Genomic DNA, 57,671 nt, shown 5'->3' with positions numbered 1-57,671 from the left:
GAAAAACGATATCGTTTTATAAAAAATGATCAAATAATATGTTTATTGATGCAAAAATATTTAAAACTTTCTGATTTGTAAGCGTTTACTGTTTATAGGGGGGGAAGATGTTGAAACACACTGCAAAAAAATATTCGTTCTTTTTCATTTTTGTTCTTTTGGCCATGCTAATATTTTCCGGATGTTCATCCAATTCCGCCGGTGGGTCTGACGAATCTAAAGGACCCGGCGAGTCTGGAGGGAAATCAATTGAATTCAAGATGGGGCATATGAACTCACCTGACCACGTACAGGATAAAGATTCTATGAGACCTTTCAGTGAGGAAGTTGCAAAATTAACCAATAATCGAGTGAAATTCAAAATTTATCCAGGCGGAGCATTAGGCGGACCTAAAGAAACATACGATAATATTGTCACAGGTATTATGGACGCAGGATGGGGCTTACAAGGGTATAATGCAGGTAAATTCCCTGTCCATTCAGTATTGCAATTGCCGTTCCTTCCAGACGGAAAAAGTGGTGCAGAATTAAGTGTTGTTGCGCAAAAGTTATATGATGAGTTTCCAGAAATTCAAAAAGAATATTCTGATGTAAAGCTGTTATGGGTACATGCTGCTGATCCATATGCGATCATCACAAAAGGAAAAGCGGTCCGCAGTTTTGAAGACGTAAAAGGTTTGAAGCTGAGAACGCCTTCTGTAGAAGCTGGCGAAATGATCAAATCTTGGGGAGCTACACCTGTCTCACTGCCTGCACCTGAAATTTACGATGCAATGCAAAAAGGAGTTATTGATGGCGGTGTACTTCCTGTTGCAGCAATTAAAGATTTCAACTTATTTGATGTAGTTGATTACGTCACTATTGGAAATTTCAATACGAGCATTTATTACGTTGCCATGAACAAGAACAGCTGGAATAAAATTTCGCCGGAAGACCAAAAACTCATTGAGAAAGAGCTGCTTGGTATTCCAATGGCTGAAAAATCAGGTAAAGCCTTCGATAACCAAAGAGCTCTTGCAGAAAAAGAAGCAAAAGAGAAAGGTACCGAATTTATTACTCTGCCAGACAGCGAATTGGAAAAGTTTAAAAAAGCATCTGAAGTTGTCACAAAAAAATGGCTTTCAGATGTAAAAGATAAAGGAATTGACAGTCAAAAGATTTATGATCGGGCTGTAGAACTAATTAAAGGAAATTAATTTTACTTGAAATACCTGTGTACGAATAGAATGACAGACTTTCAATTGAGCAAAACACGTGCACAGGTATTATATTTATCCAATTAATTATTATGGGGGAAAAATGAATGAACGCAGAAGAAAAAGGCAATCTTGTCACAGTCGACTCTGAAATTTCACATGAACAACCTATGTCTGTAAAAAGCGACTGGGTTGAAAAGTTAGATCGACTGATTTACAAGTTGAATAATATCTTACACTCCATTTCCAGCATTTTGTTGTTTTTTCTCATGATTTTAACAACAGTCGATGTAATTGGAAGATATTTTTTCAACAAACCGATTACCGGAACTTATGAAATTACTGGCTTGTCTCTGGCAATCATTATTTTCTTCAGCTTAGGTATGACGCAATTGAAAAAAGAACATATCGAAATCGACTTTCTGACAAACAAAATGCCAGCAACACTACAACATGTGCTTTATGCCATTAGCTCGTTGATTTTATTTATTCTTATTGCTTTAACAACTTGGCAATTATTTCAATACGGGAACAGAATTTTATTAGGTAATGAAACAAGCGGCGATCTCGGATTACCTTTATACATTTTTGTATTTACTACTGCTATCGGATCATTTTGTTTTATGCTGACATTTTTGCTTGACCTTTTGAAATCTCTCATCAAGGTGGTGAAATCATGAGCCCAGAAATGACAGGATTAATTGGAATTATCGTGTTAATAATACTGATCTTATTGCGCGTGTCAGTAGGTTTATCGTTATTTCTCGTCGGGTTTATAGGAATATGTATATTGTCAGGTTGGGAGGTTGGACTCTCTCAGCTTGGGACATCAGCTTTTGGTCAAGTAAATAATTATAGTTTAAGTGTCATTCCGCTGTTTATTTTAATGGGAATGTTCATGTCTAATACAGGACTTGGAAAAGACCTTTTTAATGCCGTCGATAAATGGCTTGGGCATTTTCGCGGCGGATTAGCTATAGCAACCATCGGTGCCAGTTCCATTTTTGCAGCAATATCAGGATCGAGCAATGCAACAACCGCTACATTAGCGAAAATTGCCATTCCAGAAATGAAACGTTATCAGTATAAAACAACCTTCTCGACCGCAGCGGTTGCAGCTGGCGGAACATTAGGGATTCTTATTCCACCAAGCGTTATATTAATATTGTACGGCGCCCTTACATCTGAACCAATCGGCCCATTACTAATTGGAGGGCTTGTACCTGGGATCCTCTTGACATTGTTGTTTATGCTCATGATTAACATTCAAGTGAGACTAAATCCTTCTATCGCACCAAGAAAAGAACAGAAAGCAAACCTAAGCGAAAAACTCCGCTCTTTAAAAAGCATTTGGCCATTTTTATTAGTTTTCATATTGAGTATTGGCGGAATATATTTTGGCGTGTTTACCCCTAGCGAAGCTGGTGGAATCGGCGCTATGGGAGCCTTCGCAATCACTTTGCTTTCAAAAAAACTAAGCTGGGCCGCTTTAAAATCATCATTAGACGAAACCCTTCGATTAACAGCTATGCTTTTCTTAATATTAATTGGCGCATCGTTGTTTGGAAAATTTCTAGCACTCAGCCAAATTCCAATGACTTTAACATCTTTAGTAGGTTCGTTAGATGTATCACCTTATTTAATCATGTCCTTAATCTTAATTGTCTATTTCTTCTTAGGTATGTTTTTAGAAGGAATAGCCATTATGGTATTAACTTTACCTATCGTTTATCCAATTGTAACCCAATTGGGCTTTGATGGGCTCTGGTTTGGCATTATTATGGTAATGGTCTTAAATATTGGCGTTTTGACACCTCCTTTAGGATTAAGCGTTTACATCATTAGTGGAATTGTGAAAGATGTACCAATCGAAAAAATTTTTAAAGGAGTTACACCCGCTATCATTACTATGATCATTTTCACTATTATACTTGTAATATTTCCTGAAATCGCAACGTTTTTGCCTAGTTTCATCAAATAAAAAGATCCTTAATTCTCCTAAAATCGCATCATACTAAAATTTTGTGAGGCTGTCCAGAAAGTCAAATCCCTATTGAAAACAAAAAATCATAAACATCGATATATCAACGTTTCTAAAATATAAAAACATACTAAGATTAGTAGCACAGACCACGGCCATGGTCTGTGCTACTATTTTTTTATAGTAGAAGTGGAGAATAGGTCGTGACAGCCCCAGAACCTTGAGTTCGTAGTGAAAAACTGGCCTACTTCACTGCCCTTATAAGAATCGGTTTCAGTATGTTGGATCCTTGAGATCGTGTATAAGAAAAGGGAATCGATAAGGTGAAGTGAAGACTTCTACATAAAAATCAGGAGGAATGTATATGAAAAGCGTCATTGCTTTTGATGTCAGTATGGGAAAAAGTTATATGGTGATTTATAACGCTGCACGTTCTTGTATTTTTGAGGGGGAAATTTTGCATAATCGCCCCCATTTTGAACTGCTAAATAAACGAATCATCGATTTAGTACAAAAAGATGGACAAGTTCTGGTATTGTCGGAACCAGCATGTGGGATCGGATTGATGCAGCTATGGTTAAATATATGGGCTTGCAAAAAGGTGAAGCATTTAAAAAATTTGCAGAAGGCATTGCGTTAGGCTGTACACAAGAGCCTGAAGACGTAGCAAATTTCGTTTCTTATTTGGCTTCTTCGGATTCTGATTATATGACAGGTCAATCTGTTATAATTGATGGCGGTATTGTATTTAATTAAGATTAATAGTCTCTTTTATTAACCAACAGCGGCAATCGTACTTTTTGTACTAACATGCAAGAAGGATGATGGGAGCAAAAAATTTTGGACTCAACAGTAACATTTTGATTCTCGTTATCCGGTTTCAGTCAGTTTAACCGACCTTGTTTTAAATGACCTTATTTTTTTGTCAAGATAAGTGTAATCGATCCAGGTGGACAAGGACATCATGATGTGTACGTTTGAGGGGGTATCTTACCCTTTGCCGACCTTAAATAATCGCTCTACGAGGCGTACAGCCGCCTCTTACTTTTTTATAGTTGATTGATGATGACAGACGGCATGGCGTCACGCAGCTGTATGAAAAAAAGAAGGAGGATACGCGCTTCCTTCTTTTTGTTTTTTTCCTTACCTAACCTGTCCGGCCCCATCCAGACCCCGCACAACGTAGCCGCGCCTATCCCCGCCAGACCCCATCCGCCAATGCCATCTGCCAAAATACTAAACGAACTTGCTAACCAGTCATCTTTTTGATTCAACGTATAATAGACATCTTCCATCAGTGGCTCGAATCGGTTATAAATGATTCAATGCTTTAATAATAGTCTGGGTGTGGATTTTAAGGGATTTATTTCCCCTCACTAAGCTGAACCATCGTAATGTTCATATTCATACCTTGACCAGAGCCAAATTAAAAAATATACGTTCGTTCAATCACTTCCTGAATGGAGAGACGAAACATTTTCTGCTAAAGTGGCCAACACCCTCCCTGGTGCGACCACCTCACCCGGTTTTACATGAAGTGTTTCAATCCATCCACTGCAATCGGCCGTAATCTCAACGACATCGCTCTCTGTTTTTATTAAACAGACACTTTCCCCTTCATAGATATAGGAGAACTTACTACTCTGTACACTTACAATGATTCCATGACATGGGCTTATCATCTCATAACGTACTCTCACCCGTTACACCCCTTTTATTGTTTGGTTACGGACATTATGCTTGCTATTCACAACCGCATAGAGTTAAGGCTCACACAAAATGTGGAGTAGCTCAATGTGCTCATTCCACTCGGCCAAGAGCGCCAGTTCCGGATTCCGGTAAGTTCGCTGCCAATTGGATAAGTGCAATTGCCATGCCTTTTTAACCGGTTCCTTCGCAAAATTTTCGGAATCCTAATAATAGAACAAAGACATCTCAACAAGTTCTGCGAAATCGAGCGCAGATCGACTTTGTCTTTACTATTTATAATTTTTAATTTAAACTATTAATAAATAAAAGAATTTTACATAAGTGAAAGAGCTCCTGTCATTAGCGCTAAACCTGTGATAACTAATGATGTCAAAATAGCCCATTTGTAAGTAAATCGCTGAAATTCTCCAATATCTGTACCAACCATGCCTACTAATAAAATGGTTGAAGCCACAAGTGGGCTCATAAAATGTACAGGTTGTCCTAATATAGAAGCTCGAGCAATTTCTACAGGATCAATTCCATAAGAAGTAGCCGCCTTAGCAAGGATAGGAAGGACCCCGAAATAATACGCATCGTTCGATAATACAAACGTAAATGGCATACTCGTAATAGCTACAATTGTAGGGAAAAATGGACCTAAAGATTCCGGAATAATTGCAACTAAAGTTTTAGCAATTGCATCAACCATTTTGGTACCAGATAAAATTCCAGAGAAGACGCCAGCTGCAAAAACCAATACAACTACTGTTAAAGCATTTCCTGCATGTGCAAATATACGTTCCTTTTGCTCTTCTAGGTTGGGATAGTTAATTGTCAAGGCTATTACGAAACCAACCAGAAATAAAACAGGCGATGGCAACAATTCCATTACGAGAATGATCATAATGGATACAACTAAGAAGAAATTTACCCACAATAGTTTTGGACGCTTTATATCCATTTGTTCTTGTGCCGAAGTTAATTCCGCATTTACTAACGAATATTGTATATCTACAACTCCTATTCTTTTACGTTCTTTTTTTCCTAAAATAAAAGCTGTGAAAATTACCCATAAAGCACCCCCAACCATTGTTGGAAGAAGGGGGACAAAGAATTCTGTTCCATCAAGTCCCAAAACAGCAATTGCCCGTGTAGCTGGTCCTCCCCAAGGGGTCATGCTACTCATAATACTTAATGACAGCATAGAAACGGTTGCTAATACTAGTGGATTCATACCAATTCTTTTATAAAGAGGCAGCATAGCTGAAACAGTGATCATATAAGTAGTAGTTCCATCGCCATCCAGAGCTACAATCAACGAGAGGATTGATGTTCCTATAGCGATTTTTACAGGGTCTCCTTTAACAATTTTCAATATTCTCTTAATAAGTGGATCAAATAAACCTGCATCTATCAAAATACCAAAAAATAAAATTGCAAATAGCAATAAAGCAGCTGAAGATGCCACCAGCTTAATTCCTTCTAACATCATTGATCCAACATCTTTACCAAAACCACCGATTACTGCAAATATAATTGGTATAAGTGTCAATGCTGCGATTGGTGACATACGTTTTGACATAATTAAAAACGTGAAGACTAAAATCATTGTAATACCTAAAATAAGTAACATAACAATTGCCCCCCTTCTTTTAGTAACGCTTTCAAAATGCGATAAAAAGTTTTTGGGTATTTAATTCTTAAAAGAAGTTGCATTCAAAAACACAGTGAATTTATACCTTAGTTAAGAAACACACACATTTTCGTGTGCGTTTCTTAACTTTTTTGTAAAACAGATACTGGAATATAAGCGTAACCTTCCATCAACCTTCTTGCTGTCCTTCCGATAGCAGCTCTGGAGACAATCCAATTGTCTCCCTCCCTCTCAACTGTTGTTTCAACATATAAAACTCCTGAAGGGTGTCCGATCCTAATACCAGATCCCACTGAAGAAACGAGCTGATTTGGGATGGTCCCTGGAATTTTTGATGCAGCAGAAAGAGCAATTGCTCCACTAACAGCATAAGCTCTATGCAATGATCCCATTGAAATATAACGCGCAACAATATCGATTTCTTCTTTTTTTATAAACTTATGGTCATTTGTCATATACTCACTTGGCGCAGATACCATGGCAATCTTCGGGAGTGCATGAGTAGTTTGATTAATGTTCTCTCTATCTTCTTCCTTGATGAGCCCAATCATGATACCAGATTCTATTCGAATTTCTTCTAATACATGTAAAAGCTCTCTATTTGCATTAATCTCATTATTAAGTTCAATACCTTGAAGCCCAAAATCTTGCGCCTTCACCATAACCACTACGTTGACACAATCAACAATACTTACTTCAAATTTACGTCCATCCATTAACCGTACAGTGTCTATTGGGTTACTTGTCGGTAATGTTTTTCCTGTAAAAGTTCCCCAGGAATCTAAAAAGTTTATCATAATTCTAGATGACGAACCTGGAACTCCATCAATTACAAAATCACCATTATATTGTATTTGTCCGTTTTTAACCGGTATTTCCGCAACAATTATTTTTTTCGTATTTGTATTGTATATATTGACGTATGTTACAGGATCCTTTAAAGGAACATAACCTTCTTCTGCTGCATAAAGGGCGACAGCTGTCACGAAATTACCGCAAGTAACGTTATAATCGATGAACTTTTTTTCAAGGCTAACCTGGCCAAATGTATAATCAATATGGGCCTTAGGATGTGATGGAGGACCTACAATTGCAAGTTTGCTGGATAAAGATGTCCCGCCTCCGAGTCCATCAATCTGATTGGGGTCAGGACTACCATAAATTCTTAAAATTACTTCATCTCGCAAAATTTGATTTGAAGGGAGATCCACCCTTCTTAATATCAATCCTTTGCTAGTTCCACCTCTCATAATAACAGTTGGAATTTTATAGTTCTGACCATAATCATACATTTGAACTTCCTCCATTTTGTTTCTGATACCGCCTGATAAATAAAAGTTAGCACGTTTTTTGCGATAAGAAAAATACATTTATTTAATTTAAATCAATAAAAAAAATTGATTCCTAAGGATCATTGCCTATAAAATAGTATGCAAGAATCGTTTGTGGGGGTAGGTGTATATGGAAGAAAAAGATTGGGTTTTATTACAAACTCTTTATGATCAACAAAATATAACGAAAACAGCTGAAATCTTATATGTATCGCAGCCATCATTAAGTTATCGGATACAACAATTAGAGAAGGAGTTTGGAATTACAATTTTACACAGAGGAAGAAGAGGTGTAGAATTTACCTCACAAGGCGAGTATCTGGTAAAATACGCAAAAGATATGTTGCGTCAATTGCAACAAACAAAAGAGTTTTTATTAAGCATGGAAAATAAAATCTCAGGTACTCTAAAGATAGGTACTGCTAGCAGTATGGCGCGTTATAAACTTCCTAATATTCTAAAAAATTTCCATGCTAAATATCCCGATGTAGAATTCAAAGTAACTTCAAGTAGGAGTTCGGAATTAGTAAATTCCGTATATAAGCGGGATGTACATGTTGGCTTTATTAGAGGAGATTATAAATGGCCGGAAGAAAAACATTTAATCATGACGGAAAATATTTGGATCGTATCAAAAAGAGAAATTTCGCTGGATGAACTGCCAAATTTGCCAAGAATCATTTACAAAACAGATTTGTCTTTAGAAAATGTGTTTGATAATTGGTGGAAGGAGAATTTCTCCGAACCGCCGACTATTACAATGGAAGTAGATAACATGGAAACTTGTAAAGAGATGGTATTAAGTGGACTTGGATATGCGATCATTCCTTCCATTGTATTAAGTAACAATGAAGACTTGTATCGTATTCAATTGAGAACTAGACGTGGAGAACCGATAATGAGAAATTCATGGATAATCTATCGCAAAGAATCCTTAAAAATACCTTTAATTAAAGCTTTTATTAATTTTACTAAAAATATGGAACTAATGTGAGGAACATTTGTTATTAAATGAATGGGGGGTCTTCGCTACATCCACCCCTAATAGGTGAAAAAAATGTAGGAAAAGGAGGGGCCTAACGGTGAAAAAAAGTGACGTAGAACTCGATGGTTTTAGAGCGTATCTTCTTGAAAAAGGAAAACGGGAAAAACGGTTGAGGATTAGTACGTCTTATAACCAATTTTCACAAGTGGCTACAATCTGAAGGCAATAATCTGGACAATTTGACCCGAATTCAGTTGATCGTAGTAATAAACTCGTCCAATGACACAACATAATTGATAATTATGTATGTATTGAATCGAAAGATAAGAAGCAAATTCCATTATCTCAAAGATGATCTGATGTCAGAACAAGATACTGGATCCGTATCATGACTGTCCTTCAGATTTTTTATCTTATCTGTCACATTTTCCGGTACGCATATGCTGGTATGTCAACACTAAACTAGACAATTTTTTTGAGGTGTTTCTCTTTGTACTCCACCGGGCTTAAATACCCAAGTGTTCCATGTATTCTAATATGATTAAACCAATGAACATAATCATCTAATTCCAGTTTCAATTGGTCTAAATTTTCGAAATATCTACCCTTAACAAATTCTGTTTTGATAATTTTAAAGGTTGCTTCAGCTACTGTGTTGTCATAGGGGCAGCCCTTCATGCTTAACGACCGATTAATCTGAAAAGTATCTAGAGCTTCATCAATTGTCTTGTTCTTGAATTCATTGCCTCTGTCTGTGTGGAATCATTGAATTTGCCGTAAATCTGCTTTCACGGTCGATAAAGCTTGGTAGACTAGCTGGGCATTTTTGTTTGGGCCTGCACTATGACCAATAATTTCTCGATTATAAAGATCGACAAATAAACAGATGTAATGCCAGCTTTTTTCTACTCTAACGTATGTTAAGTCACTAACCACAACTGTTCATTCTTTTTGTTGATCAAATTCTCGTTTTAACACATTTTCAACTTTTGATTCATTGCATTTATCTACATGAGGTTTAAACTGGGCAACCGTATAATTTGATACTAGCCCGTTTTCTTTCATGATTCTGCCAATTCTTCGTCTTGAGGCAATCATACCAAGCTTCTCTAATTCATGTTTGATTTTACGTGTACCATAGTTTTTTCGGCTTTTCTGGAAAATTTCCAGAATGGCGGCTGTCAGTTTATCTTCTGCATTACTTTTTTCTTTTGCTTCGTAATAATAGGTGCTTCTTGGAAGTTGTAGGACATCGCACATTGCTGATATCGAGTATTTGTGTCTGTTATTCTTGATCACATTTACTTTTGTCCTAGTATCAGCGCGGCTTGCTTTAAAATATCATTCTCCATCAATAAACGCTTGTTTTCTTTTCGAAGCTGGATCAATTCATTTTCTTCTGGAGAACGATTGTCCTTTTCCTTAAATGAACCGGATGTTTGGCTTTGTTTGATCCATTTGTCCAAGGCTGAAGGCGTTAAATCATATTCACGAATAATATCTTTTCTTGGTTTCCCATTTTCATAAAGCTTGACCATTTGAGCCTTGAATTCTACAGTGAATGTTCGTCTGTTTCTCATTTTTAAACTCTCCTTAACTGTGGTAGTGTTGAAGTAGACCACCAAAACAGTGGGTTTGCGACGAAACTTGACATGGAGCCTCTGCGGGCATGCTTTCCCAGCCAGGAAGTCAGATGATGTGTTCATCTGTCTCGCCGACAAGGCTAGCATCCCCGCCACTCCACGTAAAGTTTCTAGTACGGATCCTTTATGTTTAATAAGCAGTATACCCAAATTTGGTGTTTAGTCTACTTGACCTTAATTTTATTGTCCAGTTAAGTGTAGCCGATTCAAAGCTTTGTCAAGGAATCGAAGAGTACATCCTATTTTATAATCATGATCGACCCAAAAACGCTTAAACGGCCTCAGCCCTATGGAATTTAGGGCCGAAGCCGCTTAGATGATTTTTGTTATTTCCACTGTCTACTTGACAGGGACAGTTCAAAGCCGATAGCCTGTTTCGATCATCCGCAATTCAAAAACATCGTTGCTTTTATGATCACATAAAAAAATGCAAAAAACTTTTCTGAAAAAAGAGTCTGCCGCTGCTCAGATCTCTTCCCGAACTGAAAAAGTTAAACAGTAATGATAGTTGCCGAAAATAACATATTTAAAATAAAAGAACTACATTTCATTCTTTATCTCAGATAAAATACGGTACGAATGCACGCGAGCCGAATGGTCGTATATATATGAAACAACCATTATTTCGTCTACCTGAGTGTCATCCAAAAATTTTTGAAGCTTCTCTTTTATTGTTTGCTTAGATCCAACAAACGAAAAATAAAGCTGATGGCGTACCGCTTCTTTTTCAAATTCATTCCACTCTCCATCCATGCTTTCAACAGGAGGCTGCAACAATCTAGAAGTTCCTCGGATCACGCCCAAAAACATTTGATACAAGCTGGTTGCAAGATACTTCGCCTCTTCATCGGTATCTGCTGCCACGACATTCACACACGCCAACGCATACGGCTCCTTCAAATGTTCTGACGGCTGGAACTGGTCACGATATATTTTCAGTGCTTCATATAAGTGATTCGGTGCAAAATGGCTTGCAAACCCAAAAGGAAGTCCAAGCTTTGCTGAAAGCTGAGCGCTATACGTACTTGATCCAAGCAGCCAAACAGGAACATTTAATCCCTCACCAGGAACTGCGCGTACATACCCTTTCCGCTTCTCTTTCGGAGCAAAATAATTGATGAGTTCTTGGACGTCGTTTGGAAATTCTGATACTGACCCATGTAAATTTCTTCGCAATGCCATGGATGTCACCTGATCTGTTCCAGGAGCACGTCCTATCCCTAAATCAATTCGACCTGGATACAACGACTCTAATGTCCCGAATTGTTCAGCAATCACAAGAGGAGCATGGTTCGGAAGCATGACGCCTCCAGATCCTACACGAATCGTTTTCGTACCTCCTGCAATATAGCCTATTAATACAGAAGTAGCTGAGCTTGCGATGCCCTCCATATTATGGTGCTCTGCAAGCCAATAACGTTTATATCCAAATCGTTCAACATTTTGCGCAAGGTCTAAACTGTTTTTGAATGTGTCAGCCGGCGTTTTCCCTAATAAAACAGGAGCCAAATCCAAAACTGAGAATTCAATCTCTTCCAGTCTTTTTTTCTGAGAATTCGTCATTTTTTCAACTCCTTTTAAACTCTCCTTATAAGGATTGTAAAAAACTGTTCAATGGTATTACAAGGAATTTGCCTGCCACACAACTTCTCACAGTGAAAAATGCTTTGTGATTTTTTATGGTTCATTGACGTCTAACGTGAAAATCTGTCTTTTCCCATAAACGTTGAAAAAACACTTTTAAGTCTCGCGCTTTCAGTTTTCCAATGCTTCTTCTGTTTTAAAGTTGAAATGTTGTTTGTTATACGCTTCCCTGACAAGCAAAACTCTCCTTGTAAATGATCAGCCACTTAAAATTGCGAATGTCCTCTTTTTTTCACAAAATAAAACCTCACACCTACTATAAAAAAGAAGTGTGAGGCTTATTCATATAGTTCATCGAAATGGTTATATCTAGAGTTTTTAAAGTTTGGCAGAATAAGTCTTTAAAACATTGTAAAAAACAACAGATTTTTTGAGCAATTGGTCATTTATTCATTAATTCATAATTATTCTAACAGCGTTACAGACAATTGACCTACCGACTCATCTATTCATCATTATCCTAAATAGGCAGTAAAGTTCTTACAGATTTCAGACTCCAAATAAAAATGCATTGCTGGTTTGGTTTATTTTCTTTCATTCTCATTCCAAAGATTCAACGGCAATTCTAATAAAATTTTTGCCACTTGGTCGCGGGCGATATTATTAGATGGAGCCATTGGGATTCCTGCCCGGGCATCGCGGTAAAGCCGTTCAAAAGGTCCTTCAATATAGCCATAACCGCCCGCTACATCCATCGCAATTCGTGCAGCAAAATCTGCTGTTTCGGATGCTTTCACTTTAAATTCTATGACTTCGGATGCCAATGAGCTTATAGGTTGCCCTTCTGCCAGCAATTCATCATAATGTCTTGCTAAATCTATCTGCCATGCTTTTAAACCTGCAATTCTTATTTTCACTTCTGCCAATTTTTCACGAATGACTTGATGGTCAGCCAAACTATTATTAAATCCTTTGTTAACTGCGTTCTTAACATGTTTAACAGCCAGTTCTAGTGCACCTTGGGCAACACCGAGCCAAACAGATGCAATACCCAGTATATAAATAGGGTTTGCGCCTTCATCCATGATTTCTCTTCCTAACCCTTCGTATCCCACTAGATCGCGGCCGCTTACTTTTATATTGTTAAACGTAATTGGACCACTGTGGCTTCCTCTTACACCTAATGCATTCCATGGCTTTGCAACTATACCGTCATTATGGCCGTCAACGATAAAGAAGCTAATGTTACTAGGGTCGTCAGAATCAGGGGTTCTCGTTTGCAAAATATAAAAATCTGCTTGGCCTCCGCTTGTCGTAAAGGATTTTTCAGCATTAATGATATAATCGCTGCCATCGCGCTCAGCCTGGCTTAAGCTAAACCATACATGACCTCTTGTAGCTTTTTCACTAACAGCAAAGGTTCCGATCGCACCATCTCTGATAGGGAGCAGCCACCGTTTCTTTTGATCATCGTTTCCATATAAAACAATTACTTGTGCTGCTCCAACATGCATAGCATATACTAAAGCTGTTGACGCATCAACTTTCCCGATTTCTTCAGCCACGATGGAAAATCCTAAATATCCTAAATCTAATCCTCCCCATTTTTCAGAAAATGTTACTGAATTCCATCCTTCTTTCGCAAGGGCTAACAAACTTTCACGCGGGAACTCCCCACTCTTGTCAATTCGTTCAGCGCTTGGTTTAATGACTTCTTCAATAATTGGCTTAACTTTCTCCCTAATTTCCTCAATAAATGCTCTTGAATACTTTTTGTTAATTGTTTCATAGTTACTCATTTTTAAACACTCCTTTTTATATATAAAATTTTTAAAACATCCTTAAAAGTAAACCTCTCTTATTGGAAGATCTGTACTGTTCACGACGTAGTCGCCAATAGCTCTAGCTTTGTAAACTGTTGGATTATGTGAAGCAAGAGTGCGAATATTACGCCAGTGACGGTCAAGATGTTTTGATTGTCTCGTTGCGGATGCCCCTCCAACCTCGAAAAGAAGCGTCGAGGCCTGTAAGGCAAGTTGATCTATAATAACCTTGGCCTGTGCAGCTCGCAGGGAAGCTTCATGGCTCAGAGAATAATCGATCACTCCATTAACTGCTGAATTCAGAGCAGCATCAATTGCATCTGCGGCAGCTAGGACAATAGTTTCTGCGGTAAACGCGCTGCTTGAGAGCTGTCCAATGACATGCTGCAGTTGCGGATCTTGTCGAGGTGTATCCGCAGCAGCAAAACTGAATGTCCGTGATCTTCCATGAACTAAAGCTTTAGCGTCTGTCACCACATTCCGCAAGATGCCCGCTATCACTCCATGCAAATAGAGCTGCAGAAAAGAGTTGAAAGGCGTTTTGGAGCCATCAATATATGTTATTTCATCTTGATTGACATACACATTGTGAAGACGTGTAGTACCGCTTCCTGTCCATTTTTGTCCGATGCCGTCCCAGTCATCTTCAATGATGACACCTTCACGATTTGTCGGAATTATTACCGATGCAGGCCTTCCTTCATGAGTTGATGCCGTAACAACTACCCAGTCTGCATACAGTGTGCCGGTACTAAAGTATTTTTTGCCATTCAATAGGAAGCCTTCACCATCCGGTGATAAAGTTGTTTCAAAAACCAAATTTCCAGCATTATTGGATGAAATTTCAGCAGAAGCATTGCCGATGATTTCTCCATTGGCTACTCTTTGCAGCCACTTTTCACGGAGTTTTTCATCCGTAAGCAGCAAAAATTTCTCCACTTGGGAAAAGTGTGAACGAAGGCTGTGTGCGACATCTGGATCAGCTTCCGCTAAACGTATTAAAATTTGAAAAAGATCACGAATATTTGCACCGCTGCCGCCAAGTTCAACAGGTAATCGCAATGCACCCAATCGAGATTTTCGGATTAAATCAAAGGCATAATATGGATGATCTTTACTCCCAGTACTTCTGCGTTTTTCAGCATCTTCTGCAATTGCAGCAATTAAGTATTCTAATTCTGGTGAATCAACTTTTACTGGGCTGGTAAAAGTTAGAGAATTTGATTCATCTTTATTTTTGAAGTTAATCCTTTGATTTAATGGTTTTTGGCTTGACATTCATCAAACACTCCTGTTTTGTTTTTTAAATTTACCAACCACATCTTTTTCGCGTATTACCGCAAAAAATAATGTGAAAGTTCAAACGTTCAACTGTTTCATCAATCCGTTTGTTTTACACCGCAGCTTACACCACGATTGTTTTGATTCAGGAAATGGATGTCCATTTACCAAGCTCTGATGTTCATCATTAGAATACTTAAGTCCACCATCCCGTAAGAAAAGATTGCTCCAACAGCTTTTCACAAATTGCCATTAAAGGAAAAGACAGCATAACCATTCTCTGATTTCAAATTTGTCAAAGTGTGAAATCGATTCTTATGCTAGATTTTTAAAACACTAGCACCGTTTCCTCTGGATTACTTTCTATATTTGCTAAATAAATCCTCATCTGGACTATGATCCGTTGGTAATGGAGGCTCATCTGACAATGCGGATATCTGTTCTCTTTCACTGGCAGTTAAAGGGATTTCTGCCCCAGCAATCGATAGGGCCAGTTGTTCCGGATTACGCGCTCCTATAATTGGAGCAGTTACAGCAGGATGATGTAATACCCATGAAACTGCTAAAGAAGCAGGATGATATCCAAATTGTTTCGCCAGCTCCGTAAATTGATGTGCAACAGTAAAATAATACTGATGACTATATCTTTTCTCATAATTCTTTTGTTCTACTAATCTTCCTTGCTCCGGCTTGTTTGTACTGTTATATTTTCCGGTTAATAAGCCTCCGCCGAGCGGACTGTAAGTTATGGCACCTAATTGCTCTGATTGAGCTAACGGAAAAATTTCTACCTCCGCTTGCCGTTTTACGAGATTATACATCGGTTGAATTAACTCAAATCGTGCTAGCTGTTTTCTTTCAGATATTCCTAGAGCTTTTGCAATTTGCCAGGCAGCCCAGTTACTTACAGCGGGGAATAAAATCTTCCCTTGTTTTTGTAAATCATCTAAAGCTCTAACGATTTCTTCAATATCTGTATACTCGTCAAACAGATGAACAAAATAAAATTCAATCCGATCAGTGCCCAATCTTTTTAAACTTTGTTCAACTGATAAAAAAAGATTTCTTCTCGATAAACCGCCGCTATTTAAATCTTTGCCTGTAGGCAAGCCTGCTTTAGAGGTTAAAACAATCTCATCTCGATGACCGGCAATACATTTTCCAAGAATTTCTTCAGCACGTCCATCATTATAAACATTCGCTGTATCAAAAAAGTTTATCCCGGCTTCTCGACATTGCTTATACATTATAATGGAAGTTTCTTCATCTGCAATGCCGCCGAATGACATTGTTCCAAAGCATAAATTTGAAACATGAATGCCTGTCCTTCCAACTGTACGAAATTCCATTATTACCTCCAACATTATGAGCTGAAGGAGAAGCAAACTTTAAAATTGTTAAAAATTCCGATATTTTGCGCCTGTATGATCATCTGGCAGCAGCTTTTTCCCTGTACCAAACAGCTTCTCCCTCAGTGTTCCTTTCTCGTATTCTTTTTTATAGATTCCACGTTTTTGCAGCTCCGGAACAACGAAATGAATGAACTCTTCAATGCTTCCAGGCGTTATAAGATGTGCAAGATTATACCCGTCGATTCCAGTTTGTTCGATCTGGAATTGAATGCTGTCAGCTATTTCAACGGGATTGCCGACTAATACATTACTCCTTCCGATCGTTTCAAACTTGTTTAACACTTCTCGAACAGTTAATTTTCTTGGCGCATCTTTCGTTAATGAAGCAGCTCGAGACTGACCATGTTCCGTATGCTTATATTCAAAAAAAGCGTCTTTATCTTCATATTTAGATAAATCATAGCCTGTTGAACCGCTATATTGAGCTTTTGCCGCTTCAGCACTCCACAATCGATTGTATTCCTCATATTTTAATTCAGCTTCTTCTGTCGTTTCTGCCACAATGACATTTAAAAACGTAAATGCTTTAATATTTTCAGGATTCCGTCCGTATTTTTCAGCCCGTTCTTTAATATCTTGAATATAAAATCTTAATTTTTCGGGCGTCGACCCGCCAACAAACACACACTCTGCATGCTTGGCGGCGAAATCTCTGCCGCGTTCAGAAGAACCTGCCTGAAAAATAACAGGTGTCCGCTGTGCAGAAGGATATGTTAAATGCGGGCCTTTTACGCTGAAATATCGCCCATTATGGTTTATTTCATGAACCTTTTCGGGATCAAATAAAATTTCATTTTCCGCATCGCCAACAAACGCATGCTCCTCCCAGCTGCCTTCCCAAAGCTTATAGGAAACCTCCATAAATTCATCGGCAATATCATAACGCTCGTCATGTTTAACAATTTCTTTATGGCCGTAGTTTTGCGCAGCATTTGGCAAATATGAGGTGACAACATTCCAGCCAATTCTGCCGTTTGTAAAGTGATCTAATGTGGAGAAACGACGTGCATTTGAAAACGGATGTTCATACGTTGTGCTGACCGTTACTACAAATGACAAATGCTCTGTAACAGCTGCCACCGCTGGTACAATAAAGGCCGGATCATTTAGCGGAACTTGAACGCCGTCTCGAATCGCAGCATCTTTACTATTTTGATAGACATCATACACTCCGGCTACATCTGCAAAAAAAATGGTGTCAAACTTCCCTTTTTCCAACAATTTTCCTAACTCAATCCAATAATGTAGATCATTATAATAAAGATGACGTTTATTTTGAGGATGCTTCCATAATCCGTGAGAATTATGCATAGCTCCTGCCATATCAAAAAGATTTAATATTATCTGCTTTGCCATATTTCTCACTCCAGCATCTTTTCAAAAGTACAAATTCCGATTCTATCAGTCGATTGTCACCAAATTCAAATGCAGCCTTGCTCGCAAATAAACAATTCCTTCCTTATGTTATTCTTTGCCTTGTTTTATATTTTCAACTAAGCGATCTAATTCTTTTTGCAGTTCTGGTACTGGCACCTTTGTGACAATGCTTGCACCCTTCGTATCTTCTTCTACTGCTTTAGCTACTTCTTCTGTCTGATAAATTTCCGCAATGGTCTTATATGCCTCATTGTCTTTATTCTTTTCTAAAGTGGCAAAAACGTTAACATACGGCAGTGTATCTTTGCTGTTTGGATCATCATGAAAAATGGCATCTGCTAAAGTGTAGCCGGCTTGACCAGCTATTCCGCCATTAATAATTGATGCGGCTACATCAGGCAGTACTCTAGGAGTCTGTTGGGCAACGACTTCTACTATTTCAATATTTTTTGGATTTTTAACGATATCTTTTACTGTTGGATAAAGACCGACATCTTCCCTTAACTCAATTAATCCAGCTTGCTGCAGAACCTTTAGCCCTCTGCCTAAATTAGCCGGATCATTTGGAACCGCAATTTTTGAACCATTTGGGATCTCGGATACATCTTTATATTTTTCCGAATACAATCCTAAAGGAGCAACAACAGTTGAGCCAATCGGCACAATATTCACATTATTTTCCGCGATAAATTGGCTTAAAAATGCAAGATGCTGGAAGGCGTTCACATCTACCTCGCCATTGACAAGTGCAGTATTTGGCAGCACATAATCGGAAAATTCGACATATTCTACCTTAATATTTTTTTCTAACGCTTTTTTCTTAATGATGTCCCAATACTGTCCATCTGATCCGGTAATCCCCACCTTAACAGTAACGACTTTTTCTTTTTTATCCCCAGATGCTGAATTGCTGTTGCAGCCCGCCAGGAGGCCAATCACCAAAATTGTAACTAGTAAATGGAATAGTTTGATTTTCATAAAATAATAATCCCCCTAATATATGATTGATCTATCTGCGTAAAAAGAAACGTGAAAGCATGTTGCCAATAAATTGAGCAATTTGAACAAGAATAATTAATATGACAACCGTAACAATCATGACGGATGTATCAAACCGCTGATAACCATATGTCATCGCAAGATCCCCAAGGCCCCCTCCGCCAACCGTTCCAGCCATGGCGGAAAAATCAATAAGTCCTACGGTGATAAATGTAATTCCTAAAATTAAAGGCCCTAATGCTTCGGGAATTAGTACCCCAAATATTATTTGAATAGGTGATGCCCCCATCGCCTTTGCAGCCTCGATAATACCTGGATCAATTGAGACTAAATTATTTTCTACCACCCTGGCAATGGCAAAAGCTGCAGCAATGGTCATCGGAAAAATAGCCGCTGTCGTTCCAATTGTAGTTCCCACAACGAATCGCGTAAGCGGGCTGATGGCAACTAAAAATATGATGAACGGTATAGGTCGAATAATATTGATTAATAAATTCAAAAATGAAAAGATGAATCTATTTTCTAAAATATTGCCTTTACGGGTGACAAATAGCAGTAGTCCCATGATAATTCCTAAAATACTAGCAAAAATCAATGTGAAAATGACCATTGTAATCGTTTCACCTGTTGCTTGAAGTATTCTAGGCCAAAACGTCGTCCAATCAACTTTCACCGTTTGTGACCTCCCTTACTTCAACTATCTCTGTCAACTCTTTTAATACTTCTTCAATTTGAGAATCAGCTCCAATGAATTCCACGATTAAATTGCCAAACAATTGATTTTGAAGTTCATTGATGCTTCCGTAAATGATATTAAAGTGAATATTATGTTTAGCTGTTAATGTCGATAATATAGGTTGACTCGCAGTGTCTCCTGAAAATACAATTCGATAAAGCTTTCTTTCATGATCCTTCCTTAACTTTTCAAGCAAGCTCGAAGATAATTTTTCATTTACAACCGAACTGATAAAATTTTTCGTCGTTTTTTCTTGAGGATTTGAAAATATATTAAAAACCTCGCCCTCTTCAATGATTCTCCCGTTTTCCATAACCGCTACGCGATTGCAAATTTTTCGAATCACGTTCATTTCATGTGTTATTAATAAAATCGTAATATTGAATTCTTCATTCACTTTTTTCAATAGATTTAATATTTCATTAGTGGTTTCTGGATCTAAAGCCGAGGTAGCCTCATCACATAACAGAATGTCTGGTGAAGTTGCAAGCGCTCGTGCAATCCCTACTCTTTGTTTTTGACCTCCAGACAACTGTTCTGGAAATTTGTCAGCTTTGTCTTCAAGACCAACAAATTGTAATAGCTCTGTAACTCGTTGGTGGATTTCCTCCTTCGATTTTTTCTCCAATTTTAAAGGGTAAGCAATATTGCCATATACCGTGCGAGAATTAAATAGATTAAATGTTTGAAAAATCATTCCAATTTTTCTTCTTAATTGCCGCAGATCTTTCGAAGATATGGAATTCAAATCATAATTATCGACTATAATATTTCCTTTTGTCGGACGTTCGAGTAAATTCACTAACCTAAGCAGTGTACTTTTTCCGGCTCCGCTAAAGCCGATGATTCCAAAAATGTCGCCTTTTTTAATGTGAAGCGAAACATCTTTTACAGCTTCTACTTTTTTCCCACCAGACTCGTATATTTTACTAACTCTCTCTAGCCTAATCATCAATTTCCTCCACCAACCGAAAATTTATCCAGATCTATATACAATATCCCCTTTGTTCAAAACGTTTAATGCGGGAACTACTCGAGCGTTTGGGGATGGTGCTTCTCCCATCTTAACTCTTTATGTTTAATTTAATTTGTTTAACTTGGAAAAATGGCGATGAACCATAATACTTTGACACATTTGTGCAATGCAAAAAATTTTTTTCCTTGTCATATTGTGAAAATCGAGTAGGAGGGAGCGATTAACTCCCGTCCTCTCACACCACCGTACGTACGGTTCCGTATACGGCGGTTCAATTAAGATAATTGACGCAAGTCTTTATAACTTCCGTGAATAGCTGTTCTCTTTATGCCAGTGGTCACTCCACCCTCCAAGAGATCTCCCACGGGATTCACCGCTTCCTCCCTCAAGTGAGGTACTACGTTTTCTGTGTTCATCATGACTCACTGAATGCCAAGGGCTATTCTCTCTTAATTGTTCGGTCCTTCTTAGTTGTTCTAGACCAACTAATACTATGACCTCTGCTGACTTCTGACTGTTCAGCTATCTATCACTAGATAGGTTACCAAGGTTACTTGGCGTGCCAGCCAGACCTCCCCGGGTAAGAGTGTAATCTTTCCTTCCATCCATCTGCTTCATTTACTCTGTATCACCTTCGGCAGAAAGGGCTTTGTTTTGTCTTGCAAACTCACCCAGTGATACCTAGCCTCATATGAAGTTCGTGTTCCTCAGACCGGAAGTTTGCCGCTCGCTTCCTTCAGATTCCGCGTCACCACGGACACCCTTGCGTTAAGCTAACTGCTACTTCTGCCTTCGCAGCTCGGGACTTTCACCCTATAGATTACACCCATGCCGGGCGCACAAGAAAGGCCTTAATTTCATTTTTCATGAAATTAAGGCCTCTGGTGTTCCAGTCAGCAAATATTATGAACTTTTCTGCTCAGCAGCAGAAAATGCTCCCACAGTCTCCAGCATCCTCCTATTTAAATTGCACTTCTTTCAAGCTATTTCGATATTCTTCAATCACGGATTTCGAAACTTGACTCACGACCATGTCATTTAAAGGAGGATTATATAAACCACACTGAACATCCCTAAAATATCTTTCTAATGGCAAATCTTTCGATAACGAATGACCGCCTGCGATTCTCATAGCCAGCTCTACTATTTTGATCGCATTATTACATACTGTATATTTTGTAATAGAGACTTCATTGCTTAACTTGTCTCGAACATGTAAATTTCGGTCCCATTTTTCAGCTAAACCGTATAACAGGTATCTTGATACAGCGATTAAAATTTCGATTTCTCCAATTTTATCCTGAACATGCGGCGCCTCTAGAATAACATCTCCTAGACTTGGTGAAAATTTCTCAGCCGCATACTTTAAAATAAAATCTCTGGCAGCAATCGCAATCCCTAAATAAATGGCTGGCAACTGCAGCGTGTAGGCACTGCTGTTGCCCTTAAAGCGGTTGTTCTTCCCCTTGTCAATGTAAGACAATAACGCCTCTTCCGGCACAAACACATCATGCAGTTCGATATCATGGCTGCCTGTTGCTCTCATTCCCAAAACATTCCATGTATCTATCAATTGTACCGAATCATTTTTTTTAATTAAAAATTCGGCCGTTTTATCTTCTTCTTCGACATATGCCAAAATCGTAAAATGCGACACAATTGGCGCCAATGTTGCAAATGCCTTTCTTCCTGAAATGATATATCCGTCTTTCGTTTTTCTCGCAATTGTTGATGGGGTTCCGCCTCTTACAATATTGCCTGATGTCCGCTCCGTGACAAAAACATTTAATAATGAACCTTCCTCAACGGCCTCTCTGCATATTTTCGCAAAAATTTCTTCTTTCCAAGGCCGGAAATCCCTAAGGCTAAAGAATGCCATTAAGTGCCATCCTATCGCCAGTGCCGTAGAACCACAGGCTTTCGCTAATCGTTCTTGTACCAGCAAAATTTCATATAATGAAAGTTCTTCACCGCCATATTCTTTAGGGATTGTTAGCTTATGATAACCCTCTTTTTTTAGGATTTCGATATGCTCAAACGGAAATTCTCCTGTTTCATCATATTTATCAGCTGTCTGTCGAATTTTCTCTGCAATGCGCTCCGCATATTCTACGAGCCTTGCATCTCGTTCATTTCGAATCGTCTGATTGCTTGCGTTAAAATCCATTGTGCATCCTCCAATAAAATCCTTAGAAGTAAACCTCTCTTATCGGAAGCTTCGTACCATTCACAACATAATCGCCAATAGCTCTTGCTTTGTAGGCTATCGGATTATGGGAAGCAAGTGTGCGAATATTGCGCCAGTGGCGGTCAAAATGCTTGGATTGTCTCGTAGCTGAAGCGCCGCCAACCTCAAAGAGAAGTGTAGCTGCTTGTAATGCAAGGTGATCGATAATAACTTTCGCCTGAGCAGCTCGCAGGGAAGCCTCATGACTTAAATCAAAGTCTATTTCTCCATTAACCGCCTCATTCACTGCTATGTCTAATGCATCTGCGGCAGCCAGCACAAGTGCTTCTGCGGTAAACGCGCTGCTTGAAAGCTGCCCAATAATTTGCTGAAGCAGCGGATCAGCCGCTGGCGTATCTGCCGATGCAAAAGTAAAGGTTCTGGATCTTCCATGAACTAAAGCTTTAGCGTCTGTCACCACATTCCGCAAAATACCCGCTATCACTCCTTGCAGATAGAGCTGTAAAAATGAATTGAAAGGCGTCTTCGTCTCATCAATAAATGTTACTTCTTCTCGATTGACATATACATTGTTTAAGCGTGTTGTACCGCTTCCTGTTAATTTTTGTCCGATACCATCCCAGTCATCTTCAATGATGACGCCATCACGATTTGTCGGAATAAACGCGGAAACAGGTTTTCCTTCAGGGGTTGATGCCATAACGATTACCCAGTCGGAATATATGGTACCGGTGCTAAAATATTTCGTACCGTTTAATCGGTACCCTTCGCCATCTTGAGTCAAAGTTGTTTCAAAAATCAAATGACCAACATTTTTTGATGAAATTTCCGTAAAGGCATTCCCAATAATATCTCCTTTTGCCACGATTCCCAACAATTGCTCACGTCGTTCTTTATCCGGATTTCGAAGTATTTCTTCTACTTGCCAATAATGGGCACGAAGGCTGTGCGCCACATCCGGATCGGCTTCAGCTAAACGGATTAGGACATAGAAAAGATCACGAATACTAGCTCCTCCACCGCCTAGTTCAACAGGCAGACGTAAAGCACCCAATCGAGATTGCCGAATTAAATCGAAGGCGTGATAAGGCAGTTCTTCACTGCCGGCATTTCTTCGTTCCTCAGCGTCTTTAGCAATTACATCAATCAATTGATCTAATTCAGGCGAATCAACTTTTACCGGACCGTTAAAAGTCAAAGAGCTTGCTTCATTTAATTGATTTTGAATTGACATCTTTTATGCACTCCTTTAATCGTATTTTAAATTTCACTATTCACATCTTTTTAGTAATATTTATTTGTAAAAAAAAGAGCCAAACAGCAATTACTAGCACCTCAGATCAATTTACAGGGCTTTTCGCTGCAAATGCACCTCGGTATTTTGCAGCAGGATGACGCTCATTGAGACGATCTGTCCCAAACAATTTGCGCCGCAATGTTCCTGGCTTTCCATATCCATTGCGCGCTAAACCGCGCTTTCGAAGCACAGGCATGACTTGATCAATAAATTCTTCATAGGAACCGGGAATCGTCGCATTGATGACATTGATGCCGTCAACACCTGCATCCCTCCAAAGCTCAAGCTGGTCTGCAATCATTTCAGGAGTGCCGACAATACGGTTTGTTTTGCTCCTGAGCCTAGCAAGATCTCTAACTGTAGGAGTCCTTCCCGGCGTGCTTTGCTTTAGCCATTCATATGTGCTTCTGATCCCTTCAGTTTTGATATCTTCCAATGGAGTATCTAAAGTAGCATTCCCTAAATCAATTCCCATCCCCCCAGCGGAATGAGCGATCATCATATCGAAATCAATCTTATTTTCAAGTTCATATTCTTTTTGCCGAGCTTCTTCCTCCGTCTTTCCGATCACAAAGTACAATCCCTGATAAAAGTGGATATCCTCACTCTTTCTGCCATTTTCAACCGCCAACCTTCGTGTTTCATCGATCAGCTTGCGGGCATTTTCAGGATCAGGTGCTCCAATGAAGATCGCTTCAGCATTGCGAGCCGAAAAATCTCTGCCAGTAGGGGACGAACCAGCTTGAAAAAGCAACGGTGTGCGCTGCGGTGATGGAGCCACTAAGTGCGGTCCTTCCACCTTGTAGCGCTTGCCGACATGATGAATTTTATGGACTTTCGCCGGATCCGCATGAATTCCGCTTTCACGGTCCTGCAAAAGCGCTCCTTCATCCCATGAACCTTCCCAAAGCTTATATAAAACATCAACATATTCATCCAGCCACTCATATCGTTCATCATGCGGAACTAAGCCGTCATAGCCAAAGTTGCGAAAGGCATTTGCTGAGTAGCTGGTAACCATGTTCCAGGCAATTCGTCCTTTGGTGATGTGATCTAATGTTGATACACGGCGTGCAAAGTTAAAGGGAGGTTCTTGAACCGGAGCCGCCGTAAAAGCTAAGCCTAAATGTTTTGTATTTACTGCAAGTGCTGAAAGCAGTACCATTGGGTCATTACTAGGTACTTGCAAGCCATTTTCAATATGGAAATCCCATCCTCCTCGAAAGTCATTGTACAGCCCGACGACGTCGGCGAAAAAGATGACGTCAAAACCTCCCTCATCCAGCCGTTTCGCTAAAGAAACCCAAAGATTTACGTCATTAAAGTTAAGCTGATGACCTTCTTGATCACGCCACATCCCGTGAAGAATGTGAGAAGGTGTATTCATAACAAAAGCAGAAAATGATAATGGCTTTGTCATATTCCCCATATCTCCATTTATCAAATTTGTTTAGCCAAAAAAAGAATTCATTTCATAAACGACTTAAAGGACTTATGAATCCGCAGCAAAATTGGCAACAAGTCAAATAAAGATGATGCAAAAGTAATACTGACTAACGACTAACCTACAGTTTCTTTTTTTCAAGGCTGATCATACGAAGTTCAAAGCTTCTTTTGATACAAAAAAGTAAGGTTAATCCTGCAGTTGATAGCTTAAATTTCTATATTTAGCTCCAATATGGTCTTCCGGTAAACGGGACTGGCCTTTGCCAAACAATTTTTCCCGCAAAGTTCCTTCTTCATATTCTTTTTTCACGACTCCACGTTGTTGAAGCTCCGGAATGACAAGATCAACAAAATCTTTAAAAGTTCCCGGCGTTATTGCATAGGCGAGATTAAATCCATCGATATCCGTATCTTCAATCCATTCCTCAAACGTATCAGCTATTTGCTTTGGTGTTCCGACTACTACAGGACCCATTCCGCCTATTCCAGCAAAATTCGCCAGCTCGCGGACAGTCCATTTTTTATTTGGACTTGCTTTCGTTAATGATTCGAGCACTGATTTGATGGCGTTAGTATCAATGTATTCAATTTCTTGATCAGGATCATATTTTGAAAAATCAACACCTGACCAGCCGCCTAATAAAGAAAGGGCCCCTTCATAGCTGATATATTGCGATAATTCTTCATATTTCGCCCACGCTTCCTCCTCCGTCCGCCCAACAATCGGTGTGAACAAAGCGAATACTTTTATGCTTTGCGGATCCCTGCCAAATTCAGCAGCCTGGGCTCTTAAATTTTTCACATATGAAGCGATAGGCTCTTTTCCTGGCATCGAAACAAATGTGCACTCAGCATGTTTTGCTGCAAATTGACGCCCTCTCGCTGAAGCGCCTGCTTGATATAAAACAGGTGTTCTTTGCGGCGACGGCTCGCACAAATGAATGCCTGGCACATTAAAATATTTGCCGTGATGATTTATTTCATGAACTTTCGCTGGGTCTGTGAAAATTTTTCTATCTCTATCTTTTATAACAGCATCGTCTTCCCAGCTGCCTTCCCATAATTTATAGCAAACTTCCAAATATTCTTCCGCAATATTATATCGTTCTGAATGGAGGAACCGATCGCCAATATCGATGTTTTTCGTTCCGCTTTCCAAATAGGAAGTAACAATATTCCAGCCTACTCGGCCCTTTGTTAAATGGTCTAAAGTCGACATTCTGCGTGCAAATGTATATGGATGCTCAAATGTTGTAGAGCATGTGATCCCAAAGCCTAAATGCTCCGTTGCATGCGCCATTGCAGAAACAAGTAAAATAGGGTCATTGACTGGAACTTGGGTTGCTTCACGTACTGCTGTCGTTTTATCATTTCCATACACATCATAAATGCCGATTACATCTGCAATAAATAATCCATCGAACCGCCCTTTTTCCAGTAATTGCGCCAGCTCAACCCAATATTCAATATCTTTATATCGGTATGACTGATCTTCAGGATGCACCCATAATCCCGGAGATTGATGCGCCACACAATTCATATCAAAAGCGTTTAAATAAATTCGCTTTTTCTTCATATGATTTCCTCCCGACTAACCGTAAATTTGACATTGTCGTTTAGTTATCATTCCATGGACCGATAATGTCTGTGATTCTATATATCGAAACTGAAATGGAGTGGGATCATTTTTGAAAGGTACGTGTCTCTTTCTCAAATACTTGTTGTTACATCTTTTTCTTCGTTTTATTTAAAGGTTTATAACGAAAAAAAACAGAGACTATCTTTGCAAGTACGAAACTTGCGATGATATGTCTCTGGTCGTCCAGTCAACATGATACATTTGATCATATGAAATTTTTGCTAAAGTAATATATTTCCCTATACAAAGGTAAAAATTTTTTTGGTTGGAATCAACGGCAGCTTAAGCAATTTATTGGTGACAGTTCTGTCACCATTATTTTCCATCTCCGTGAGCAGGATGAAACATCCTTTCTGTTCGGTGCAAACAATATATAAATCACTATTTTAATTGTTCAACTTTTAACCGGCTTAATAGATCATTCAATGATGTTTGTAATCTCGATTCTATTTCCGCATCAATAAAAGTAACCTGATCTTCGTGATAGCCAATTTGAGAATCTACGAAATACACTCCTTTTAAAATCTCCTGGCTGCCTAACACAGAAGCAATCGGCTTAATAGCATATTCCAATGTTAAAAGATGAGCTGCTGTTCCGCCGGTAACCACCGGGAGAACAACTTTATCAACGAATCCTTTTTCAGGAATGAAATCTAACAGGGCTTTTAACACCCCTGGATAGCTTGCTTTATATACAGGACTTACAATAATAACTGCCTGTGCTTGTTCAATCTGTGCTAAAACCTCTTGAATTTTTGGGCTGTTGAAGTTGGCAAATAAAAGATCTTCTGCCGGCAGGTCACGAACTGAAATGGTAGACGCATTCAGCCCTTCAGCCTTGATCCTTTTTTCTAAATAAGCAGAGATAGCTAAGCTTCTTGATGGTTTAGATGGACTTCCGGAAATAATCACGATATTTGACATAATGTCATCACCTTTCTTCAATTAAATTCGATCGTTTATACATTAAGAATACGGTGTAATCTCAGGCAATTTACCGTTAAGAGCCCATTCTCCGATATCACGGATTTTATATTCAATGGGATCATGCAACGTGTGAGTCCTTACATTTCGCCAAAAGCGGTCAAACCGATATTTTCCTAAAGTTGCCCTTGCCCCCATTACTTCAAACATACGGCTGGTAAGCTCTAAAGCTGCTTTTGCTGTTGCAACCTTTGCAGTCGCAATGATAATTCCACACTCTCCACGTTCCTGTTCTGTTAATGCCCTTTCTTTATCCCATGCTTCTTGCAGAGCATTTGAAGCGTCTTGGGCCAATGCAGCTGCAGCTTTTAACTGCACATATAAATCTCCATACTGGCGAATCGTATATGGATCGCTCGTCGCCTGATCTACTTTAGAGGTCAGCCAAGGACGAGTGATATTTTTCGTATAGTTTTTCGCTTCTTCAAATGCTCCCTCCGCAATTCCAAGAAGAACATGAACTAAAATGGTTTGAGCAGTATGCGTCCTTATAGTAGGGAAAAAGCTTTCAGGTTCTTGTTCATAGAAATTTAATATCTCTTCTTCCTTCAGCAGTACATCTTGAAAAACAACAGTGCCGCTGTCCGTTTGCCGTTGGCCGAAGCTATCCCAATCATCATTAATGATTATTCCTGTCCGATTAGTAGGAATAACGGCAATAACAGGGCGATCTTGATTTGGACTTTTAGCTGATATAAGCAGCCGCTCTGAATCTTTAGCACCCGAGCAAAAGCTTTTTTTCCCAATTAGCTTTAACTGATCCCCTTCTCGCTTTACGAGCAAGCTTTCATCAAGAGGATTATAGGTATTTCCCCAAAACAAATTATTTTCAGCCGTTTCCTTATAATACTTCTCTTTCTGCTGAGGGGAACCGAATAGATGTACGGATGTCAAGCATAAGAAATGATAGCCGAATAAGTGAGCCAATGACCCGTCTACTTTTGCCAGCTCACGTGTAATTTGCAGCACAGCTTTCCAATCCTTCCCCAGTCCGCCTAAAGACTTCGGGATGATAAGTGAAAGTAATCCGCTTTTTCTAAGCAGGTCACGTTCTGCTTTTGCTGTTCCTCCTCGTTCATCCCTTTCAATTGCAGTTTTAGCAAACTCCTTTGCTAACTGCAAAGCTGTGTCAAGGTAATGACCTGTTCCTTCTGCAACACTCATCATTAGTTACCCCTTTGTCTTCTTTATCTAATAATGTTTGTGATTAATAGTTTACTGACATAATCGTTCTATTGTTCCATTATTTCATTCATAAATTGATGAAGCTTCTTTGAAAGACCTCCGTTTCCAAAACGGATATATTTGCGTTTTTTAAAATCCGCATCTTCTCTTTTGACAAATTCCAAAAAAGCTAAAATATAAATTCGACGATGAATAATAGAAACGACTCCATTTGTATAAAACCAATTGTCAATCGTATTGAAAACACCTTTATTTATCCGATAATTCTTTTGGCACCAAAGGAAAAATTGTAAATCCGGCAAATTCAAATATTCATTTTCTCGCAAAGATTTTTGTTTTTCCGCTTTATAATCCAATATGTTCACATAACTATTTGCCACCGCTAATCCACCTTTCCATGTTTGTAAAAAAAGGAAAGAGACTCTCATTTCAAGAAATATGATCTTGAATTGAGAGCCTCTAGTTGTCCAGTCAGCATTCATCAAACTATTTTGTTTATAACTAAATTAATACATATTATTCCTATATGTCAAGTATTATTTAAAGAAAGAGACTCCTCATTTCTTGATGTTGAATGCCCAACATCATTCGTATTCATTTGTTAGTTGTTCCGAAAGCTTACTCATTTCGAGTCTTATGCTTCTTTATATTAGTTGGCTAGGATTCCCTCCAATTTTGCTTCTTTTTCTCTTACGAGCGGAATGACTTTTTCACCAAAGGCTTTTAAGTCTTCATCGTAATGTAAAAATCCTGTCAAAACAATATCGACTCCTATTTTTTTCAGCTCAATGATGCGATCCGCCACTTGTTCTGCCGTCCCAATCAAACCTGTTTTGAAACCGTCATTATATTGCACAAGATCTTCGAAGGTGGATTCCGCCCACATTCCTTCACCTTCAGGAGAGGCTTTCCCTGCGAATTTCACTTGACTTTCAAAGCCTTCCACAGCTTCTTTATCTGCATGTAAAACAATATCTTTTAAAACTTGTTTTGCTTCTTCTTCTGTATCACGAACAATCACGAAGCCATTAACACCGAATTGGATGTTTCTTCCGTTCGATTCAGCCAATGATTTCACATGATCAATTTGCTTTTTCAGATTTTCCAGCGAATTTCCATTCATGAAATAAACATCTGAAACTCGTCCAGCCATTTCTCTTGCTGCTTTCGAGTTTCCGCCTTGGAAAATTTTTGGGATATTAATAGGTTTAGGCTTTAATGGCGCTTCATTTATACGATAAAAATCTCCTTTAAAAGTAGTGGTTTCCTTTGTCCACAAATCTCGTAGAACCTGTATAAATTCTTCAGACCGTCGATAACGTTCATCATGGTCTAACCACGGTTCCCCATAACCGATAAATTCATTTTTAAACCATCCGCTGACAATATTAATTGAAGCACGGCCATTACTGATATGATCAATCGTTGAAATAATTTTTGCTATGACACCTGGATGCCAAAGACCGGGCAGCACAGCTGTAATAATGTTTAATTTTTTGGTACTAGCGGCAAGTGCAGAAGCAAGCGCAGCGGCTTCTAATTGTTTTTCAGCTCCGTAGCTGGCGAAAAATCTTGTTTGCAGCAGGACGTAATCAAAACCATTTTCTTCAGCTATTTGTGCATAACGTTTGTTATCCTCAAATGACCAGCCTGTTTTCTGTGGCAGATTAGAGATCACAAGCCCTCCACTAACGTTTGGCGCCCAATAAGCAAATTGTAAACCCATTGATTTTCCCTCCTTAAATTTTAATAAAAAAGGCTCATATCAGATCCTAATATTAAGAACTGATATGAGCCTCTGGCGGTCCAGTGGGCAACCGGATAAAAGTAAAAGATTTAAGTATGATATTAATTCCATTATTCCTATTTGTCAAGTATGTTTTAAAAATTTCGACTTTTCTTGCTAGTTTTATTAGATCAGTCCTTAGAATTAGACATGAGGGAAAGGCAGAATGGAAAATGGGTCATGGAGCGAAAGGGAATATGATTATAAATAATTCTTTGTTGGAAAGCGTGGAGGATCGGTCAAAAAAAAGCCGAAGGAGCTTTCTCCGACAATTTTATTATGTAAAAATAACAAAAAACAGTATTGATGGATATTCAAGATTAAATGTCTAATCACAAGCCTTTTTCCATCATGATCAAGTCCTGAGGACAAAAACAGTTTCGACAAAGCATAAAACATAGAAAAGATGAAACCAATAATTGGTCTCATCCTTTTCTTTATAACGGCATTGGTGTGTCTGTCGGGTTCGCATAGCCTTCTTTGTATTTTTCATCTATATATTGGCGAATTTCTTTTACCGTTTTTCCATCTTGCTTCATTTTGATTGCTTCTGCTGCAATTTCTAAGCAGACGTTGCAGCGTGTTCCATGGTCATCCCATACAACAGAACCATTTTGATTTACTTGCTTAACAAAACAATTTAGACTGCTCCGATGTCCGGCATGGTCGCCGCAGCCACAATAACAAGGAATCCATTGCAGCAGCTCCATTGATTTTCCGGCTGCTTGATAGATGATTTGAATGTTTTCGCTATATTCATTTAAAAAGGTCGGCAGTTCATCCCTTGAAGCAGTTGTTTCCCACAAGTCGCCATTCGGCGCGTGCTCCATGGTTGATTGTTCTTTATTTGAACTGCAAGCAGAAATGATTATTGTAATAAATAGTAATACCAATAATTGTTTGGCTTTCACAACGTCACACTTCCTTTTATAAAGTGTAATGAAATCCTTCTTTTCTGTTCATCAACGAAAATTCACAAATTGCATTCAGCTGCCGAACATAGAACCATCTGGCGGCCGATGTTACCCTTACAATATATATTCCTATTTCCCTTCCTTAAAGTTTTTCTCTCAATTAATAAAGTCTAATGAACGGCATACATCTTCAAAGCTTCTGATATCATTCCATTATATTGTAAAGGGGGTACTTCTAGCAGCTGCTAAATATCCTTTATTTTTAAATCCGAACTTGCGAAGGGTGAATAGACTTTAACCTCTACAAGAAAAATACCATAATCACTAAATAATAAAAAGAATCTTCCTTTAGTTTTAAAAAATTGTCAATGGTCAAGTTTGATCAAAAAAAGGAACCTTCCTTAAGAAAGTTCCTTTTTTATAGCTTACAAAAATTCAAACTATTCTTTCTATTATTATAATAGAACATTTTACGCTCTAACAGTTGATTTGGCCTGAACCCTTCCGACAATACCTGTAATAATAATGACAATGATCGCTGGAATAAACCAGCCGAGTCCTTGTTTATAAAATGGTAATATCTGTTCATAAAACGAAACAATTGGTACCATCCATCCGAAATAATCAATTCCAAGTGAATCACATAATGATTTCAAACCGTCAAAAATACTGATTAAAAATGTAACTCCAGTCGCTGAAACATATACAATGCGTGCGTGATGGAAAAGCGGCGACAAGAACGTTAACAAAATCAAAACAATCGCTAGAGGATAGATGAACATTAAGACAGGGATAGAAAATGAAATAATGTTTGTTAATCCAAAGTTTGCTATTACAAAAGTAAGTAAGCTAAAGAAGACAACCCACGTTTTATAGCCGATTTTCGGAATCAATTTATGAAAATATTCAGCATTCGCCGTTATTAAACCAATGGCAGTCGTTAAACATGCAAGAATGATAATAATAGCCAGCATAATTAAACCGAATGTGCCAAAATAATGTGAAGCCGCATTGCTGAGAACGGGTCCACCTGTTTTAAAAATTCCGAAAGCTTCTACACTTGTTGCTCCTAAATAAGCAATTCCAATATAAATCAGTGCAAGCAGTGAAATGGCAACAGTTCCTGATTTTGCTGTAGCTTTCAGAATATCTTTTTTTGATGTTACACCTAATTTGCGTATGGCATTGATCACAATAATGCCAAATACAAGTGATGCAAGGGCGTCCATTGTACTATAGCCATCTATAAAACCTTGGGAAAACGCATGAATTTTATACACGCCTTGCGCTGAACCAATATCCCCAATAGGATTCACAACTACCATAAATAAAAGTATGGCAAGAAGAATCACAATTCCAGGTGCTAAAAGTTTTCCAACATTATCGACAATCTTAGACGGGTATAAAGAAAACCAAAAAGTCACAGCAAAAAATAGCAGTGTATAAATAAACAATCCAACTTGATGAAATTCCTCAGCAACAAACGGCGTAATACCGACTTCATACGCAACAGTTCCAGTCCGTGGTGCTGCAAAAAAAGGACCAATTGTTAAATAGAGCAATGATGTAAGAAAGACGGCATAAGTCGGATGAACTCTACTAGAAAGCTCTTGCAAATCACTGCTTCCGGAAAAACTCATCGCTATAATCCCGAGAAACGGCAATCCAACTCCAGTAATGATAAATCCAGTCACAGCAAACCAAAGATTTTCCCCGGCATTTTGTCCAAGCTGAGCCGGAAATATTAGATTCCCTGCCCCAAAAAATAGAGCAAACAACATAACTCCAATGACAGCAAGCGAAGAAAATGATAGCTTTTGATCCATAATTTTTCGATCCCACCATGATGTAATTTTTTTAAATCGATTTATGAAAACAATTCACACGATTCATACAATAAATTATATTATACTATTTTTTTACAAAAATTTCAACGAATTCATACTTATATTATGAACATTCATTTGGATAAATATGCTAGAAGCAGACGGAAATGAACGCCTGCTTCAAATAATCGTAAGTCATCATCGCTTATTCTTTAAAATCTTGCTTCAACCTTTTGCCGAACAAAACTATTTTCTTATTTTTTGTCTCAAATAATAAAATTTGCAGGTCTTTTTAACCGAAACATTTTTCTTATAAAAAGTTTAGCCTCCATAATAAAAACCGGTTTCTTTCAATGCTAGCGGATCGCCTTCCCGGTGCACGCCGGCATTGATCACTTCACCGACGTAAATATAGTGGTCACCTTTTTCTATTTTTTCCACCACTTTACACTCAAAAAAGCTCAACGCATCTTTAAAAATCGGACATCCTGTTTCTTCGGTATAGAATTCGTATCCCGCCAACTTGTTTCCTTCCGGTTCAATGGATCGGAAAAAAGCAGTAACCATTTCCTTCTGCCCCGTCTCCAAAATATTGACGCTAAATACCCCGCTTTTGGCAATTTGTTGTTGTGAACGTGTACCCGCTTTTACAGCAACTGCAACTAAAGGCGGTTCAAAAGAGGTTTGAGTCAACCAATTTCCAGCAAATCCATTGGCACCGTTTTCATCTTTCGTACCAACAATGTACAAGCCATATGTAATTCCACGTAAAGCCGTTTTTTTCGCCTTTGCATCCATTTTGAACATCACCTTCCTTTGAAATCAATTTTTGGTTTGTTTTGGTATTCCTTTACCTTCATTTTAGGCAAACGATCATAATATGTCCAGTTTTTGCTTGTCGTTTACCTAGAATATCGGCCAATTGTTCCATACTGCTTCCAATTCTCTCATAATGACCTCAACTTAAAACGTCATATCATACAATAGAATGAAAATCAGCCTATTAACATATGAAACGCTGGTATGCGGCGGGCATACCAGCGCTGAAGGTGATCTGATGCTTTTAAGGCTTAGCGGTACTCATTGTGTAAGTCTATATTTATATTGTATGAAAATTAAAGCAGCTAATATTTAGATCGTTCAAAATGTTCAATGTCACTCCATCACCAAAAATATCTCCATTGATCAACAATTCTTCCCATTGCCGAATCAGCCAATATACCGATAAAAATCGCAAACAGGAGGGAAAATATAGCAACATAGATAAAAAATGAGTATAAAGGATCTATTCCTTTTGAATATTTCGTTAGCAGTACACTTATCAAATAATATGGAATTAAAACGATCGCAAGCAAAAGTGAAATGCTCAGCACAATGTTTCCATAAACATGGGATTTTAACAAAACTAGCAATAACGAGATAAGCGAAACAATGATCGCGGTGGTAAGATGTGCTCCATATATAGCTGTTACCTCTTTAAAAGATGCACTTGATCCAAACAATTTATTAACAATGAACATACACAATAACACGAGCGCAACAATAAGAAAAACAAATACAAAAACATTAAAAAATACCGAAACATACGAAGGTCCATCATAAAACTCATTTATCAGTCCTTGAGTACCATGAATTGCCGATTTAAATAGATTGCGGACAAAAACGCTAACCGTTAGTGTGACAATGAACACAAATAAAATAATGCTGATAAAGCCATTCACCCATTCATTTTTTTCTTTGCCAAAAATGGATGACGGATGTTTCAAAAAATGAACGAAATAGCTTCCATACACTTTCGACTGCTTTTTAACCTTTTCTACATGTTCATTCATTTGCGTGGAAGCTGCTTGGCCATAAGACGGTTCGGGATTTCTGTTAATTGAAACCTGATCCCCGCCGCCTCCCGCTGTTTCTTGTAGATTTGGATCATTATTCAATTTTGCCCCGCATTTCCCACAAAAATTTCCTTTTTCTTGTTCATTTCCACATTGATGACAAATCATTTTCCTCTATTGTTCCTCCTCTATTGATTGGTATAACATGGGCAGCCGCCTACAATCGGCTTGCCCAAACATTGAATGAAGGTCTTCTACGAATTTAATTGAATCACTGCTCCTTTGTATTCATCCAATTTTCGATCAGTGTTTTATGCTCCTTGCTTCCAACTGTTTCTTTCGCATATTGCGGATCAACGATCGGATCTTGAATAGTGGATAATTTATGCATTAGCACTCTTGTCACCGCTTCGTTGATGCGCTTTTCTTGAATTTTTCCGTCTTTCACTGCTTTCACTAAGCCATTATAAACCTCCACTTGATGCTCATATTCATGGCAAACGAGCAGCAAATCCGCTCCGGCATTAATCGCTTCGATTGCCATATCTTCATATGAATAATATTTATTTACTGCGCCCATTTCAAGATCATCCGTGACAACAATTCCTTTATACCCCAGCTTTTCCCGAAGCAGCTTTTGAATCATAACAGAAGATAAACTTGCTGGTTTGCTAGGATCATAACTTGGATATTTAATGTGAGTCATCATAATGAAAAATTGATTGTGATCTGTATTTTCAATGAGCTTTTTAAATGGATAAATATCGGAATTCTCCAAATCCAATTTGTCCGCTTTTACAGAAGAAGTGTCAATATGCGGATCAACACTGCTTCTTCCGTTGCCGGGAAAATGCTTGAGCGTTGCTGTAATCTTCGCTTCATGCAATCCTTGAACCACTTTTGCACCATACGTATAGACTGCTTCCAGATTTGTACCAAAAGATCGGCTGTCAGTCTCTGACAAATCCAAAACAGGTGCAAAATTTAGATGAAATCCCATGGCAGCCAATTCCCTTCCGTTCAGAAGAGCAATATCGTACACCGCTTTTTCATTTGCAGCTTGCCCTAGCTTCTGTTGGGATGGGATGGGAGACACTTTTTCTCTCATCCGCAAAATGTCTCCCCCTTCTTGGTCCACTCCGATCATAAGCGGCACTCCAAACCGCTTTTTCAGCGCGAGCCTTTGCAAAGAATTATTTAATTGCGCAACTTGTTCCGGAGTCTCCATGTTGCGGTCAAACAAAATGACAGAACCGATATGTTTGTTTACGATTAAATCGGTTATTGCCTCGTCTTTTTCCGTGCTTTTAAAGCCCACCATCAAAAGCTGGCCGACCTTCTCGCCCAAAGACATATCATCCACTATTCTAGCTGCTTTTTCTTCGACCGTTTCTTCTTTCTTATCGTTTTTTTCTTCTTGCGGAGCTGCAACATTACCCGCTTCTTTTACTTCCGGTTCTTCACGTTGCTCTTGAATCTTTGTTTTTTGATTTTCCTGAAAGAGCGGCAATTTCGGGATTGATATAATGGCAAAAATACTCAAAATAAATATGGCGAAAATGAGAAGCAAAGATTTCCATTTCATTCCGTTCTAGTATTTAGCTTTTTAATTTCAGGCGTTGCTAATTTCCAGCCGTCTGATTCCTTCACTAAATACCATTTCCCTCCCCATTCTTGTACTAATGTGGAGCCGTCGTCCTGTTTGTCATAAGAAGTTAATTGAAAACTCACTGTCGCTTGATCATTTTCTATACTTTCCACACTTACATTCGTAACTTCATTTTTAAAATTGTTTTTTAGCCCTTTAGACCATTTTTCATAGCTAATTTTACTGCGACGGCTTGAGGAAAACAGTGCATATGCAGTTTCGTAATCACCGCTTGAGATACTAGTATAATGGCTCATAATCACATTTTCGATCTCCGATTGTTCATCATGATAGTCTTCTAATGAATCTCCAACATCTTCGAAATCTTCCATTGGAATTTCTTGTTCAAATAATAGATCAATCGTTTCCCCGGCTTCTTTAATTGTCTTTTTATTGCTTTTCAACGTACCATCAGCAGTTTTTATTTCGGCATGAAGCATCATCGAACCGTCTGTTGCAACTGGTCCAAACTCTTCTACATCCGAAATTTTTAAACCTGTGCTCTTTCCATTGACGAATAAAGTGGCATCTTCAATATTTGAATATAAATATACATAATCTCCAGTTAAATCAAAATTTATGTACACTTTATTTTCTTCTGCATCACTTGGCGAAACTTCTTCCACTTTCTTTACGTCTGCGTATTCTCCTTTGTATACTGCTTGCACTTTATGATTGATTGGCAAAAACGGCCCGTAAGTCCGTTCTTCGTCTTTTTTTATAGGTTCATATTTTTTCCCATCTATGTAAATATGGCTATCATGATTTGCCGTTACGACAATATATAAATTTTTAGGTATGAGTGCATAATAATCAAAAAATAACCATTTTTTCCCTAATTTATTGATCGAAATATCTGCATCAGTATGCTCAGGAAATGCCCCTTTTTCATAAATAACGGCTTCTTCATGCAAGCTATTTTTCAGTTCAGAAAATTCCGATGGGTTCATTTGATAATAGTCAATTAATTGTTTGGCCACTTTTTCATCTATTTTTATATCCGATTGCTTCGAGTTTAGTAAATGAGCCACTTTTTTTGCATCATGATTGTTGACAGCTAGAATAAAATTTTCCGCCAGTTTTGTCGGTTTATAGACCGATTTTACAATAAAAAATGAACTTGCAATTACTAAAATTAATAGAACTCCAATACTTGCAAAAATCTTAGATTTTTTCGTTGCCAGCACCGGTCTTCTTGATCTTGATCCCTCCCCTGCCGTCATTACATTTTGTGAATGTACGGCGTTTTGTGATTCTACGACTTTCGCGCCGCAATTCGTACAAAATGTTTGATTTTCTTCTAATTGGTGTCCGCATTGTTGACAATAGTTCAATCATATCACCTGCTTTCTTCATACATTTCAAGGAGATTATATCATTTCATAAGGCTTTTGATAGGTTTTCTGAATAATTAGACATTAACACAAACAGCACTCTTCTTAGAGGCTTTTCAAACATTTTTTAAGCTTCTATCAATCGGAGTGGAGACTTTGAACAAAAGGGTGTTATATTTGCCCCTTTTTTCATTAAGTATAGGAAAACCCCCGACTGAGTTGAAATTCATACATTTTACTTATATAAGAAATTTTGTTATAATATTTATTAGCAACCAGTAGGTTTGAGTGCTAACAATATACGCCACTTTCATTTTTCATTCATCCATCTGTTATGAACTTCATAATCATAGACTAATGGAGGGATGACAAATGAAAACATTACTGTTAGCTGGTGGTTTAGGAACACGTTTACGCCCATTAACTGAAAATTTGCCGAAACCGATGGCACCCATTGCTAACCGGCCATGGCTCGAACACCTCATCACTTATCTTCGCGATCAAGGAATCAACCAATTCGTAATAGCCTCACATCACTGTTCAGATGTCATAAAAAATTACTTCGGAGACGGCAAACGTTTCGGTGTAGACATTGAGTACTCTGATGAAACACATCAAATGGGAACAGCAGGAGCTATCAAAAATGCTGAAAGATTTTTGAAGGAAAGATTTCTTGTTGTAAATGCCGACATTGTTCACTTGCCAAACTTGATTCCTCTTCTTGAATTTCACGAACAAAGCGGCGGGATCGCCACAATTGCACTGACGGAAGTAGATGACCCTTCTTCTTACGGTGTCGTTCAACTGGACGATTCCAGCCGGATTTTGCGTTTTGTTGAAAAGCCTCGTCGTGAAGAAGCACCATCAAATTTGATCAATGCTGGTTTGTACATTCTTGAACCAGAAGTAATGCGCTACATTCCAGCAGGACGTGAAGTTTCTATCGAACGTGAAACATTTCCCACCCTTATTCAAAAAAGCAAAAATGTATACGGAAAAATAAGCAGCGGTTACTGGTTTGATATGGGAACACCAGAACGTTACCGGAAAATTCATTGGGACGTTCTTGAAAATCGGAACCCGTTGCCTACTCGCGGAAATCAAGTTCAACCGGGCGTTTGGTTAGGAAAAGACACCAAAATCGGATCTGCCGTCCGCTTTATCCCTCCTGTTTTAATCGGGGATAATGTCGAGGTAGGCGATCAGTCAGTAATTGGTCCGTTTGCAGTGATTGGTGATCATTGCCGCATTGGCTCCAAAGTGCATTTTTCAAACTCTATTCTTTGGGATCAATCAAGCATAAGCGATAATATTCGTGTCAACAACAGTATTATGGCTTACAAGACATTCTTAAATGAAGGTAAAGTGTACGACAACTTGATCTTGAACCAATATGAGAGGGTGATGCAAGCATGAGTCGAATTGCATATGTCAGCACATATCCTCCGCGCCGCTGCGGTATTGCTACCTTCACTGAACATGTATTTACAAACGTAAGCGCTGCTGGCAAACGCGGTAATCGAGACCCAATCATTGTACTTTATAATGAAAATGATGACAGAAATGTATATGAAAATAATCCGAGATTTTGGCCTTTGCCAATGCAAGATCGTTCAGCTTATGTGAAGATGGCCAAAAGGGTCAATCGAAGCGATATTTCTGTTGTAGTTTTGCAGCATGAATTCGGCATTTTCGGCGGTGAAGCGGGAGAGTACATAGTCGACTTTGTACGCGCATTAAATAAACCGCTCGTTACGACGTTTCACACGATTTTCTCTGATCCTAAGCCGCCATATCGGCAAGTCCAGCAGGAAATTGCCGATTTAAGCGACGCTATAGTCGTCATGAATCGCAAGGCTGTCTCTTATTTAGTCCGAGCGTATAATTTGCCCGAAAATAAAATTGTCTACATTCCACATGGATCGCCTAAACCTCGAGATAACGAGCGGGATCAGCTTCGCCGCCAGCTGGGATTTGAAGGCAGAAAAGTATTGCTTACATTTGGATTACTGAATCGCGGCAAAGGAATCGAGTCTCTAATTTCAGCCCTCCCAGAAGTTGTCCGTGAAGTACCGGAAACGTTATATATTATCGCGGGACAAACGCATCCTGAAGTGAAAAAGCGGGAAGGAGAATCATACCGTGAAGAGCTGCAAAACATGATTCGTCAGCTCGGATTAGAAGAGAATGTCCGAATGATTGACCGTTACTTTAATGAAGAGGAGCTCGTCTCCTACTTAACAGCGTGTGATCTATATGTAACTCCTTATCCGGGCTTGCAGCAAATCACAAGCGGAACGCTGGCTTATGCCGTCGGAATAGGCCGTCCGATTCTCTCCACGCCATACGAACATGCGCAAGATTTATTAAAAGGCTGTGAAGAACTGCTTCTTCCGTATGGCGACATCAAAGCATGGGAACAGCGATTAAAAGAGCTATTAATGGATGACAATGCATTGCACCAATGGGAAAATCGAATTCGGCAGATTGGAAAGGCAACCCATTGGCCAACTGTCGGGATGCAATATTTGAAGCTGTTTGCCAAAATCGGCGAAATGGACTTGGATGAGAAGGGTGTGAAAGAGCCGAACGAAAGCGTGGTGAAACACGTTGCCCCAACCAAATATTAATTTTGATCATTTGGAACGTTTAACTGACGATACAGGGTTGATCGAGCATTGCCTCGGCCGGATTCCGCGCCGTAAAGAAGGATATTCAACAGACGACAATGCGCGCGCCCTTTGGCTATGTATTGAATGGATAGAGCTTCTTCAAGATGAACCGTCTGAATTGAAGAGACTCTACGGAATGCTTGATCGGTATTTAGCCTTTTTGCTTTGGGCTCAAAGGGATGATGGATGGTTTCATAATAACTTTTATTATGACCGAACACCTGAATCGGAAACTCGATCTGAAGATTGTCTTGGTCGATCAGTTTGGGCAGTGACAATGGCCTATTTAAAACTTAATGACAATGCCCGCCGCTATGTGGCAGCAGAAATTTTGCGCAATGCCCTTTCTGCATGCCGCAAGCTTCGTTTTGCCCGCAGCCAAGCATGGGTGCTGGCCAGCTGCAGCAAACTGCTCATGGAAAAGAAAAACAGCATTTCCTCTCTTGGAATAGCAGAAGATGAACTTAAACAATTGGCAGAGACATGCGAACATAGTTTATTAACAGCATACAAAGAGCACCGAACGGAAGATTGGCATTGGTTCGAAAAACAAATGACATATGCCAATGGAATTTTGCCTTGGGGATTATTTTTATCCTATCGATACAACCGTCGCAATGAAACATTGCGAATTGCCAAAGAGAGTCTTGATTTTCTCATCGAAAAGATGGGCGGATTCAACAGCTCCTCCATTCGTCCAATCGGCAACCGGGGTTGGTGCAGCCGCCACAATCGCGCCGACTGGGATCAGCAGCCCATCGATGTTATGAAACTAGCTTTAGCTGCAAACGAAGCTTATCATATTTTGGATGATTCTGCTTACTTACAAGTTGTACTGCGCTGCCGAGACTGGTTTTATGGCGGGAATGACCATCACATTCCTTTAGTCGATCCTAGCGATGGCAGCTGCTGTGACGGTCTGAACTCCGATGGCCCTAATCAAAATCGGGGCGCGGAATCAACTCTTTCCTATTTAATGACTGAAGCTTTAGCACATCCGCTAAAATTGGAAGTATTCGAAAAGATTTAATAAAAAATCTTTTTTTCAGTTGTTCAAAAAAGTGCAGCCGCCTTTTCCTCTATTCTTCGGACGATATGGCGATTGCATTGGGGAGATCATCATCTCCCTAATTTTTTTGCTGTTTTCTTTTCCTCCAAGTTATTTCCTCGAGCTGGATCTGAAAACGTAAATGAATTTTTTGTTATTCCACAACCTTTTGCAATTTTTTTAAAATGTTCATCCAGCCATGATTCATCCGTTCACGAACAACAGAGCTTTTTTCATTTACTTTAGGCAGCACATCGTCAGGATGCTTCCATCCGCTGTGAATAAGAGTAAATTCAGTTTTATCCCCTAAATCCTTCAAAATAAATGAAACAACCCAGCCTTCTGTATCCCATGTGAAAGAGAGGCGGTAAGGCGGTTCAAGTTCTACCACTTTACATGGAGACGGCCCGAAAGGAGATTGCAGATGGAATTCATGTCCCAGCTTTGGCTGAAAATCATTTGGCATGAACCATGACGCAATCCCCTCTGACGTAGCCGCCGCCTCCCAAACTTTTTCAATTAAGGCTTCTAATACAATTGATTGATGAATGTCTTGTAATGGATTTTGATGATTTTTTTCCATAGTCTTGCTCCTTTTTACATCATTTAGTTTCAAATTATATGAAACCACAAGGTATTATGTCAAATGCACTGACTCATGAAATAGAAATTCTTAGATATAAATGAAAAAAACCGTTCCGAACTAGAACGGTTCTTTATCTTTGTAAACGCTATCATTTTTTGCATCAGTTTCAAAGGATCATAAAAACAAATCTTTATTAATGGGCAAATTATTTTTCTCGCAATAAGTTAAGTAATGATCGATAAACCAAAATACATCTACCGTTTCAATGATACGGTCTTGATCATCGAGAAATTCAAGCGGTCCGTTTAAATGAAACACAGTTTCCATCCCTTCGTCGGAAACGAGTGTATGTGTCCTGCCCGGACTTTCGCGAATAAAATCTCCCGGTTTTGCGATCCAGTCGTATTCTTTGTAATACCAGCTTCCTTTAATCACATAACCAGTGACAGGACCGCGGTGGCGATGCCTGCCAAGCGTGCCGCCAGATCCAACCCGAAGAACATTGATGGAAGTATTGCTGCGAATATCAAAAGACAAATGGCGTATCCAGACGTTTTCTACAAACGGGACCCATGGCGAAGTTTCTAAAGAAGAATGGATATAACCTTCAGAAAGCGCAAATTGGTCTCGTCTCACATCTATTCTTTTTTCCACCTGTACATAATGATCCACAATATCCCCCCGCGCCTTTTTATTTTTCTTTTAAAACAAGGTGAAAAAATTCACTAAATGTATATGATTTCTTCATCCAAATATGACAAATTCTTTTTAGTCTAGAAGAAGGAAAGGTACTGCTAAAATTTACAATAATTAACATATTTGGTTATAATCTAATATGAATAAAAATTATTCATCTTTATCATTTCATTTAGTTCATTTTCTCCCCTGCTTTATGGGCATATGCAAAAATAAAGATCAAAACAGAGGTGAAAGCAAAAATGTTGTGTGGATTTCTTTAGCTGAACAGTCTGCAGCAGGAATTGAACAAACATCTGCCGCATCCGAACAGACGAACAGCTCGATGGAGGATATTTCAGTAAATTCCATGAAGTTGGCAAATCTGTCAGAAGGGCTCAACGGGTTCGTTCAACAGTTTAAGCTATCTAACTAATTTCTAATACCAATTATTTCAAGCTGGTCGAATACGTTTCATGCGAATGGCATGCCAAAATACAAATCGAGTAGGAGGGGGTGACTAACCCCCGACCTCTCACACCACCGTACGTACCGTTCGGTATACGGCGGTTCAATTAAGTATGACGTAGTGCTTGATATCTTTCGAATAGACTTCTTAACCCTCGACGCTTCCAATAGGAGTTGTCGAGGGTTTTGTGTAGAATGGGACTGCAGGCAATCCGCCAATATTTCTTGCGTGTATTGCCCCATTCGAATGCTTTATGGCTTGGAACTTCTAATCCTCTGAGTTTCCGAATTCTTGTTTTCGGGGTTTTCCATTCTTTCCACAAACACATCCGAAGCCTTCGTCTAATCCATTCATCAAATTCTTTGAACTTACTTGGTGTTTCTGCCAAGGCAAAATATCCGCACCATCCCATTAAATACTTATTCAGTTTCTCAATCCTTTTCTCCATTGGATACGGTTTCGACCTTGATGTAATTTCACGAATCTTGTTCTTCAAACGTTTCACACTTTCGTTCGCAATCCGTACCTTTGGAGTCTTATTGAGTGTGAAGCTGAAACCGAGAAACTTCCGTTTCCAAGGACGGTCTACCGCCGATTTCTCTTTATTTACCTTGAGCTTTAACTCCTTCTCTATAAAGTTCGTAATGGAGTTCATGACACGAATTCCTGCTTTCTTTGTTTTCACATAGATGTTACAGTCATCCGCATACCGAACAAACTTATGTCCACGTTTCTCAAGCTCTTTATCCAATTCATGAAGCATGATGTTTGATAAAAGTGGACTAAGCGGGCCGCCTTGAGGCGTTCCCATGTCCGTTTCCATTACCACTCCATTGATCATCACGCCTGATTGAAGATACCGGCGAATTACCTTCAGTAGAATTCGATCTTTGATCGTTTTCGCCAAGATCCCCATCAGTTTGTCGTGATTCACCTTGTCAAAGAATTTCTCTAGGTCTATATCGACTACCCAACGATATCCTTCTTTGATATAACCCTTTGCTTCCCTAACCGCATCATGTCCCCTTCTACCTGGTCGGAAACCATAGCTATGGTTCGAGAAGGTCGGATCAAAGATTTTCGTCAACACTTGGGCAATCGCTTGTTGGATGAAACGATCCGTCACGGTAGGGATCCCTAGAAGTCTTACTCCACCGTTCGGTTTCGGGATTTCGACTCGACGGACGGGTAAGGGCTTGTAGGTTCCTTCTCTCAACGACTGTCGAATGGAGTCCCAATTTTCGTAGAGGTGTCTTCGTAGGTCTTTTACGGACATGCCATCTACTCCGTGACCTCCTTTATTCTGTTCGACTCGTTTCAGTGCCGCCAGGAGATTTTCCCGTGACAAAATCATTTCCATCAACATTGATATCCTCTCCACGTGAACGAATTCTTCTATTTGTGCCATCTTCTGCTCCACCCTCTTGAAGTCCCCCGTGGGATTCACCACTTCCTCCTTCAAGTAAGTCCTATCGGATTGTCTGCTTCCACACAGAAGGTGAACGCCTAGCGATTCGTTCTCCTTAATTGTTCAGTCCTTCCTCTTTCGTCTCGAGCTCGAAAAGAGTACTATGACTTCTGCTGACTTCTGACTGTTCAGTTATCTATCACTAGATAGGTTACCAAGGTTACTTGGCGTGCCAGCCAGACCTCCCCGGGTAAGTACATGCACTTTCACACCATCTATCCGCCTCATTTACTCGATATGACCTTCGACAGAAAGAGCTTTGTTTTGTTTCGCAAACTCACTCAATCATACCTAGCCTTATATGAGGTTCGTGTTCCTCGGACCGGTGTTTTGCCTCCAGCTTCCTTCAGATTCCGCGTCACCACGGACACCCTTGCTCTTGGCTAACCTCTACTTCTGTCTTCGGGGTTCGGGACTTACACCCTATAGTTCATGTACATGCCGGGCGCACAAAAAGGACAGCCTTTGATTAAAGAGGCTGTCCAAAAATCCGTAAACGCCCAAGCGATCGCGCTTTATTTTCCTTGTACGACGACTTCAATTGAACTTCGTCGCCAGCAAATGATCCAATTCCCCGCACTGTTTAAAACAAGTTACGGGTTGGAATCAATTTTCCCAACGAGAATAGATTTTTACAAGCCTATTCATCTTGTCACTTCGGTCTAAAAAAGGTGATAAATAACAACAGTTCTTAGCGTTAACTAGACGACTTGGATTTGGCCAGTTTCGTATTTTTCAATGACTTGTTTTGCCAAAAGACAGTAATAAAAAGTGTAAACACTAATAAAATGCATCCTAAAATGAAAGGATACAAAATTTGAATATCATATAATATTCCCGCCAACATCGGCCCCAATATATTTCCTATACTCATATATGCGTTGTTTAACCCCATGGCAAAGCCTTGTTCATTTCCAGCCATCTTTGAAATAAGAGTGTTCAAAACAGGACGCAAGATGGATGTTGCAAGAAAAATCAAGAGGGTGATGACAAAAAACAGAGAATAGCTGTCGGCAAACAATGAAAGGAAAAATCCAATTGCAACTACGCCTAAAAAGAAATTTAAAACGGCTCCTTCCCCAAAGCGGCCGACAAGCTTATCGACCACAAACAACTGCACAATCACACTTATCAGTCCAGTTAATGTAACCATCCAAGCAATTTCTTGCGGTGTTGCCCCAAACTGATCATCCATATATAACCCGATGACAGATTCATAAGCCATTAAACCAAAGCTCATAACAAGAGTAATAATCAACAGCATAAAATAAGGCTTATGAGCGGACGAAACCAATTTTTTTAACATCGGCTCATCATTGATTTGCGTTTTTTGTTCCGGGGTATGTTGTTGTTCAACACTTTCTTTTAAAACTGTTAATGAAAAAATAACAGCAGCTAAAGAGACGATCGTTGCAACAAGAAAAGGCATTTTCAACCCAAAATCAGCAAAGAAACCGCCAACCCCTGGTCCTATTACAATCCCAAGCGACATGGCTGCTGATATGAAACTGTTGCCTTTAGCCCGCTGCTCAATTGTCGTAATATCGGCAATATAAGCAAAAATAGCGGGTACCAGAAGCGCGGAGCCTATCCCTCCGACTACACGCGAAGCGTACAGCCACCAAATGGAATCAAATGCGTAAAAGATAAACATAGAAACAGTTAAACCGATTAATCCTAAAACAATCATTTTTTTCCGTCCATACTGATCTGTCCATTTCCCTGCAATTGGAGAAAACACAAGCTGGGCTCCTGCAAATATTGCGACCATTAAACCAGCTGCCGTACCGCCTTGACCAATGGACTCCAAATAAGCAGGCAATATGGGGATAATAATGCCGAAGCTTCCAATAGTTATAAACATGTTAATCATTAAAATAATCATTTTTCTCCACTGAGACATTGACATAGTGAGTACCTACGCTTTCTTCCGGTCTATTTCAAGCACATAGAAAACCTGCTATTCCGTTTTCTGGACAGCAGGTTTATTCTACAGGCATACTGCGGTGATTAAGTATTTAGCATTTTCAAACACATACTAATCCTATCCAGAAAATATATTCGCTTCCTTAAAAATGCAGCTTAAAGATAGAATTAGTTAGTCATATCCAAACCATCATCCTTCCGCTTTTTTACAGATTTATAATATCTTATAACATCAAACAAATCAAATAAAAATTTAAATTCAATGCAGGCAACATAATGCTGAAAAGGGAAAAAATAAAAATTTAAATTCAATGCAGGCAACATAATGCTGAAAAGGGAAAAAACAGAAATCCCGACCGAGAGCCTGAGGAAAAAATCCGAGCGTTGAAAAAGAAACTCGGCATAGACGGTACGAATGAAAGCAAAATGATGTGCCATCAACATAAAAACTAACGTATATTATAATCAATACAGGCATTTAAACTTAGCAGACGCACTATCCGGCATGCTTTAAGATCCGCTGTCTTTCATTCTACTTGAAGTAAAATGTATTCGCTTAGAATTTGAAGATCCAGCGAAAACTCAAAAGGGCAAAATACATGTGGTTTTGCATGATACCAACTTTTTCCCCGTTTTGTTCGGGGGCTGTCTATGATAATTCATTTGATGAAATAAAATCCTCTGAAATTGATTCATTTGAAACGAATTTTTAGCACATAAAAAAACCCCCTCAAAGTTGTGAGAGAGTTTAACCCCTTAAACAAACGTTTGATTAAAACCCTGCATGACTTAAAGTCCCAGCAAACTTACCTCCATAAACAGCGCTCTCATCAAATTTTGTATTTGGTCAATATTATCGTTTCATGGGCATGTTTGGACAATTTTATTATCGACACTTAAAATGAATATCCTACATGTTTTCATCTTCATCAAACGTTTAGATGCCCCACGATGAACACCTCCTAATTTAGAGCCTGCCTTAATCTAAAAATGCCTTCCGCAATTTCTTCTTTTGTTAAATTTCCATATCCTAAAATAATTTTGTTTTGATGGATTCCTTTTTGAATAGCATGAACTTCTTCAGGATAAATTTTCACTTTATGCTTCTTCATTATTTCATTTACTACTTGATTAAAAACACGATGTTTTGAAATTCTGCGACTAAATGCAAACCGGTGGAATCGCCAAAAATTTTAACTGTGTCGCCAAATTGTTCAGTCAAACATTTTTTTACATAGTCACGCCGCGCTTTATATATTTTTTTCATTTTCCTGATGTGGCGCTCTAAATGCCTTTCATCAATGAAACGCTTTGTAACTGAAAGGGCTGAGGTGAAGGAAGTGGCAAGGTCTTCATATGGATTTGAGTTTATACAAAAACCGTAGCGTAAATCGCTAATCGCTGGTTGGATGATAAGGCTTACCGGTTGCTGAAACGGACATCCTGTATCAAAAGGCTAATAAGCGTGAAACTTGTATCAATAATAAACAGCTCTTGCACCAATACAAGCTGTTATGAAATCTTTATATTAAATTTTCAAAAAATTATAACAAAATGACAATTTATTTCTTACTTCGACATTATCGCTATGCTAAATTTTAAACAGTTATATTTTATTCCAATAATGACCATTTTTAATTGGAAGGAGATGGGATTATGGAGAAGCAAAAAAAACAGTGGGAGCCAACAGCTATCAAGGAACTGAAAAAGCCAGCAGGCACCTCGATTGTGAAAGCGGCTGGATGTATGAGCTGCTGGGCCTCAAAAAGTATCTCGATGACTAGAGTCTGCTGGCTCCCACATCCGGCAATGCGCCTGCTATAACCATTATATTCAAAAGGATTGCAATGGAGCAGTTTTTTAACTGCTCCCTAAAATAAAGGAGTAGTGGCAGTGAAGCGCACCCATCCAATGTCATATATATACAGATTTGAGAAACAAAGTTAGAAAACGTGTCGAAAAAAATTTTTTGACACCCCTTAAAACGGCTACAACCATTGATATATCAACATTTATAGAGGGAGGATTTTATGTCAAAATTGTTAGAAACGGCAACTAACACTTCACCAGAATTTGCGATCCACTTCCAACCTCATGGGGCCATTTTGCTTGACAGAAAAAGCATGTTCTATTTTAGACTTAGCGGCAGGGGAACAGAATTAGCCTTAATGCTTGCCAAAAATAACAGTGTTCAAAAAACGGCAAGAATTTGGGAGATTCTTTCAAAAGAAAAGGTAAGTGAGGAAGAATTAAATAACGAGCTAGATTCACATCCATTTACATCAGCGTGGAAAAAAGGCCTGCTAAATCACCCTTTGATGATCACCGGATCTACAGAGTACTATTTGCCAATCAGCTGCACCCTTCAATTAACAAATATGTGCAATTTGAAGTGTCCTTTCTGTTATGCAAGCTCAGGAAAACCGTATCCAGATGAACTATCATCTTCCCAATGGATAAAAGTGTTGCAAAAACTCGCATCTCACGGTGTAGCTGACATCACCATTACAGGCGGAGAAGCAAAGCTAACAAAAAATTTCTTGAAAATCATTGCCACAGCCAGTTCTTTATTTACGAACGTCAACCTTTTTAGCAATGGCCTAAATTGGCGCGACGATGAGATTGAACTGATCAGCCACTTGGGAAATGTCAGTGTCCAAATAAGTATAGATGGAAACAGCAGCACCCATGACAAGTTAAGAGGGAGAGAAGGAGGATTTTCCGAAAGCTTGAAAAATGCCGAACGTTTTGCTCAATCATCGGTTCCCGTCCTCATTGCTATGACTGTTAACCAACTCAACTACAAAGAAGTTTATGAAGTAATCGAAAAATCGGTGGAAGTTGGCGCAGTTGTATTTCGTGCGGGTCAAACTATTCCCGTAGGCAGAGCATCTGAATATCAAGACATGACAAGCGAAATGAAGGAGAAAGTAAAGCAGCAGTTGGCAGACGCCAAAAAAAGATGGAGTGATCAAATCATTATTATGGATTGGGAAGACCACCATCAAAATGATAGTCTTACAGATTTCTGCACGCCGGGATTTTTGTCATGGTATATTCGTGCGGATGGACAAGTTACACCTTGTCAAATTGAAGATACATCCCTTGGAAACGTCTTAAAAAACAGCATGCAGGAGATCGGTTCACCGGAAAGGCTAATGCAAGCGAAGCGACTTGCTAAACAATGTAGATGTATAGGAAAGATAGAATTACCTGAAGCCGATTTGCCTTTTACCATTCAAAAAGAAGCTGAGGTTAAACCATGATGACGACCATCATCCATTTATTATGGATCATCCTTCCTATTGCAGGAACCTTTCTGTTTTACAAATTCAAACCAAAAACGTACGAATCGCTATTATTACATAAAAAAGAAGCTCGGGAATTGGCAGTGCAATTCATTAAACGGTATTCCGGCATTGATGTATCAGATTGGGATTTTTATGCGATGTATTGGTACGACCGAAATACCGTCAATATGCTGCATCACCTAGGATTGTTAAACAAAGTTCGCCATATTTTATATCATTGGGGTTTAGTCGAATCATGGAGAATTAGATTCGTTCGAGAAAACCGATCAGTCATCATTGGCATCAATTCAAATGGAGAAATTACGTTTTACACCGCGAACCTGTCAAAGAAAGAAATGGCGAAACATAAAGGCGCTTTTTCCTCTCCGGAACAATTAAAAAAAGAGCTTGCCGTCTCAGATAATGGATTATGGGCTGCATCTCAATTCACAGGTGCAGGCAGAAAAGAAGAAGACTTGGAAAATATTGAAACGTACTGGTATATTGCCGAATCTCAACCAGTAAGAATGAAAATAACGGTTGAAATCCATAACGGGCAAATATTCTATATCGGTTCAGAACAAGAGATATTGACAGAAGACATCGAAACAGCGGTTAAGAAAGAGCAAATGGAATCTACCTTAAATATGACGGGAGTATTAGCGTCATGCCTGGCCGTTATTGCAGCGATCATCATCCTTATCAACCTTCGCCAAAATGCCGGCATCACTGCAAGCATCTTGCTGGGGGCGGTTCTATTCTTTTGTAACATCATAACAATAAAAGAAGACATTCAACTGAGCATCGTCAATACTTATGATTCCCGCCTCAGCATAAAAACGGTTTATGCTCTTGGAATCTTATCGGCAATTTTAGCAGGATTGGCCACAGGTTTCGTCGTATATATATGTTCATTGGCAGGGCACTCTTTGAGTAATGTTCTCCAAATAGCTTTTTTTGATAATGCTGTATGGCAGTTTTTCGTCGGCTTAAGTGTCGGCATCGGCTGCTTAGGTTTTTTTTCAGCAATTTTTTCATGGCTGGAAGAGAAAAATTGGCTGCGAATTTCTCCCGAGTTGTCCAATCGTACCATTTACTTGTCAGGCTTTACATTTAAACAAGGATTAAGCATCGGCCTGCAAAGCTCCATTGCAGAGGAAACAGTCTACCGTTTGTTGATCATTCCGACGATATGGTGGTTGAGCGGCAATTGGGCTTTGGCGATCATCATTTCCTCCATTCTATGGGCCATTATGCACCAAGGAACAGGATTTCATCCCAGATGGATCAGATGGATCCAATTAGTAATCTTTGGCATTATACTGGGATTCTTTTTCATCCAGTTCGGTTTTCTGTCCTCCTTAACCATTCATTTTATTTATAATTTTATTCTTGTCATGAAGCCGCTTTGGGATTACACTTTCCAGAAAAAATTGAAGGCCAGTGAAACCTTCAAACAACCCTCAGTATAACAATGGAGGAGAGGCATGAAGATCATCCAAGTAACCAATTTGAAGAAAAAATATCGTAACGGCGATGGTGTAGAAGATATAACTTTTTCCGTTCATTCAGGAGAAATCGTAGCCTTATTAGGGCCAAACGGGGCAGGTAAAACAACAACCATTAGGTGTCTCGCTGGATTATACACCCCTGATGATGGGACGATCAAAATTGCGGGGCATACCCCTGGTACGGTTGAAGCGCAGCAATCCGCTTCGCTAATTCCGGATCACCCATATTTGTACCCTACCTTAACCGTAGCGGAACATTTGCAATTTCGCGCCAGAGCCTTCAAAGTTGAAAAAAAAGACCTTCAAAAAAAAGTTTATGAAGCTTTAAAAGAGGTAAATATTGAATCGTTGGCGGATCGATTAAGCGGGCAATTGTCAAGGGGACAAAAGCAAAGGGTTATTTTGGCTGGCGCCATTATACAAAACGCTTCTATATATATATTGGATGAACCAACAATCGGTTTGGATATTTCTTCCAAACAATGGCTTGCCAACTGGCTTGTCCGTAAATCAAAACATCATAGCGCCATTCTCATATCCACCCACAGCCTCGAATTTGTATTGGAAACGGCTAACAGAGTGTTATTAATTCGAGAAGGCCGTATTGTAAAAGAAATGGCCGTACCAAAAAACAACGAAGAATATCCAGCCTGGAAGCAAGAAGTCATACGCAGTTTAGGGGATTGGTCAAATGATTAATATTTGGTCATTTTTGTTCCTTCAAGCGAAAAGAGAAATCGATAGCCAAAAACACGGGATAAAATTCTTTCTGTTCATTTTTGTTTTATTTATATGGTTTTTTCTGTTTCAACTTGAATGGGGGGCTAATTCCAGAAGTTGGGACATTGCCTATACAGGATGGATTTGCTCAGGAATTTTTATTGTCATGACCATTTTTGGGCTGCTTTCCAACCGCATACCTGGGCTCATGCAAGACGTCATATGGCTTTATACCGCCCCTTATTCTTTCACTAAAATCGCTTATTCCATATTATTATGGCGATTGTCTTGGAAAGGGCTGCTCTGTCTTCTCTCAGGAATCACAGCTGATGCCGTTTATTTTTTGGCAGGAAATCCATTTGGCCGGTTAACAGCACAATCAATCCGATTACTTTGTCTCATTGTTTTATTAGAATCATGGATAATGGCTATGTCCTGTGCCAGAACTGTAAAAGGAACAAAAATTGCTTTCTCCTTTGTTGCCTTCATTCTCACCGTTATATATGGTATTGCTCTCTATGGTTCTTTTTTTCAAGCCAATGAATTGATTTGGCAGAAGTATATTAGCTACCATATCGGCTTTATCGGCTATTTATTTACAAACAGCTTTTTGCTGCAAGGGTTTCTTGCCTTTCTAATCATGATCGCCCTTTCGTTCATGATTATTCGAATAACAACGAAAAAATCGGAATGCAAAGAAAAATTGGTAAAAGAAGCTGATTTTTGGGCGGAGTTTCAAGATCATCAAACCGATTTTTTTAAAAACAGCCTGAAAGAGATGCACACATGGTGGGGGCTGAAAGGATTAAACGGTATTTTTTCTTTCCTTTGGCTCGAAATATTGCTTGCCAAGAAATACATTTTTTTTCATGCTACTCATTTGTTTGTTCTTCTCATCTTAGTTCCCGTTTTCATTGCAAAAAACATTTATTGGTTTTATATTTTGGTCGTTTTTACAATCGGAGCTTTTTTCAGCAGTTCCTACTATTCAGGATTAATTAGACATGCAAAGTCTGGAGATCTTTTTTTGCTGCCGGGAAAACTATGGAAAAAAGCATTGCTGCTGGAAGGATCGAATACCGCTTGGATCTTTCTATTTTATCTTTATTGCGTGGGTATGTGGCATTTCCATTTCAACACTGCTTTTACAGATTTCCTTTCATTTAGTTTGTACGGGCTTGGAGGATACATGCTCATGCTTTCCATCCGCTGGGCGGCATTTGTTAGAACATATAAAAAAGACCCCTCTCTCAGCCTGATTTCATACTATAAAAATTTTGCTTTCATTTGTATGGGGAGCACCCTTTGTTACATCCTTTTGTTTTTTCTTTTCAAAAACCTTCTTTTCTATTGGCTGCCTCTTTTCATGATCGTGTTAAGCACGATTTTATTCTTATCTTTCTATCAATATGAACGTTGAATCAGAAGGGATTTAATACTTTTTCTTAAGGAGATGAATTTTCATGAGTTCAAATGAAATAATCTCTCAAGCCTTAACGAAACTAAAAAGCAGCGATGAAGCAACGGTATTTCAAGGAGTGAAAGAGCTAAAAAAAACGGGAAAAGCCGCTGTCCCAATACTCATAAAAGCCTTAAAAGATGAGAAATCCCTCCGAATGATTTCATCCGTTGTGCTGGGGGAATTTGGTGCAGATGCAAAGGAAGCAGTTCCCGAACTCGCTTCGCTTTTAAAAGATGACGACGAAGATATAAGAATGTCAGCTGCTTTATCCTTAATGAGAATCGGACATCACAGTCTGAACGCCCTCGTTGAAGTTGCACGAAATACAGAAGGAAAACCGCGTTTTTGGGCATCATGGGCAATCTCCTTGATCGATCCGTCTAAAATTGAACCTCTTATGTTGAAGTGTCTAAAAGAAGAACTGGATAAGCCGTCCGGAATGGTCAGTCCTTTTGCCGCGGAGGAAGCAATTGGTAAAATTATCGCTATGCAACTAAAGGATCAATGAGGAGGAACAGCACATGGATTTAATACAAACAATGACAAAAGACTTGCCGTGGCTGAACGTTCCAAAAAACGGCCATGATTTCCCATCATCCAATCGGCTTTTGTTTTATTTTTGGTCAATTAGCTGCCCGTATTGCAGTGAATTAACGGATCAGTTATTAGAAGAAACAGTTAATCTTGAAACCTTTCATGTCATTGCCGTTCATGTACCTTATACAGCTGAAGAGAAAGCGTTGGAGCTTGTGAAAACACGAGTAGAGGAAAAAAAGATTACAATTCCTGTAGTTTTAGATCAAAACTATGCAATCGCACAATCTTTTGGTATTCAAGGAATCCCTGCTTTTTGCCTAGTCAATCAACAAATGAAGAAAGAATTATTAACAATGGGAGAGGAAGGTTTTCACAAAATGATGAAAAAAATTAAACAGCTAAAGTAAAGTCTTACCGCTTTTTTCTTGACTTTTTCACTGTAAAAAGAATCGGTTTACCTTTTTAAATATTTCTCTATTAAAATTTATGTTCAACATTCCGTTAACATTTTTCTTGGAGCAATAAATTGAGAGAAAAATTTTTTTGGTTCCTTTTGAAGTTCATTTATTTGCCTTTTGGAATAGTGTCTTTATTCTAAAATCTCTTTTATTGTACATGATCCGATAAAACGGCAGCTAATCTATTAAGACCATCAAAAGGAACCTTTCCATATTCTGTTTCATTTTGCGCCCCTAAGTTTAAATGAAATTTTTTGAGGCTGTTGGAAATGCTATTCCCCAACTCGATGTACTTTTTAATGATAATGCATTCCAATTGCTGGTGAACACAAATTGGAGCGCCGCTCATTCCTGATGTAACATAGGCACTATGAGTTATTGTGTTATGATCAATTTTTCTTATGGAGCCGGTACTCTGTACATATCCAGGAGAAAACAGCTTGTTTAAATTGTTCTTTTAATACATCGTTTCCGCTTTCTCTTGGATCAAAACGCTTTATAGAAAAAGAGTTCAAAACTAGATTCCGTCCTTCCTGTAAATTTGCAAGCTTTTTCTCCGCTATTAGCTGAATTAAAATATTTCCTACAGCCGTTGCTTCAGAGGGACCGGCAAAAACCGTTTTTCCGCTTACAGCAGCGGTCATTTCGTTTATGAAATCATTTTGCGAGCCGCCTCCGACAATATATAATGAATCGATTGTTCTGCCCGATATACTTTCAATTTCATCAATTGACAAGGAATATAGTATAGCCAGATTTGTAAATACACATCTCGCAATTTCTCCTGTTGATTGCGGCACAGGCTGAAGCGTTTCCCTGCAATATTTCTGAATTTCTTCTACCATATTGTCCGGATTAAAAAATCGCTGATCGTTAAAATTGATAAATTGTTTGCATGGAGGCGCCTTTCTTGCCTCATCAACCATTTGGACAAAATTGTAATCTTTCGTTAAATCCTGAATCCGTGACAAAACATCTTTACAATGGTCGCAAACCGTTGATACGATAAGGGAAAACGACGTTGACGATTCTTCATCAAGTAGGTGATGTGATGAAAGATTTCCCGATTCGGTTTGTATTGACAGATGAAGCGATTACCCCAAGTGCTGGGCTTGCTCTCGTTGGCTACTTACTCCATCGAACGAAACTGGATAAACGGGTAAACGCACTTCGGCTTCCAACGGTTCGTCGAGAAGTGCACATTTCCCATAGCGATGTCATTCGCTCGATGATTGGCTTGCTTGCCACAGGAAAAACGGATTTCGATCATATCGAAGCGTATCGTCAGGACGATATCTTTTCGGCATCGATGGGGATTCAGCACGTGCCTTCCTCTCCAACCTTGCGACAACGACTCGATCAGCTCGCTTGTCTTCCGATGACCGAAACGATTCTTTGGGAGGAGTCCATACGTCTGTTGATTCAACGACATGCCACTTTGTCCCCTTGTTGGACCAAAGGAAAGACGACATGGCTTCCCCTTGATATAGATGGTTCCCCATTTGACAACTCCGATACGAAAAAAGAAGGAGTCAGTCGAACGTATAAAGGATTTGACGGTTTTACACCGTTGTTTGCGTATGCAGGGAAGGAAGGGTATCTCGTTCATGCCGAGTTGCGTCCAGGGAAACAACATGTGCAAGACAACATGCCCTCGTTTTTAGTCACCGCTATCCGTCGAGCTCGTCAACTGACTTCATCTCGTCTGCTTGTTCGCATGGATGCAGGAAACGATGCAGAAGCGAATGTGCACGTATGCCTAAAGGAAGACGTGGACTTTGTCATCAAGCGAAACTTACGCCGAGAATCGAAAGCGCTTTGGTTCCAGATCGCTTCGCAAAAGGGCAAACGTGTCGATGATGGACAAAGCGAAGGAGTACAAACCTATGAGCTATGCCTTCCACAGAAGGCAGCGATCGATGGAAACACGTATACGTACGTTCAAGTCACCCAAGTGACGGAACGGACGATGGAACGCAATGGACAGCTGATGCTCGTTCCTGATTATGAAGTGGAAAGCTATTGGGTGCGGCTCAAAGGATACGAGCATGTTCGAATGAGCGATGTGCTCGCGTTGTATCATGACCATGCGACATG

At 39.1% G+C, this 57,671-nt stretch carries 50 protein-coding genes and 2 pseudogenes (1 of these 52 only partly in view); 19 read left to right on the top strand and 33 right to left on the bottom strand.

Annotation, left to right across the window (positions count from 1 at the left end):
* Nucleotides 1-107 precede the first annotated feature (107 nt).
* From NSU02_RS01840 to NSU02_RS01820, 5 genes and pseudogenes are all read left to right on the top strand, one after another.
* Nucleotides 108-1,196: a TRAP transporter substrate-binding protein gene (locus NSU02_RS01840; protein WP_339193998.1), complete on the top strand. Its 1,089-nt coding sequence runs from the start codon at nt 108-110 to the stop codon at nt 1,194-1,196.
* A 107-nt stretch (nt 1,197-1,303) separates the two neighbouring features.
* Nucleotides 1,304-1,876: a TRAP transporter small permease gene (locus NSU02_RS01835; RefSeq protein ID WP_339193996.1), complete on the top strand. Its 573-nt coding sequence runs from the start codon at nt 1,304-1,306 to the stop codon at nt 1,874-1,876.
* Nucleotides 1,873-3,177, top strand: a complete 1,305-nt coding sequence (locus NSU02_RS01830) for a TRAP transporter large permease (protein ID WP_339193994.1) — start codon at nt 1,873-1,875, stop codon at nt 3,175-3,177. The genes NSU02_RS01835 and NSU02_RS01830 overlap by 4 nt, the downstream gene beginning before the upstream one ends.
* A gap of 364 nt (nt 3,178-3,541) precedes the next feature.
* Nucleotides 3,542-3,817, top strand: coding sequence for a transposase (locus NSU02_RS01825; RefSeq protein ID WP_339193992.1), 276 nt, complete (start codon nt 3,542-3,544; stop codon nt 3,815-3,817).
* Nucleotides 3,709-3,933: pseudogene (locus tag NSU02_RS01820) on the top strand (SDR family oxidoreductase); the annotation flags it as partial. The gene NSU02_RS01825 and the pseudogene NSU02_RS01820, both read left to right, overlap by 109 nt.
* A gap of 293 nt (nt 3,934-4,226) precedes the next feature.
* On the opposite strand, the gene NSU02_RS01815 reads toward NSU02_RS01820, so the two are convergent.
* The 4 genes from NSU02_RS01815 to NSU02_RS01800 all read right to left on the bottom strand — a co-directional run bounded on the left by NSU02_RS01815 (nt 4,227) and on the right by NSU02_RS01800 (nt 7,815).
* Nucleotides 4,227-4,472: a hypothetical protein gene (locus NSU02_RS01815; RefSeq protein WP_339193990.1), complete on the bottom strand. Its 246-nt coding sequence runs from the start codon at nt 4,470-4,472 to the stop codon at nt 4,227-4,229.
* A 150-nt stretch (nt 4,473-4,622) separates the two neighbouring features.
* Nucleotides 4,623-4,877 carry a biotin/lipoyl-containing protein gene (locus NSU02_RS01810; protein ID WP_339193988.1) on the bottom strand — a complete coding sequence of 85 codons (255 nt, stop codon included), beginning with the start codon at nt 4,875-4,877 and terminating at the stop codon, nt 4,623-4,625.
* A 323-nt stretch (nt 4,878-5,200) separates the two neighbouring features.
* A complete protein-coding gene (locus NSU02_RS01805) occupies nt 5,201-6,502 on the bottom strand; it encodes a citrate:proton symporter (RefSeq protein WP_339193986.1) in 1,302 nt (433 codons plus the stop codon).
* Nucleotides 6,503-6,645: 143 nt separating this feature from the next.
* Complete coding sequence (locus tag NSU02_RS01800) at nt 6,646-7,815, bottom strand: PrpF domain-containing protein (RefSeq protein WP_339193984.1); 1,170 nt, start codon at nt 7,813-7,815, stop codon at nt 6,646-6,648.
* Nucleotides 7,816-7,984: 169 nt separating this feature from the next.
* Between NSU02_RS01800 and NSU02_RS01795 the strand changes: the two genes are divergently transcribed.
* Nucleotides 7,985-8,848: a LysR family transcriptional regulator gene (locus NSU02_RS01795; RefSeq protein ID WP_339193983.1), complete on the top strand. Its 864-nt coding sequence runs from the start codon at nt 7,985-7,987 to the stop codon at nt 8,846-8,848.
* 88 nt (nt 8,849-8,936) lie between these two features.
* Nucleotides 8,937-9,059, top strand: a complete 123-nt coding sequence (locus NSU02_RS01790) for a hypothetical protein (RefSeq protein ID WP_339193981.1) — start codon at nt 8,937-8,939, stop codon at nt 9,057-9,059.
* 242 nt (nt 9,060-9,301) lie between these two features.
* Here NSU02_RS01790 and NSU02_RS01785 read toward each other — a convergent pair.
* The 23 genes and pseudogenes from NSU02_RS01785 to NSU02_RS01675 all read right to left on the bottom strand — a co-directional run bounded on the left by NSU02_RS01785 (nt 9,302) and on the right by NSU02_RS01675 (nt 38,752).
* Nucleotides 9,302-10,419: pseudogene (locus tag NSU02_RS01785) on the bottom strand (IS3 family transposase).
* A 603-nt stretch (nt 10,420-11,022) separates the two neighbouring features.
* Complete coding sequence (locus tag NSU02_RS01780; RefSeq protein ID WP_339193979.1) at nt 11,023-12,045, bottom strand: LLM class flavin-dependent oxidoreductase; 1,023 nt, start codon at nt 12,043-12,045, stop codon at nt 11,023-11,025.
* Nucleotides 12,046-12,650: 605 nt separating this feature from the next.
* Nucleotides 12,651-13,865 carry an acyl-CoA dehydrogenase family protein gene (locus NSU02_RS01775; RefSeq protein WP_063388388.1) on the bottom strand — a complete coding sequence of 405 codons (1,215 nt, stop codon included), beginning with the start codon at nt 13,863-13,865 and terminating at the stop codon, nt 12,651-12,653.
* A 42-nt stretch (nt 13,866-13,907) separates the two neighbouring features.
* Nucleotides 13,908-15,167, bottom strand: coding sequence for an acyl-CoA dehydrogenase family protein (locus NSU02_RS01770; protein ID WP_130157489.1), 1,260 nt, complete (start codon nt 15,165-15,167; stop codon nt 13,908-13,910).
* A gap of 359 nt (nt 15,168-15,526) precedes the next feature.
* On the bottom strand, nt 15,527-16,519 hold the full coding sequence (locus tag NSU02_RS01765) for an aldo/keto reductase (RefSeq protein ID WP_327873204.1): 993 nt from the start codon (nt 16,517-16,519) through the stop codon (nt 15,527-15,529).
* Nucleotides 16,520-16,567: 48 nt separating this feature from the next.
* The gene (locus NSU02_RS01760; protein ID WP_327873205.1) at nt 16,568-17,938 is read right to left on the bottom strand and encodes an LLM class flavin-dependent oxidoreductase; all 1,371 of its coding nucleotides are present in this window, start codon (nt 17,936-17,938) and stop codon (nt 16,568-16,570) included.
* Between the two features lie 108 nt (nt 17,939-18,046).
* Nucleotides 18,047-18,937 (bottom strand): MetQ/NlpA family ABC transporter substrate-binding protein, encoded by an 891-nt coding sequence (locus NSU02_RS01755; RefSeq protein ID WP_063386546.1) that lies wholly within the window; start codon nt 18,935-18,937, stop codon nt 18,047-18,049.
* Between the two features lie 31 nt (nt 18,938-18,968).
* Nucleotides 18,969-19,631 carry a methionine ABC transporter permease gene (locus NSU02_RS01750; protein ID WP_066247161.1) on the bottom strand — a complete coding sequence of 221 codons (663 nt, stop codon included), beginning with the start codon at nt 19,629-19,631 and terminating at the stop codon, nt 18,969-18,971.
* Nucleotides 19,621-20,646 (bottom strand): methionine ABC transporter ATP-binding protein, encoded by a 1,026-nt coding sequence (locus tag NSU02_RS01745; protein WP_130157495.1) that lies wholly within the window; start codon nt 20,644-20,646, stop codon nt 19,621-19,623. The genes NSU02_RS01750 and NSU02_RS01745 overlap by 11 nt, the downstream gene beginning before the upstream one ends.
* Nucleotides 20,647-21,628: 982 nt before the next feature.
* Nucleotides 21,629-22,837: an acyl-CoA dehydrogenase family protein gene (locus NSU02_RS01740; RefSeq protein ID WP_144596892.1), complete on the bottom strand. Its 1,209-nt coding sequence runs from the start codon at nt 22,835-22,837 to the stop codon at nt 21,629-21,631.
* Nucleotides 22,838-22,859: 22 nt separating this feature from the next.
* On the bottom strand, nt 22,860-24,092 hold the full coding sequence (locus tag NSU02_RS01735) for an acyl-CoA dehydrogenase family protein (protein WP_339193974.1): 1,233 nt from the start codon (nt 24,090-24,092) through the stop codon (nt 22,860-22,862).
* Nucleotides 24,093-24,198: 106 nt separating this feature from the next.
* Nucleotides 24,199-25,575 (bottom strand): LLM class flavin-dependent oxidoreductase, encoded by a 1,377-nt coding sequence (locus NSU02_RS01730; protein WP_063386541.1) that lies wholly within the window; start codon nt 25,573-25,575, stop codon nt 24,199-24,201.
* Between the two features lie 213 nt (nt 25,576-25,788).
* Nucleotides 25,789-27,177 carry an LLM class flavin-dependent oxidoreductase gene (locus NSU02_RS01725; protein WP_066247175.1) on the bottom strand — a complete coding sequence of 463 codons (1,389 nt, stop codon included), beginning with the start codon at nt 27,175-27,177 and terminating at the stop codon, nt 25,789-25,791.
* Between the two features lie 444 nt (nt 27,178-27,621).
* On the bottom strand, nt 27,622-28,164 hold the full coding sequence (gene ssuE / locus NSU02_RS01720) for an NADPH-dependent FMN reductase (protein WP_063386539.1): 543 nt from the start codon (nt 28,162-28,164) through the stop codon (nt 27,622-27,624).
* 42 nt (nt 28,165-28,206) lie between these two features.
* A complete protein-coding gene (locus tag NSU02_RS01715) occupies nt 28,207-29,391 on the bottom strand; it encodes an acyl-CoA dehydrogenase family protein (RefSeq protein ID WP_339193971.1) in 1,185 nt (394 codons plus the stop codon).
* Nucleotides 29,392-29,456: 65 nt separating this feature from the next.
* Complete coding sequence (locus NSU02_RS01710; protein ID WP_235600401.1) at nt 29,457-29,789, bottom strand: hypothetical protein; 333 nt, start codon at nt 29,787-29,789, stop codon at nt 29,457-29,459.
* A gap of 269 nt (nt 29,790-30,058) precedes the next feature.
* Nucleotides 30,059-31,135 (bottom strand): dimethylsulfone monooxygenase SfnG, encoded by a 1,077-nt coding sequence (gene sfnG, locus NSU02_RS01705; protein WP_063386537.1) that lies wholly within the window; start codon nt 31,133-31,135, stop codon nt 30,059-30,061.
* Nucleotides 31,136-31,632: 497 nt separating this feature from the next.
* Nucleotides 31,633-32,106, bottom strand: a complete 474-nt coding sequence (locus NSU02_RS01700; RefSeq protein ID WP_063386536.1) for a PCYCGC motif-containing (lipo)protein — start codon at nt 32,104-32,106, stop codon at nt 31,633-31,635.
* Nucleotides 32,107-32,579: 473 nt separating this feature from the next.
* Nucleotides 32,580-33,935, bottom strand: a complete 1,356-nt coding sequence (gene brnQ / locus NSU02_RS01695) for a branched-chain amino acid transport system II carrier protein (RefSeq protein WP_339193968.1) — start codon at nt 33,933-33,935, stop codon at nt 32,580-32,582.
* 321 nt (nt 33,936-34,256) lie between these two features.
* A complete protein-coding gene (locus tag NSU02_RS01690; RefSeq protein ID WP_339193966.1) occupies nt 34,257-34,733 on the bottom strand; it encodes a flavin reductase family protein in 477 nt (158 codons plus the stop codon).
* A gap of 365 nt (nt 34,734-35,098) precedes the next feature.
* The gene (locus NSU02_RS01685; protein ID WP_339193964.1) at nt 35,099-35,938 is read right to left on the bottom strand and encodes a DUF6574 domain-containing protein; all 840 of its coding nucleotides are present in this window, start codon (nt 35,936-35,938) and stop codon (nt 35,099-35,101) included.
* Between the two features lie 103 nt (nt 35,939-36,041).
* Complete coding sequence (nagZ, locus tag NSU02_RS01680) at nt 36,042-37,355, bottom strand: beta-N-acetylhexosaminidase (protein WP_339193962.1); 1,314 nt, start codon at nt 37,353-37,355, stop codon at nt 36,042-36,044.
* Complete coding sequence (locus NSU02_RS01675; protein ID WP_339193960.1) at nt 37,352-38,752, bottom strand: zinc-ribbon domain-containing protein; 1,401 nt, start codon at nt 38,750-38,752, stop codon at nt 37,352-37,354. The genes nagZ and NSU02_RS01675 overlap by 4 nt, the downstream gene beginning before the upstream one ends.
* A gap of 372 nt (nt 38,753-39,124) precedes the next feature.
* Here NSU02_RS01675 and NSU02_RS01670 point away from each other — a divergent pair, with 372 nt between their 5' ends.
* The 3 genes from NSU02_RS01670 to NSU02_RS01660 are packed head-to-tail and all read left to right on the top strand — an operon-like array spanning nt 39,125 to nt 42,454.
* Nucleotides 39,125-40,168, top strand: a complete 1,044-nt coding sequence (locus tag NSU02_RS01670; RefSeq protein ID WP_066250486.1) for an NDP-sugar synthase — start codon at nt 39,125-39,127, stop codon at nt 40,166-40,168.
* Entirely contained in the window at nt 40,165-41,382 is a 1,218-nt protein-coding gene (locus NSU02_RS01665; protein WP_117017019.1) for a glycosyltransferase family 4 protein, read from the top strand. The genes NSU02_RS01670 and NSU02_RS01665 overlap by 4 nt, the downstream gene beginning before the upstream one ends.
* Nucleotides 41,363-42,454 (top strand): glycosyl transferase, encoded by a 1,092-nt coding sequence (locus NSU02_RS01660; RefSeq protein WP_066250481.1) that lies wholly within the window; start codon nt 41,363-41,365, stop codon nt 42,452-42,454. Before NSU02_RS01665 ends, NSU02_RS01660 begins: the two co-directional genes overlap by 20 nt.
* 172 nt (nt 42,455-42,626) lie before the next feature.
* Here NSU02_RS01660 and NSU02_RS01655 read toward each other — a convergent pair whose 3' ends face one another.
* Both NSU02_RS01655 and NSU02_RS01650 read right to left on the bottom strand, forming a co-directional pair.
* Nucleotides 42,627-43,055, bottom strand: a complete 429-nt coding sequence (locus tag NSU02_RS01655; protein WP_066250478.1) for an SRPBCC domain-containing protein — start codon at nt 43,053-43,055, stop codon at nt 42,627-42,629.
* A 177-nt stretch (nt 43,056-43,232) separates the two neighbouring features.
* Entirely contained in the window at nt 43,233-43,730 is a 498-nt protein-coding gene (locus NSU02_RS01650; protein WP_198318555.1) for a 2,4'-dihydroxyacetophenone dioxygenase family protein, read from the bottom strand.
* 271 nt (nt 43,731-44,001) lie between these two features.
* Between NSU02_RS01650 and NSU02_RS01645 the strand changes: the two genes are divergently transcribed.
* Entirely contained in the window at nt 44,002-44,169 is a 168-nt protein-coding gene (locus NSU02_RS01645) for a hypothetical protein (protein ID WP_339193957.1), read from the top strand.
* Between the two features lie 139 nt (nt 44,170-44,308).
* Here NSU02_RS01645 and ltrA read toward each other — a convergent pair whose 3' ends face one another.
* The 3 genes from ltrA to NSU02_RS01630 all read right to left on the bottom strand — a co-directional run bounded on the left by ltrA (nt 44,309) and on the right by NSU02_RS01630 (nt 48,708).
* Entirely contained in the window at nt 44,309-45,568 is a 1,260-nt protein-coding gene (ltrA, locus tag NSU02_RS01640) for a group II intron reverse transcriptase/maturase (RefSeq protein WP_094245397.1), read from the bottom strand.
* A 799-nt stretch (nt 45,569-46,367) separates the two neighbouring features.
* Complete coding sequence (locus NSU02_RS01635; protein ID WP_066250471.1) at nt 46,368-47,579, bottom strand: MFS transporter; 1,212 nt, start codon at nt 47,577-47,579, stop codon at nt 46,368-46,370.
* 979 nt (nt 47,580-48,558) lie between these two features.
* Entirely contained in the window at nt 48,559-48,708 is a 150-nt protein-coding gene (locus NSU02_RS01630) for a hypothetical protein (protein WP_186439321.1), read from the bottom strand.
* A 544-nt stretch (nt 48,709-49,252) separates the two neighbouring features.
* On the opposite strand from NSU02_RS01630, the gene skfA reads away from it, so the two are divergent.
* The 7 genes from skfA (at nt 49,253) to NSU02_RS01595 (ending at nt 55,523) form a co-directional block, all read left to right on the top strand.
* Nucleotides 49,253-49,420: a sporulation killing factor gene (skfA, locus tag NSU02_RS01625; protein ID WP_063386524.1), complete on the top strand. Its 168-nt coding sequence runs from the start codon at nt 49,253-49,255 to the stop codon at nt 49,418-49,420.
* 206 nt (nt 49,421-49,626) lie between these two features.
* Nucleotides 49,627-50,862, top strand: a complete 1,236-nt coding sequence (gene skfB, locus NSU02_RS01620; protein ID WP_117017014.1) for a sporulation killing factor system radical SAM maturase — start codon at nt 49,627-49,629, stop codon at nt 50,860-50,862.
* Nucleotides 50,859-52,358, top strand: coding sequence for a type II CAAX endopeptidase family protein (locus tag NSU02_RS01615; RefSeq protein WP_339193954.1), 1,500 nt, complete (start codon nt 50,859-50,861; stop codon nt 52,356-52,358). The genes skfB and NSU02_RS01615 overlap by 4 nt, the downstream gene beginning before the upstream one ends.
* Nucleotides 52,359-52,373: 15 nt before the next feature.
* Nucleotides 52,374-53,096, top strand: a complete 723-nt coding sequence (locus NSU02_RS01610) for an ABC transporter ATP-binding protein (RefSeq protein WP_066250460.1) — start codon at nt 52,374-52,376, stop codon at nt 53,094-53,096.
* Nucleotides 53,089-54,537 carry a sporulation killing factor system integral membrane protein gene (gene skfF / locus NSU02_RS01605; protein WP_066250457.1) on the top strand — a complete coding sequence of 483 codons (1,449 nt, stop codon included), beginning with the start codon at nt 53,089-53,091 and terminating at the stop codon, nt 54,535-54,537. The genes NSU02_RS01610 and skfF overlap by 8 nt, the downstream gene beginning before the upstream one ends.
* A gap of 43 nt (nt 54,538-54,580) precedes the next feature.
* The gene (locus tag NSU02_RS01600) at nt 54,581-55,087 is read left to right on the top strand and encodes a HEAT repeat domain-containing protein (protein ID WP_063386519.1); all 507 of its coding nucleotides are present in this window, start codon (nt 54,581-54,583) and stop codon (nt 55,085-55,087) included.
* A gap of 13 nt (nt 55,088-55,100) precedes the next feature.
* Complete coding sequence (locus tag NSU02_RS01595) at nt 55,101-55,523, top strand: TlpA disulfide reductase family protein (protein ID WP_094244947.1); 423 nt, start codon at nt 55,101-55,103, stop codon at nt 55,521-55,523.
* Nucleotides 55,524-55,963: 440 nt separating this feature from the next.
* Here NSU02_RS01595 and NSU02_RS01590 read toward each other — a convergent pair whose 3' ends face one another.
* The gene (locus NSU02_RS01590) at nt 55,964-56,545 is read right to left on the bottom strand and encodes an FGGY-family carbohydrate kinase (protein WP_339193951.1); all 582 of its coding nucleotides are present in this window, start codon (nt 56,543-56,545) and stop codon (nt 55,964-55,966) included.
* An 80-nt stretch (nt 56,546-56,625) separates the two neighbouring features.
* Here NSU02_RS01590 and NSU02_RS01585 point away from each other — a divergent pair, with 80 nt between their 5' ends.
* Nucleotides 56,626-57,671: the 5' portion of an IS1380-like element ISGsp2 family transposase gene (locus NSU02_RS01585; protein ID WP_044899598.1), read on the top strand. 328 nt of this gene lie beyond the right edge of the window; 1,046 of the gene's 1,374 nt are visible here — the first part of the coding sequence; its start codon is at nt 56,626-56,628; the stop codon falls past the right edge of the window.

Source organism: Aeribacillus sp. FSL W8-0870 (assembly GCF_037963755.1).
Classification (GTDB): domain Bacteria; phylum Bacillota; class Bacilli; order Bacillales; family Aeribacillaceae; genus Aeribacillus; species Aeribacillus composti.
This window is presented reverse-complemented; position numbering and strand designations above follow the sequence as displayed.

Excerpts from the sequence above, each read along its gene's own strand:
- NSU02_RS01840 (WP_339193998.1), top strand. The coding sequence starts at position 108 with ATGTTGAAACACACTGCAAAAAAATATTCGTTCTTTTTCATTTTTGTT.
- NSU02_RS01835 (WP_339193996.1), top strand. The coding sequence starts at position 1,304 with ATGAACGCAGAAGAAAAAGGCAATCTTGTCACAGTCGACTCTGAAATT.
- NSU02_RS01830 (WP_339193994.1), top strand. The coding sequence starts at position 1,873 with ATGAGCCCAGAAATGACAGGATTAATTGGAATTATCGTGTTAATAATA.
- NSU02_RS01825 (WP_339193992.1), top strand. The coding sequence starts at position 3,542 with ATGAAAAGCGTCATTGCTTTTGATGTCAGTATGGGAAAAAGTTATATG.
- NSU02_RS01815 (WP_339193990.1), bottom strand. The coding sequence starts at position 4,472 with ATGGAAGATGTCTATTATACGTTGAATCAAAAAGATGACTGGTTAGCA.
- NSU02_RS01805 (WP_339193986.1), bottom strand. The coding sequence starts at position 6,502 with ATGTTACTTATTTTAGGTATTACAATGATTTTAGTCTTCACGTTTTTA.
- NSU02_RS01800 (WP_339193984.1), bottom strand. The coding sequence starts at position 7,815 with ATGTATGATTATGGTCAGAACTATAAAATTCCAACTGTTATTATGAGA.
- NSU02_RS01795 (WP_339193983.1), top strand. The coding sequence starts at position 7,985 with ATGGAAGAAAAAGATTGGGTTTTATTACAAACTCTTTATGATCAACAA.
- NSU02_RS01780 (WP_339193979.1), bottom strand. The coding sequence starts at position 12,045 with ATGACGAATTCTCAGAAAAAAAGACTGGAAGAGATTGAATTCTCAGTT.
- NSU02_RS01775 (WP_063388388.1), bottom strand. The coding sequence starts at position 13,865 with ATGAGTAACTATGAAACAATTAACAAAAAGTATTCAAGAGCATTTATT.
- NSU02_RS01770 (WP_130157489.1), bottom strand. The coding sequence starts at position 15,167 with ATGTCAAGCCAAAAACCATTAAATCAAAGGATTAACTTCAAAAATAAA.
- NSU02_RS01765 (WP_327873204.1), bottom strand. The coding sequence starts at position 16,519 with ATGGAATTTCGTACAGTTGGAAGGACAGGCATTCATGTTTCAAATTTA.
- NSU02_RS01760 (WP_327873205.1), bottom strand. The coding sequence starts at position 17,938 with ATGGCAAAGCAGATAATATTAAATCTTTTTGATATGGCAGGAGCTATG.
- NSU02_RS01755 (WP_063386546.1), bottom strand. The coding sequence starts at position 18,937 with ATGAAAATCAAACTATTCCATTTACTAGTTACAATTTTGGTGATTGGC.
- NSU02_RS01745 (WP_130157495.1), bottom strand. The coding sequence starts at position 20,646 with ATGATTAGGCTAGAGAGAGTTAGTAAAATATACGAGTCTGGTGGGAAA.
- NSU02_RS01740 (WP_144596892.1), bottom strand. The coding sequence starts at position 22,837 with ATGGATTTTAACGCAAGCAATCAGACGATTCGAAATGAACGAGATGCA.
- NSU02_RS01735 (WP_339193974.1), bottom strand. The coding sequence starts at position 24,092 with ATGTCAATTCAAAATCAATTAAATGAAGCAAGCTCTTTGACTTTTAAC.
- NSU02_RS01730 (WP_063386541.1), bottom strand. The coding sequence starts at position 25,575 with ATGACAAAGCCATTATCATTTTCTGCTTTTGTTATGAATACACCTTCT.
- NSU02_RS01725 (WP_066247175.1), bottom strand. The coding sequence starts at position 27,177 with ATGAAGAAAAAGCGAATTTATTTAAACGCTTTTGATATGAATTGTGTG.
- ssuE (WP_063386539.1), bottom strand. The coding sequence starts at position 28,164 with ATGTCAAATATCGTGATTATTTCCGGAAGTCCATCTAAACCATCAAGA.
- NSU02_RS01715 (WP_339193971.1), bottom strand. The coding sequence starts at position 29,391 with ATGATGAGTGTTGCAGAAGGAACAGGTCATTACCTTGACACAGCTTTG.
- sfnG (WP_063386537.1), bottom strand. The coding sequence starts at position 31,135 with ATGGGTTTACAATTTGCTTATTGGGCGCCAAACGTTAGTGGAGGGCTT.
- brnQ (WP_339193968.1), bottom strand. The coding sequence starts at position 33,935 with ATGGATCAAAAGCTATCATTTTCTTCGCTTGCTGTCATTGGAGTTATG.
- NSU02_RS01690 (WP_339193966.1), bottom strand. The coding sequence starts at position 34,733 with ATGGATGCAAAGGCGAAAAAAACGGCTTTACGTGGAATTACATATGGC.
- NSU02_RS01685 (WP_339193964.1), bottom strand. The coding sequence starts at position 35,938 with ATGATTTGTCATCAATGTGGAAATGAACAAGAAAAAGGAAATTTTTGT.
- nagZ (WP_339193962.1), bottom strand. The coding sequence starts at position 37,355 with ATGAAATGGAAATCTTTGCTTCTCATTTTCGCCATATTTATTTTGAGT.
- NSU02_RS01670 (WP_066250486.1), top strand. The coding sequence starts at position 39,125 with ATGAAAACATTACTGTTAGCTGGTGGTTTAGGAACACGTTTACGCCCA.
- NSU02_RS01665 (WP_117017019.1), top strand. The coding sequence starts at position 40,165 with ATGAGTCGAATTGCATATGTCAGCACATATCCTCCGCGCCGCTGCGGT.
- NSU02_RS01655 (WP_066250478.1), bottom strand. The coding sequence starts at position 43,055 with ATGGAAAAAAATCATCAAAATCCATTACAAGACATTCATCAATCAATT.
- ltrA (WP_094245397.1), bottom strand. The coding sequence starts at position 45,568 with ATGTTGATGGAAATGATTTTGTCACGGGAAAATCTCCTGGCGGCACTG.
- NSU02_RS01635 (WP_066250471.1), bottom strand. The coding sequence starts at position 47,579 with ATGTCAATGTCTCAGTGGAGAAAAATGATTATTTTAATGATTAACATG.
- NSU02_RS01630 (WP_186439321.1), bottom strand. The coding sequence starts at position 48,708 with ATGAAGAAGCATAAAGTGAAAATTTATCCTGAAGAAGTTCATGCTATT.
- skfA (WP_063386524.1), top strand. The coding sequence starts at position 49,253 with ATGGAGAAGCAAAAAAAACAGTGGGAGCCAACAGCTATCAAGGAACTG.
- skfB (WP_117017014.1), top strand. The coding sequence starts at position 49,627 with ATGTCAAAATTGTTAGAAACGGCAACTAACACTTCACCAGAATTTGCG.
- NSU02_RS01615 (WP_339193954.1), top strand. The coding sequence starts at position 50,859 with ATGATGACGACCATCATCCATTTATTATGGATCATCCTTCCTATTGCA.
- NSU02_RS01610 (WP_066250460.1), top strand. The coding sequence starts at position 52,374 with ATGAAGATCATCCAAGTAACCAATTTGAAGAAAAAATATCGTAACGGC.
- skfF (WP_066250457.1), top strand. The coding sequence starts at position 53,089 with ATGATTAATATTTGGTCATTTTTGTTCCTTCAAGCGAAAAGAGAAATC.
- NSU02_RS01600 (WP_063386519.1), top strand. The coding sequence starts at position 54,581 with ATGAGTTCAAATGAAATAATCTCTCAAGCCTTAACGAAACTAAAAAGC.
- NSU02_RS01595 (WP_094244947.1), top strand. The coding sequence starts at position 55,101 with ATGGATTTAATACAAACAATGACAAAAGACTTGCCGTGGCTGAACGTT.